Below are 55,481 nucleotides of genomic sequence, written 5' to 3'. Positions count from 1 at the left end.
GCGGCAATATCGACAGGATCTTCCGGCTGGCGAAATACCCTGTCACCGCAGTGGAGTTCGCGGTGTCCGGGGTGGAGACCGAACCGCTGCGCACCGCGCTGGCCACCACCGGATCCGAGATCGGTGTCGATGTGGCCGTCGTCTCGGCCGGACTGCACCGCCGGGCCCAGCGGCTGGTGGTGATGGACGTCGACTCGACCCTGATCCAGGACGAGGTCATCGAACTCTTCGCGGCCCATGCCGGCTGCGAGGCCGAGGTCGCCGAGGTCACGACCCGGGCCATGCTCGGGGAGCTGGACTTCGAGCAGTCCCTGCACGCCCGGGTGGCGCTGCTGGCCGGGCTGGACGCGTCGGTCGTGGAGAAGGTACGGGCCGAGGTCCGGCTCACCCCCGGCGCCCGGACCCTGATCCGTACGCTCAAGCGGCTCGGCTACCAAGTCGGCGTCGTCTCCGGCGGATTCACCCAGGTCACCGACGCCCTCCAGGACCAGCTCGGGCTTGATTTCGCCGCCGCCAACACGCTGGAGATCGTGGACGGAAAGCTCACCGGACGCGTGGTGGGCGAGATAGTGGACCGCGCGGGCAAGGCCCGGCTGCTGCGCCGCTTCGCCGCCGAGGCGGGGGTACCGCTGGCGCAGACCGTCGCGATCGGCGACGGCGCGAACGATCTCGACATGCTGAACGCGGCCGGGCTCGGCGTGGCCTTCAACGCCAAGCCCGTCGTCCGCAAGGCCGCCCACACGGCGGTGAACGTGCCGTTCCTGGACGCCGTGCTCTACCTGCTGGGCATCACCCGGGAAGAGGTCGAGGCGGCGGACGGCGAGGGCGGCTAGGTCCTGTCCGGTCGATCTTCGCGGATCAGACCGCGGCAGTCTGGTGCAGGGGGTACCCCCGTGCCGTTCAGGCCACGGGGGAGCATCGCAAGGCGGAGGATCGCCCGTGTACTGGACGTACTCGGGCGACTCCGACAACGCGGCGAGGCGCGGTGCCAGACGCCGTGGGCCCGCGAAGATCGACCGGACAGGACCTAGACGCGGGAAGGCCCCGGCACGCGGGCCGGGGCCTTCTTCCGTGCTCGCGGGCCTGCTCCCGGCCGCCGCCGGGCTACCGGCCGTCGGCCCGGTCACTCGTGCGGGCTCCAGAAATCGACCAGCTTTCCCACGCCGTGCTCCACCGACTTCCAGCTGCCGTCGAAGACGATCACGGCGAAGGCCGCGGTCGGGAATCCGGTCCTGGTCATCCGGCCGATGGTGTCGCCCTCCCCCGCGCCCGAGAGCGCGTCGGCCAGGGAGTGCATACCCGGGTTGTGACCGACGAGTAGCAGATCGTTCACCTCGTCGGGCGTCTCGTTCAGCAGCGCGAGAAGATCACCGAGGGTGGCATCGTAGAGCCGCTGCTCATAGCTGGTCCTGGGACGCTGGGGCAGCTCCTGCACGGCCAGCTTCCAGGTCTCGCGCGTCCTGAGCGAGGTCGAGCAGAGAGCCAGGTCGACGGGGATCCCCGTCCCGGCCAGCCGACGGCCGGCCACGGAGGCATCCGCGCGGCCGCGATCAGCGAGCGGCCGTTCGTGGTCGGACACGTCCGGCCAGTCGGCCTTCGCGTGCCGGAGTAGGACGATCCTGCGGGCTGTATCGACGCTCATGCATCCCAGCTTCGCATGAAACGCGCCATAGGGCGCAGGGTGTTGACGCACGGCCCCGGCACGGGTGAACGCGCCCGGCGGCCGTCCCGTACTACCGGCCCAAGGTCAGATGGATGTGCTCCAGAATCCGCCCCACCGTGGGGTCGTCCGTCGCTGCATGCGCCTGTCCAGGATCCGCCATCAGCAGGAATAGCACGACGAAGGCGACCGCGGGCAGCGCCACGGACCACCACGGCAGCCGGATCTCGACGCTGTCGGAGGAGACGGACGGGTGGAACCGGGAGCGGGTTCGGGCCGGCATGGCCGCCTCCGTGGGTCTGCGGTTGTCGAGGTACCTCAAACCTACGGATCATGGCCCCCGGTGCCCATCCGGTGACCCACCCACTGGACCCTGACCCTGGCCCCCTAGGGGACGGTGGTGCTAGCCCCACCCCCCCATTTTTTGAGGGCTCGGTTCGCCTCCGGGCGCTTCATGCCACTGTCGACGGTCGACCGTGCTCGATTCCCTCGTCCCTCGGGAACCTCCGCGCGCTCTCCCTTTCGACAGCGGCGCGCCCTTCGGCTCTCTCGCCACCGGAAAGACGGCACCCGGAACGTCAGGGGCGCCCCCGGCACACTACGGACTGGCGATGGAGGCGATCACGCCGATGACCACCATGATGCCGATGATCGTGCCGAAGACGAGGAGCAGCTTCCGCTGGCCGTTCTGGGGGTTCGGGTCAAGGACTGGCATGAGGTCAGTCTCGCATCCGCGCCTCGTCCTCTATCGTCCGGTCCCTGCCCGCCACGACACCCGCCACCATCTGCGGCAGCAGGAACGTCGCCATCAGCGCGATCGGCAGCTCCGGGCCGCCGGTGTGCTGGTACAGGACGCCCACCAGCAGCGGGCCCGGGATCGAGATCAGGTAGCCGGTGCTCTGGGCGAAGGCGGAGAGGCGTACGACGCCCGTACCCGTCCTGGAGCGCATACCGATCATGGTGAGGGCGAGCGGGAAGGAGCAGTTCGAGATGCCCAGCAGTACGGCCCAGAGCCAGGCGCCCTCGGCCGGGGCGAAGTACAGACCCGCGTAGGCACTGAGTCCGCAGAGCCCCAGGGCGACGACGATCGGGCCCTGGTTCTTCATCCGCGCGGCCGTCCGGGGGATCACGAAGGCCAGCGGCACCCCCATCACCATGGTCACGGCGAGCAGCAGCCCTGCCGTGTCCGCCGGGATCCCCGCGTCGCGGAAGATCTGCGGCATCCAGCCCATGGTGATGTACGCGCCGGTGGCCTGGAGGCCGAAGAAGCAAGCGAGCGCCCAGGCGGTACGGCTGCGCCCGAGCCTCAGCCCCGGAGCCGGGGCGGCGGCGCGGGCCGGGACCGTGGCCGGATCCGCCCCCGGGGCCGCGTGCGGCGGTGAGGGCGGCGCCGAGGCGGCGCCGCGATCCCGTACCAGACCCAGCCAGGGCACGACCGCGAGGGCGGCGAGCACGGCCCACACCCCGAGCCCGGTCCGCCAACTGCCACCCAGCGCCTCGGTCATGGGCACGGTCACGGCCGCCGCGGTGGCGGTGCCGAGCGCCAGGGCCATCGAGTACAGCCCGGTCATCGTGCCGACGCGGTCGGGGAAGTACCGCTTGACGATCACCGGCATCAGCACATTGCTGACCGCGATCCCCATGAGCGCGACCGCGCTCGCGGCCAGGAAGCCGGCCGTGCCGCCCGCGAAGGGGCGGATGAGCAGCCCGGCCGTGATCGCCACCATGCCCGCGCAGACGACCGCGCCGGGACCGAAGCGCCGGGCCAGCCGGGGCGCCGCGAAGCCGAACAGGGCGAAGCAGAATGGTGGTACGGAGGTCAGGACCCCCGCGACGCTGCCGCTCACGTGCAGCCCGTCCCGCACCTCTTCGAGCAGCGCGCCGAGGCTGGTGATGGCGGGGCGGAGATTGAGGGCGGCGAGCACGAGTCCGACGACGAGCAGCCGGGGGAGCCAGACGCCGGGCCGCGGACCCGGTGAATCGGCGGACGCGGACGCGGACGGCGCCCGGCTCAGGGATTTCGCGGGCGCCGGCGCCCCGGAGGGCGCTGGCGGGGACGGTCGTATCTGCTGTATCTGTGTCTGCGGCTCGTCGGACATGGAGCCATCATAGAATCATAGGATGATTGATTGTCCACAGACGAGGAGAACCATGCCGCTGAACTCCCCCCGCCGCTCCGCGCTCTCCGACCAGGTGATCACCGAGCTGCGGAATCAGATCACCTCGGGCGAATGGCCGGTGGGCTCACGCATCCCCACCGAACCCGAGCTGGTCGAGCTGCTCGGCGTGGCCCGTAACACCGTCCGCGAGGCGGTGCGCGCGCTCGCCCACAACGGGCTGCTGGACATCCGGCAGGGCTCGGGGACGTATGTCGTCGCGACCAGCGAGCTGGCGGGGGTGATGCACCGCAGGTTCGCGACCGCCGATCCCCGGCATGTCGTCGAGCTGCGTTCCACGCTGGAGTCGTCGGCCGCGCGGATGGCGGCGGAGCGCCGTACGGAGCGTGATCTGCGGCAGCTGGACACGCTGCTCGCCCGCCGCGAGGAGGCCTGGGCCTCGGGCGACGCCGAGGTGTTCGTGATGGCCGACGCGAGCCTGCACATGGCGGTCGTCGCGGCCTCGCACAACGATGTGCTGACCGCGGTCTACGCGGATCTGGGCCATCTGCTGCGCGACCAGCTCCGCGACAACGTGGGGCGGGAGCTGCGGCCCGAGAACCATATGGACCACGCGCGGCTGGTGGCGGCGATCCGGGCGGGCGATGTGGAGACGGCGGGGACCGAGGCCGCGAGCCATGGACTCGGCTGCCTGGGGGACCGGGTCTGAGCCACGCCCGGACGCGAGCCGCTCAGGGCCTCTCAGCGCCGTTCAGGGCCGCTCATGGGTGACCCACACCTCGCGTATCTCCTTCCAGCACCGGTCCGTCAGCTCGGCGTATCCGGCCGGCCCGACATCCACGGGCGCGCTGTCGGCGTCGATGTCCCACCAGCGCGCGCACTCCACATGCAGCCGGATGCGGTCGGTCTGCGGATACGGGTTGTGGCAGGACGCGGTGGCGCGCGAGCCCACTATGGCCGTACGGCAGGAGGCGTGGAAGCGGTCGTCCGGGTCGCCGCGGCTCGCGGCGGCTCCGGCGCTCGGCACGCCCGTCAGGGAGACCGCGAGCCCCGTCGTGAGCAGAGCGGCTGTTGTGAGCGCCGACGTACGGCGACGCAGCGGGCGCATACGCACACACCTCCACCCCCACGACGACCGGATGACCCCGGTTCGCTCAGTGTGCGGTGCGTCGCCGCTCTTTTCGACTCGAACGCGTCGACTCGAACGCGTGACAGGCCGGCGCTTCCCGGGACCCCTCACGCACGGAAGCCGCGCCCCGTCTCCTGGACGGCGGCGCGGCTTCCGGCCCACGCGTACGAGTGGGGTACGCGTACGGGCGTCAGGCGCCCATCATGTGCACGCCGCCGTCGACATGGACGATCTCGCCCGTGGTCTTCGGGAAGAAGTCCGACAGCAGGCCCACGATCCCGCGGCCGGCCGGCTCCGGGTCGGTGAGGTCCCAGCCGATCGGGGCGCGGTGGTTCCACACGTCCGCGAGCTCCTCGAAGCCCGGAATGGACTTCGCGGCCATCGACTTGAGCGGACCGGCCGAGATCAGGTTGCAGCGGACGTTCCGCGCGCCCAGATCACGGGCGAGATAGCGGTTGGTGGATTCGAGCGCCGCCTTGGCGACACCCATCCAGTCGTACTTGGGCCAGGCCACCTGCGCGTCGAAGGTCAGCCCGACGACCGAGCCGCCGCGCCCCATCAGCGGCAGACAGGCCGTCGTCAGCGACTTGAGCGAGTACGCGGAGACATGCACCGCGGTGCCGACGTCCTCCCACGTGCCCTCAAGGAAGTTGAAGGCGCCCTGCGGACCGAAGGCGATCGAGTGCACGATGCCGTCGAGACCGGCACCGCTCTCGCCCTGGATCTCACGGATCCGGTCGGCCAGCCCGTCCAGGTGCTCCTGGTTGGTGACGTCCAGCTCGATGACCGGGGCGGGCTTGGGCAGCCGCTTGGCGATGCGCTCGACGAGCGTGAGCCGGCCGAAGCCGGTGAGGATGACCTCCGCGCCCTCCTCCTGCGCCACCTTGGCGGCGTGGAAGGCGATCGAGGACTCGGTGAGTACACCCGTGACGAGAATGCGCTTGCCGGCGAGGATTCCACTCATGTGATCAGTGACCCATGCCCAATCCGCCGTCAACGGGAATGACGGCTCCAGTGATGTACGAGGCGTCGTCGGAGGCGAGGAACCGCACCGTCGCGGCGATCTCCTCCGGCTGCGCGTAGCGGCCGAGCGGTACCTGCGAGACGATGCCCGCGCGCTGCTCGTCGGTGAGCACCTTCGTCATGTCGGTGTCGACGAAACCGGGCGCGACGACATTGAAGGTGATGTTCCGCGAGCCCAGTTCGCGGGCGAGGGAGCGGGCGAACCCGACCAGACCGGCCTTGGAGGCCGCGTAGTTGGCCTGGCCCGCCGAGCCGAGCAGCCCGACCACCGAGGAGATCAGGACGACCCGGCCCTTCTTGGCGCGCAGCATGGCGCGGTTGGCACGCTTGACGACCCGGAAGGTGCCGGTGAGGTTGGTGTCGAGCACCGAGGCGAAGTCCTCCTCGGACATCCGCATCAGCAACTGGTCCTTGGTGATACCGGCGTTGGCCACCAGCACCTCCACGGGACCGTGCTTCTCCTCGATCTCCTTGTAGGCCTGCTCCACCTGCTCGCTGTCGGTGATGTCGCAGCGGACCGCCAGGCAGCCCAGCTCCGTCAGGGCCTGCGGCGGCTCGCCGGACCGGTATGTGATGGCGACCTTGTCACCGTTGTCGGCGAAGGCGCGGGCGATGGCGAGGCCGATGCCCCGGTTTCCTCCGGTAACGAGAACCGAGCGGCTCAACGGATCAGCCTTTCCCTAGCGGTCTTCCAGCTGTCTGGTACATCGAAAACCTATCGGTACCGTGCCCGTCGCGGAGAATCGACCCCTGACAGCGCCTCGGTGAGGACCCTGTGGGATCCCTACAGAAAGTGGTGGGCAAGGGGCCGCCGACGCGACATGATCAGGTCGACCAGTCTCGACGACAGGAGACATCAGTGCCTCATTCCATCGACGAAGCCTTCACGGCACTGCCGCTGCGGGCGCTCGCCGACGCCGCGCTCGCCAGGGCGCGGGCGCTCGGCGCCGACCATGCCGACTTCCGCTTCGAGCGGGTGCGCGGCGCGGCCCTGCGGCTGCGGGACGGCAAGCCCGCCGGCTCGTCGGACACCACGGATCTCGGCTACGCGGTCCGGGTGGTGCACGGGGGCGCCTGGGGTTTCGCGTCCGGGGTCGATCTCTCCATGGACGCGGCGGCGCGGGTCGCGGGACAGGCCGTGGCGATGGCCAGACTGTCCGCGAAGGTGATCTCCGCCGCAGGTTCCGATGAGCGCGTGGAGCTGGCCGAGGAGCCGGTGCACGCCGAGAAGACATGGGTGTCGGCGTACGAGATCGACCCGTTCGAGGTACCCGACGAGGAGAAGACCGGGCTCCTGGCGGAGTGGAGCGGGCGGCTGCTGCGGGCCGAGGGCGTCGCGCATGTGGACGCCTCGCTGCTCACCGTCCACGAGAACAAGTTCTACGCGGACACGGCGGGCACGGTCACCACGCAGCAGCGGGTCAGGCTCCATCCGCAGCTCACCGCCGTGGCGGTCGACAGCGAGAGCGGCGAGTTCGACTCGATGCGCACGATCGCCCCGCCGGTCGGCCGGGGCTGGGAGTACCTCACCGGGACCGGCTGGGACTGGGACGCCGAGCTGGAGCGCATCCCGGGGCTGCTCGCCGAGAAGATGCGCGCGCCGAGTGTCGAGGCGGGCACGTACGACCTGGTCGTCGACCCGTCCAATCTGTGGCTGACGATCCACGAGTCGATCGGCCACGCCACCGAACTGGACCGCGCGCTGGGGTACGAGGCGGCGTACGCCGGGACCTCGTTCGCCACGTTCGACCAGCTGGGGAAGCTGGCGTACGGCTCCTCGGTGATGAATGTGACGGGCGACAGGACCGCCGAGCACGGTCTCGCCACCATCGGCTACGACGACGAGGGCGTCGAGGCGCAGTCGTGGGACCTGGTCAAGGACGGCACGCTCGTCGGCTACCAGCTGGACCGCAGGATCGCGAAGCTCACCGGCCTCGGCCGCTCCAACGGCTGCGCGTACGCGGACTCGCCGGGCCATGTGCCCGTACAGCGCATGGCGAATGTGTCGCTGCGGCCGGATCCGGGCGGGCTGAGCACGGAGGATCTGATCGGCGGGGTGGAGCGCGGGATCTATGTGGTCGGCGACCGGTCGTGGTCGATCGACATGCAGCGCTACAACTTCCAGTTCACCGGACAGCGGTTCTTCCGTATCGAGAACGGCAAGCTCGCGGGGCAGCTGCGCGATGTCGCGTACCAGGCGACGACCACGGACTTCTGGGGCTCGATGGAGGCGGTCGGCGGACCGCAGACGTATGTGCTGGGCGGCGCCTTCAACTGCGGCAAGGCCCAGCCCGGGCAGGTGGCGGCGGTCTCCCACGGCTGCCCCTCCGCCCTGTTCCGCGGCGTCAACATTCTGAACACCACGCAGGAGGCCGGACGATGACCACCAGCTCTGTCAGCAAGCCGCACGAGATCGTCGAGCGCGCCCTCGAACTGTCCACCGCCGACGGCTGCGTGGTCATCGCCGACGAGCAGTCCTCCGCCAATCTGCGCTGGGCGGGCAACGCGCTGACGACCAACGGGGTCACCCGCGGCAGGACGCTGACCGTCATCGCGACCGTCGACGGCTCGCAGGGCACCGCCTCCGGTGTCGTCACGCGCTCCGCCGTCACCGCCGGCGATCTTGAGCCGCTCGTCCGGGCCGCCGAGGCCGCCGCGCGTGCGGCCGGGCCCGCCGAGGACGCCCAGCCGCTGGTCGGCAAGGGTCAGGTGTCCGGGGACTTCACCGACGCGCCCGCCGAGACCACCTCCGCCGTCTTCGCGGACTTCGCGCCCGCGCTCGGTGAGTCGTTCGCTCAGGCCAGGGCCGGCGGACGCGAGCTGTACGGGTTCGCCAACCACGAGCTGACCTCGACATATCTCGGTACGTCCACGGGTGTGCGGCTGCGCCACGACCAGCCGAGCGGCACGCTGGAGCTGAACGCCAAGTCGCCCGACCGCACCCGTTCGGCCTGGGCCGGCCGGTCCACCCGGGACTTCAAGGATGTGGACCCGGCCTCCCTCGACGCCGAGCTGGCGCGGCGGCTGGCCTGGGCCGAGCGGAAGATCGAGCTGCCCGCCGGCCGGTACGAGACGCTGCTGCCGCCGACCGCCGTGGCCGATCTGCTGATCTACCAGCTGTGGTCCTCGACCGCCCGGGACGCGGCGGAGGGCCGTACGGTCTTCTCCCGCCCCGGCGGCGGCACCCGCGTCGGCGAGAAGCTGTCCGAGCTGCCGCTGACCCTGCGCAGCGACCCGCACGAGCCGGGCCTGGAGTCCGCGCCGTTCGTGATCGCGCACTCCTCCGGGGACGACGCCTCCGTCTTCGACAACGGCCTGGCGCTCTCGGCGACGGACTGGGTACGGGACGGCGAGCTGGCGCATCTGATCACCACCCGGCACAGCGCCGGGCTGACCGGACTGCCGGTCGCGCCCGGCATCGGGAATCTGGTCCTGGACGGCGGGGGCGAGCGCTCGCTGGAGGAGATGGTCGCCGGCACCGAGCGCGGGCTGCTGCTGACCTGCCTGTGGTACATCCGCGAGGTCGATCCGGCGACGCTGCTGCTCACCGGGCTGACCAGGGACGGCGTCTATCTCGTCGAGAACGGCGAGGTCGTCGGCGAGGTGAACAACTTCCGGTTCAACGAGTCGCCGGTCGATCTGCTGTCGCGGGCCTCGGAGGCCGGGCGTACGGAGAAGACGCTGCCGCGCGAGTGGGGCGACTGGTTCACCCGGGCCGCGATGCCCGCCCTGCGTATCCCGGATTTCAATATGAGCTCGGTCAGCCGGGGTGTATGACCCCCATAGACTGGCCGGTAGTACAGCCCCCGGTAGTACAACCCAGTGAACTGTTCGAGGAGAGAAACGACCGTGACGGACACGACGGACATCGTCGACGAGCTGAAGTGGCGCGGGCTGTTCGCCCAGTCCACTGACGAGGACGCTTTGCGCAAGGCGCTCGCGGACGGTCCCGTCACGTTCTATTGCGGTTTCGATCCCACGGCGCCCAGTCTGCATGTCGGACACCTCGTGCAGGTGCTGACCGTACGCAGGCTCCAGCGGGCGGGGCACCGGCCGCTGGCGCTGGTGGGCGGGGCCACCGGTCAGATCGGTGATCCCCGGCCGACCGCCGAGCGGACGCTGAACGACCCGGAGACGGTCGCCGGCTGGGTGCGACGGCTGCGGTCCCAGATCGAGCCGTTCCTGGACTTCGAGGGTCCGAACGCCGCGACCATGGTCAACAACCTGGACTGGACCGCGTCGCTGTCCGCGATCGAGTTCCTGCGGGACGTCGGCAAGCACTTCCGGGTGAACAAGATGCTCACCAAGGACTCCATCGCCCGCCGGCTGGAGTCCGACGAGGGCATCAGCTACACCGAGTTCAGCTACCAGCTGCTCCAGAGCATGGACTTCCTGGAGCTGTACCGCCGCTACGGCTGCGTCCTCCAGCAGGGCGGCAGCGACCAGTGGGGCAATCTCACCGCCGGTCTCGATCTGATCCACCGGCTGGAGCCGGGCGCCACCGTGCACGCGCTGGCGACGCCGCTGATGACGAAGGCGGACGGGACCAAGTTCGGCAAGACCGAGGGCGGGGCGGTCTGGCTCGACCCCGAGATGACCACGCCGTACGCCTTCTACCAGTTCTGGCTGAATGTGGACGACCGTGACATCTCCGCGTACAGCCGCATCCTCAGCTTCAGGAGCCAGGCGGAGCTGGAGGAGCTGGAGCGGGCGACCGCGGAGCGTCCGCAGGCCCGCGCGGCCCAGCGGGCGCTGGCCGAGGAGCTGACGACGCTCGTCCACGGCGCCGACCAGTGCGCCGCGGTCGTCGCGGCGTCCCGCGCGCTGTTCGGCCAGGGTGAGCTGGCGGAACTCGACGAGGCCACGCTGAGCGCGGCGCTCTCCGAGCTGCCGCGTGCCGAGGTCCCCGAGCCGGCGTCGGTGGTCGATCTCTTCGCCGAGACGGGTCTGGCGCCGAGCAAGTCGGCGGCTCGCCGTACGGTCAAGGAGGGCGGGGCGTACGTGAACAACGTCAAGGTCTCCGACGCGGACGTGGTACCGGACCGTTCGGAGCTGCTGCACGGCCGCTGGCTGGTGCTGCGCAGGGGCAAGCGGAACCTGGCCGCGGTGGAGGTCACCACCTCCGGCTGACACTCCGGACCCGTACGGCTCGGTACGGCACGCACGGCTGCGGCCGGGCAGCGCGCATGCGTTGCCCGGCCGTAACCGTCCCGCCCTGTCCGGGCCCGCGCCCGGTTCAGGCTCTCTGCTTGCTGCCCCGCTTGTTGCCGCGGTACGCGTTCCAGAGCATGTTGCCGACGTAGACGATCACGATGGCCCCGATCAGCTGGAGCAGATGGCGGGTCCAGTCCACGCCCCTGGTCTCCGCGACACCGATCCAGCCCGCGACGGCGTTGCCGAGAAAGCTGCCCAGCATGCCGCACAGGATCGTCAGCCACAGGGGGATGTGCTGCTTGCCCGGGATGATGGCCCGGGCGAGCAGGCCGAGCACCAGACCCACGATGATGACCCACAACCAGCTCATGGTCGCCTCCTCACGCGGCGCGATCCGCTCGTGATCGCCAGTCTGCGGCGTTGCGCCATTCGGCGCATGTCGGACACAGCCGTACGTGGCGGGACGCGGGGGACATCGGCCAGGATGGGAGTGCCCCGCTCTCGTGGGCGCCCGGGGCCCGGCGTACCGTTGTGGGGGTCCGGTCCGGGGAGAGTCCGGCACAGAATCGGGTGGTGGGAACGTGGTGCGGAAGCGGGGCGGCACGGAGGTCTTCCGGATCACGGGGGCCCGGCAGGGACTCGCCGAGGATGTGCGCGGCCGGCAGCGCCGGTATGTGATCTCGATGTCCGTACGGACACTCGCGGTGATCGCGACCGTGGCCCTGTGGAACGTGCAACGGCCGGTCGCGATCGTGACGCTCGTCCTGGGGGTGCTGCTGCCGTACGTGGCCGTGGTGATCGCCAACGGCGGCCGGGAGAACGCGACTTCACTGCCCTCGACCCATCTCGCCCCGCCGGCCCGTACAATGATCGCGCCCCCTACGGAGCCTGTCGTGGCGGAAACCGGCGCCACCGCGGCCGAGGGCGACCGGCCAAGCGGTCCGTGACGCTCCGCAAGGCTCAAGAAAAGCTCAGATCAATCGTGAAGTTCCGGTGCACGGCACCCCGTTGCCCGTGACATACTTTGAGTGCGCTCCGCATCCCCCGTCGGAGCGACGGACCGACGCCGGGCAGCTCCCCCCGTGGCTGCCCGGCGTCGCCATTTCCGGATTTCCGGTGACGGAATGTGTCTTAGGGTGGTCAGGTGAACTTCCCCGGCTTTCCCGGCTCTCCGGAGGGCTCCGGCGACGCGGCCCCGATCTGTTCTGCCAAGGGGTGCCGCGCACCCGCCGTCTGGGTCCTCGCCTGGAACAACCCCAAGCTGCATACGCCCGAGCGCCGCAAGACCTGGCTGGCCTGCGACGAACACCGCGAGCATCTCTCCTCGTTCCTGGGGATGCGCGGCTTTCTGAAGGACGTGGTGGAGCTGGCCGAGTGGGAGCGGAACTCAGCCGCCGATAGCTGACATCGGCCGGTCGGGCTGGAGGAACGCCGCCGGATCGTCCAGCCCGGAACCGGCCTTCTTGCCCCACATCGCCGTCTTCCAGAGCCCGGCGATCTCCTCGTCGGACGCGTCGGAACGCAGCGCGCCCCGCAGATCCGTCTCCTCCTGGGCGAACAGGCAGGTACGCACCTGTCCGTCGGCGGTCAGCCGTGTCCGGTCGCAGGACTGGCAGAACGGGCGGGTGACGGACGCGATCACGCCCACGCGGTGCGGACCGCCGTCGACGATCCAGCGCTCGGCGGGCGCCGAGCCCCGTACGGACTCGCCCTCCTCCGTCAGCTCGAAGCGCGTACGCAGCGAGTCGAGGATGTCACCGGCCGTTATCATGCCGTCGCGCTTCCAGCCGTGCTGGGCGTCGAGGGGCATCTGCTCGATGAAGCGCAGCTCGTAGCCGTGCTCCACGGCCCAGGCCAGCAGATCGGGGGCCTCGTCGCCGTTGAGCCCCGGCATCAGGACGGTGTTGACCTTGACCGGGACCAGCCCGGCGTCATGGGCCGCGCGCAGACCGTCCAGCACGTCCCGGTGGCGGTCGCGGCGGGTGAGGGTCTTGAAGACATCGGGGCGCAGCGTGTCGAGCGAGACATTGACCCGGTCGAGACCGGCCTCCCGCAGCGCGGCGGCCGTCCGCTTGAGCCCGATGCCGTTGGTGGTCAGCGACATCCGCGGGCGCCGCTCCAGGGCCGCGCACCGCTCCACGATCCCGACGAGACCGGGCCTGAGCAGCGGCTCACCGCCGGTGAAGCGGACTTCCGTGATCCCCAGCCGCGTCACGGCGACATGGATCAGCCGGACGATCTCGTCGTCGCTGAGCAGATCCGATTTGGTGAGCCACTGGAGCCCCTCTTCGGGCATGCAGTACGTACACCTGAGATTGCACCGGTCCGTGAGCGAGACGCGCAGGTCGGTGGCGACACGACCGAAGGTGTCGATGAGCACGGGGCCCCTCCCTGAACGGATCCGACTCGACCGACCCTACGTCAGCCGACTGACATCAACAGGGCCCGCATGTCACGAGGAGCGGCATGGCCGCATCGTAGGACTCTACGATGCGGCCATGGATCTGTATACCGTCTACAGAATTCAGTGCTCTTCCAGGGTGCGGCGCGATCCCCGGACTCAGTGCGCTCCCGTACCGGTGAGGGACTTGACCTCCAGCTCGGCGTACTTGCCCTTGTCCGGCTCCTCCTTCGACAGCACGGTGCCCAGCCAGCCCAGCAGGAAGCCCAGCGGGATCGAGATCAGCCCCGGGTTCTCCAGCGGGAAGAAGTGGAAGTCCACGCCCGGGAACATCGAGGTCGGCTTGCCCGAGACGACCGGCGAGAAGAGCACCAGCAGCACGGACGAGGCCAGACCGCCGTAGATCGACCACAGGGCGCCCTGGGTGGTGAACCGCTTCCAGAACAGGCTGTAGAGAATCGTCGGCAGATTGGCCGAGGCGGCGACGGCGAAGGCGAGCGCGACCAGTCCGGCCACGTTCAGATCGCGGGCGAGGGCGCCGAGCGCGATCGAGACGATACCGATGGCGACGGTCGCCCAGCGGGCCGCGCGGACCTCCTCCTTGTCGGTCGCCTCTCCCTTGCGGATGACATTGGCGTAGATGTCGTGCGCGAACGACGACGAGGACGCCAGGGTCAGCCCCGCGACCACCGCGAGGATGGTGGCGAACGCGACCGCGGAGATCACGGCGAGCAGGATCGCGCCCCCGGTCGAGTCGGCTCCGCCGCCGATCTCCAGGGCGGCCAGCGGCGCCGCCGTATTGCCCGCCTTGTTGGAGGCGATGATGTCACCGGGCTTGAGCAGGGCGGCGGCGCCGAAGCCGAGCACGATGGTCATCAGATAGAAGGCGCCGATGATGCCGATGGCCCAGATGACCGACTTGCGGGCGGCCTGGGCGGTCGGCACGGTGTAGAAGCGGATCAGGATGTGCGGCAGCCCCGCCGTACCGAGCACGAGCGCGATGCCCAGCGAGATGAAGTCCAGCTTCGAGGTCGCGGTGGCGCCGTACTTGAGTCCCGGCTCCAGGAAGGCCGCGCCCTTGCCGCTGTTGCTCGCGGCCGTGCCCAGCAGGTCGGAGAGGTTGAAGCCGAACTTCCACAGGATCAGGAAGGTGATCAGCAGGGTGCCCGCGATGAGCAGGACCGCCTTCACCATCTGGACCCAGGTGGTCCCCTTCATCCCGCCGATCGTGACGTACACGATCATCAGTACGCCGACGAGCGCGACGATGGCGATCTTGCCCCCGTCGCTGGTGATCCCGAGCAGCAGCGAGACCAGCACGCCCGCGCCGGCCATCTGCGCCAGCAGATAGAAGATCGAGACCACGATCGTGGAGGTGCCCGCCGCGGTACGGACCGGACGCTGGCGCATGCGGTACGCGAGGACGTCGCCCATCGTGTACCGGCCGGAGTTGCGCAGCGGCTCGGCGACCAGCAGCAGGGCGACCAGCCAGGCGACGAGGAAGCCGATGGAGTAGAGGAAGCCGTCGTATCCGAAGAGGGCGATGGCTCCCGCGATGCCGAGGAAGGACGCGGCGGACATGTAGTCGCCGGAGACGGCGAGGCCGTTCTGGAAGCCGGTGAACTGCCTGCCGCCTGCGTAGAAGTCGGAGGCGTTCTTGGTCTGGCGGCCGGCCCAGACGGTGATGATCAGGGTCGCCACCACGAAGAGCCCGAAGAGCGTGATGATCAGCGGCCGGTGCTCACTGGCGTCCGCGGCCGCGGCGAGCTGGATCGAGTGGTTCATGCGTCCGCCTCCAGACGGGACTTGATGACGTCCGCCTTCGGGTCGAGCTTGCGGGAGGCGTGCCGCGCGTAGAACCAGGCGATGAGGAACGTGGTCGCGAACTGGGCGAGGCCCAGGACGAGCGCGACATTGATGTTGCCGAAGACCTTGGTGCCCATGAAGCCGCCGGCGTAGTTGGACAGCAGGACGTACAGCAGGTACCAGGCGATGAACGCGATGGTCAGCGGGAAGGCGAAGGAGCGGTACGTACGGCGCAGTTCGCCGAATTCCGCGCTCTCCTGCACCTCGGCGAACTGGGCCGTCGTGGGCTGCGCCGTCGTGGACCGGTCCGGCGTTGACTGGGCGGTGCTGGTGTCCGTACCGCCCTTGGGCGGCGGTGCATCGGAAGCCACGGAATCTCCTCGTGACGCGGGTGCGGTGGGGTGGGGCATCTGGGAAACCTCACGGGGGGTGCGGATGTGCTGGTCCCCCTGACAACGGCACGGAGGGCGTGGCGACGCGGTTCAACACCGGCCTTTTTCTTCCAGTTTCTTCCAAAAATGATTCGGGAAGTGATTGAAGACCGGGGATGATCAGCGATAACTTCACTGGTCATGTACCCGTCCACGCGCACGCCTGCGCGGGGACGGTTCTTTCACGGATGATGTGGAGAACCCATGGCTCATCTGGGATCCAGACGGCGGCGCGCGCTCGCACTGCCCGCAGGTCTGGCGCTCACCGTCTCGCTCGGCTTCCTGCCGACCGGTACGGCCACGGCCGCGACGGCGGCGGGCAGCGTCCCCGCCGCCGCGGTCGCGACGGACGGCCCGAAGCTGTCGTACGTCGTCAACACCCGCGGTGGACGTGCCACCGTCTCGTCGGTCAAGAAGGCGATAGCCGAGGCCGGCGGCACGGTCGTGACCTCCTATGACCAGATAGGCGTCATAGTCGTCACCTCGCAGAACCCCGAGTTCGCGAAGACCGTCCGCAAGGCCAAGGGCGTCGACTCGGCCGGTGCCACCCGCACCGCGCCCATGTCCGCGCAGTCCACGACGGACATGGGCGCCCCGAAGGTGCTGTCCGCCGAGGAGGTCGCCGCCGCCACCGCGAAGGCGAAGGCGAACAAGGCCGCCGACCAGGACCCGCTGGAGCCGTTGCAGTGGGACCTGCCCGCCATCAAGGCGGACAAGGCGCACGAGAAGACGCTCGGCAGCAGGAACGTCACTGTCGCCGTCATCGACACGGGTGTCGACGACACCCACCCGGACATAGCGCCGAACTTCGACCGCGCGGCCTCCGTCAACTGTGTCGGCGGCAAGCCGGACACGACCGAGGGCGCCTGGCGGCCGGGCACGGGCGAGAGCCCGCACGGCACGCATGTCGCCGGTGAGATAGCCGCGGCCAAGAACGGCATCGGTGTCACCGGTGTCGCGCCGGGCGTGAAGGTCTCCGGCATCAAGGTGTCCACGCCGGCCGGGTTCTTCTACACCGAGGCCGTCGTCTGCGGCTTCGTGTGGGCCGCCGAGCACGGCGTCGACGTGACGAACAACAGCTATTACACCGACCCGTGGTACTTCAACTGCAAGAACGACCCCGACCAGAAGGCTCTGGTCGAGGCGGTCTCGCGGGCCACGCGGTACGCGGAGAAGAAGGGCGCGGTCAACGTCGCCGCGGCGGGCAACGAGAACTACGATCTCGCGTCCGACTCGATCACCGACCCGTCCAGCCCGAACGACACCACTCCGGGCGACCGGGTCATCGACCCGTCCGAGTGCCTCGACATCCCCACCCAGCTGCCGGGTGTGGTGACCGTCGCGTCCACCGGCGCCAAGGGGCTGAAGTCCTCGTTCTCCAACTACGGTCTCGGTGTCATCGACATCGCGGCCCCGGGCGGCGACTCCACGCGCTACCAGACCCCGGCCCCGCCGGCGGTCAGCGGCCTGATCCTCGGCCCGCTGCCGGGCGGCAACTACGGCTACATGGCCGGTACGTCGATGGCCTCCCCGCATGTCGCGGGCGTCGCGGCGCTGCTGAAGTCGACCCACCCGCACGCCTCGCCGCAGGCGATCAAGGCGCTGCTGTCGGTCCAGGCCGATGACACCGCCTGCCCGGCGCCGTACGACATCGACGGTGACGGAGAGGTCGACGCCGTCTGCGAGGGCGGCGAGCGCTACAACAGCTTCTACGGGGCGGGCGTTGTCGACGCCCTGGCGGCTGTACGCAAGTAAGCACCCGGGTGCCTGAGCACCGACCGCTGTACCGAGCGCGGGCCGTCCTCCGGGGCGGCCCGCGTTCGCATGCCGGCACCGTACGATCCTGTGCACCGGCCGGCGTGCGGGAAGGTACTGGCCCGCCGGCTCACGCCCCCGGCCGGATCCAGTTCGTCCGCGATCGACGCGATCAGACCCCCGCCGCCTTCAGCAGCGCGCCCGCCGCGTACGTGACCCCCATCGCCAGCGCTCCCCCGCCCATGTTCCGCAGCAGCGCCGGTCCCACCGACGCCGCGCCCAGTCTCGCGCTCCACCAGCCGGTCAGCGCCAGCGCGGCCAGTACGGAGACGACCGTCACCAACAGCCGCAGGGACGGCGGCGAGAGCACCATCGCCAGCAGCGGGAGCAGCGCGCCCACGGTGAAGGCGAGGAAGCTGGCGCCCGCCGCGTGCCAGGGGTTGGTCAATGCGTCGGGGTCGATGCCCAGTTCCACGTTCGCGTGGGCGCGCAGGGCGTCGCGTCGGGTGAGCTGCTCCGCGGCCTCGCGGGCGACCTTCTCCGACAGGCCGCGCGCCGCCAGCAGTTCGGTCAGCTCTTCGAGCTCCTCCTGCGGCTGTTCGCGCAGTTCGCGCCGTTCCAGGGCCAGCGCCGCCTTCTCCGAGTCGCGTTGCGTGGACACCGAGACGTACTCCCCCGCGGCCATCGACATCGATCCGGCCAGCAGCCCGGCGAGTCCCGCTGTGAGCAGGGTGGCGCGGGAGTCCGTCGCTCCCGCGACACCGACCACGATGCCGGCGGTGGAGACGATGCCGTCGTTGGCCCCGAGGACCGCGGCACGCAGCCAGTTGAGGCGGTTGCCGAGAGAGTCGCCGTGCGGCTCGTCGTGGAACGGGGGATGAGTGCTGTCGGTCACCCGGGGAAGGGTCTCATGACGGCCCGCCATCCCCCGCGCGCACGCGTCGAACGCACCTCAAAGTGCCTTCCCCTGTCCCGGCTGACCGGTCGGCATGGCTCGGCACAGGCCGACATAGCAGAGGCCGCCGCCGGCCCCGACACCGCCCCCTCCGCGGCCGTTTCCGCCGCACCGTAAGGGTCTTGACGGAACGACGGCTCGGAGCGCCGCCGTGGCCGGTCTCCGCCGACCGGGCTGTGGGACTGTCAGTCGCGGCCCGTATTCTCTGTGACCATGCTCGACGACCATACGACTGCAGCGACATGGCCGACCGCCTACCCCGACGGGTACGCGGTCGTCGACGTCGAGACCACCGGACTCGCCCGCGACGACCGGATAGTGTCTGCTGCCGTCTATCGCCTGGACGCCCGGGGCAATGTCGAGGACCACTGGTACACGCTGGTCAATCCGGAGCGTGACCCGGGGCCCGTGTGGATCCATGGACTGACGAGCGACGTCCTGGAGAGCGCCCCGCTCTTTCCCGAGATCGCCGGCGAGCTGGCCGCGCGGCTCGACGGACGGGTGCTCGTGGCGCACAACGCGATCTTCGACTGGTCGATGATCGCCCGGGAGTACGCGCGCGCGGAACGGACCGCGCCCACCCGGCAGCGGCTGTGCACCATCGCGCTCTCCAAGGAGCTGGGCCTGCCGCTGCCCAACCACAAGCTGGAATCGCTCGCCGCGCACTTCGGCGTCGTACAGCAGCGCGCGCACCACGCGCTCGACGACGCGCGCGTGCTGGCCGAGGCGTTCCGCCCGAGTCTGCACGCGGCGGCCAGGGACGGCGTACGGCTGCCGCTGCTGGAGTGCCGGCCGCTCACGGAGTGGTCGGACGCCCCGGCGCTGCCCCGGGTCGGCTATCAGTCCTCGTACCGGCAGACGAGCTGGCGGCCCTCGCGCAAGCGGCCCGCGTGCCCGTATCCGAACCCGGGCCGGTATGTGCCGGGCGAGCGGCTGGTACAGGGGATGCGGGTGGCGTTCTCCGGGGACACCTCCGTCGACCGCGAGCTGCTGGAGGACCGGGCCGTGGAGGCGGGGCTGCATGTCGCGACGAGCCTGTCCCGGCTGACCAGTCTGCTGGTGACCAACGATCCGGGGTCCTCGACGTCCAAGACGGTCAAGGCCGCGTCGTACGGAACGCCGGTCATCGACGAGGCCGCGTTCACCCAGCTGCTGCGGGACGTGGCCCCCGCGCCCGGCGCGTCCGTCCCGGCGCCCTCGCCATCCGTCCCGGCGCCCTCCCCGTCCGTCCCGGCACCCTCCCCGTCCGTCTCCGTGTCCACCTCCGTCCGCGCGTCCACCCCCGCAGACGGGTGATTGGCGGGCGACGCGCCAGCGGGCCGCTCGCCGCACCACCGCCCCTCGTCCCACTCTGTGGCGCATGGCACGTTGCGAGGTCTGCGGAAACGATTACGGGATGTCCTTCGAGGTGCACGCGCAGGGCGCGGTGCATGTCTTCGACTGCTTCTCCTGCGCCATTCACCGCATGGCGCCCATCTGTGAACACTGCCGGGTCCAGATCATCGGACAGGGCGTCGAGGCCGAGGGCCAGTGGTACTGCGGTGCGCACTGCGCGCGCGCCGACGGCAGGGCGGGGGTCGTCGACCACGTCTGACGGACCGCCGCCCCCGGGTCCACCCCCCGTCGGATCCGCCCGCACCCGCCGGGTACCGTCAAAGGCGTGTACCGCTTCCTGTTGTCCCGGCAGTGGGTGATCCTCACCCTCCTGGCCCTCGCCCTCATCCCCACGATGATCGAGCTGGGTTTCTGGCAGTACCACCGCCATGAGCACAAGGTCGCCCAGAACGCCCTGATCTCGGGCAACCTCGCGGCGAAGCCCGTACCGGTCACGGATCTGACGGCCCCCGGGCACACCGTCCCGCGTGACGACTACTGGCGCCGTGTCACCGCCACCGGCACGTTCGACCCCGCGCACGAGGTCGTCGTACGCCGCAGGACCGCCATCGACGACCAGGTCGGCTTCCACGTTCTGACCCCGCTCATCCTGAAGGACGGCCGCGCGCTCATCGTGAACCGCGGCTGGATCCCCTTCGGCGACGACCAGCGGGCCTTCCCCGACGTCCCGGCGGCGCCCAAGGGCGAGGTCACCATCACCGGCCGGCTGAAGGCGGATGAGACCTCGGCGGCCAGCGGTATCAAGGACCTGCGGAATCTGCCTCCCCGCCAGGTGATGCTGATCAACAGCGCGCGGCAGCAGGAAACGCTGGGCCGTACCGTCCTCGGCGGCTATGTCGAGCAGATCTCGCCCGAACCGGCCGGTGGCAGCCCCGAGCAGATCCCGGACCCCGACGACAGCTCGATCGGCCCCCATATGGCGTACGCCGTCCAGTGGTGGCTGTTCGTCGCCGCCGTACCCGTCGGCTGGGTGATTCTCGTACGCCGTGAGCTTCGCGACCGCGCGGCGGCGAAGGCCGGGCGGGACGCCGCCGACGCGGAATCCGCGCAGGAGCCCGCGGCCGTCTGAGACCGCTGCTTAACGCCCGCGCCGTACGGGAACAGCCCTGGCGTGACGCAACGCATCGAGGACTACGCACTGATCGGCGATCTCCAGACCGCCGCCCTGGTCGGCCGCAACGGCTCCATCGACTGGCTGTGCCTTCCTCGCTTCGACTCGGCGGCCTGCTTCGCCGCGCTGCTCGGGGGCGAGGAGAACGGCCACTGGCGGCTCGCCCCCACCGACGGGCGCGAGTGCACGCGGCGCGCCTATGTGGGTGACTCGCTGGTGCTGGAATCCGTGTGGGAGACCCGTACCGGCACCGTCAAGGTCACCGACTTCATGCCGCAGCGCGACAGGGCCCCCGAGCTCATGCGGATCGTGGAGGGCGTCAGCGGCTCGGTGGACATGAGTGCCACGATCCGGCTGCGCTTCGACTTCGGCTCGGTGGTGCCGTGGATGCGGCGGGCGGAGGGCCATCGGGTGGCGGTCGCGGGCCCCGACTCGGTCTGGCTGCGCAGCGAGCCCCAGGTCAAGACATGGGGTCAGCACTTCAGCACGCGCTCGTCGTTCACGGTCGGCGCGGGCGAGAAAGTGGCGTTCGTCCTCACCTGGCACCCCTCGCACAGGCCGCGCCCGCGGCGCGTCGATCCGTATGTGGCGCTGGCGCGCAGTCTGGAGGACTGGGAGAACTGGGCGGCGCGCTGCCGCTACCAGGGTCCGCACCGCGAGGCCGTCATGCGCTCCCTCATCACGCTCAAGGCGCTCACGTACGGCCCGACGGGCGGAATCGTCGCCGCCCCCACCACCTCCCTGCCGGAGGATCTGGGCGGCGTACGCAACTGGGACTACCGCTACTGCTGGCTGCGTGACTCCACGCTGGTGCTGGAGGCGCTGCTGTCGGCCGGCTATCTGGAGGAGGCGGCGGCCTGGCGCGACTGGCTGCTGCGCGCGGTCGCGGGCGATCCGGCCGATCTCCAGATCATGTACGGACTCGGCGGCGAGCGACGGCTGCCGGAGAGCGAACTGCCGTGGCTGCGGGGGTACGCGGGCTCCGCGCCGGTCCGTACCGGCAACAACGCGGTCGACCAGCTGCAGCTGGATGTGTACGGCGAGGTGATGGACTCGTTCAGTGTGGCGCGGACCGCGGGTCTCCCCGCGCAGCCGCACGCCTGGAACCTCCAGCTCAGCCTGCTGGGCTTCCTGGAGTCGAAGTGGCGCGAGCCGGACGAGGGCCTGTGGGAGGTGCGCGGGCCGCGCCAGCACTTCGTGCACTCCAAGGTGATGGCATGGGTCGCCGCCGACCGTGCCGTACGGACGCTGGAGGACGATCCGTCGCACAGCGGGGACGTGGCGCGCTGGCGCGCGATGCGGGACGAGGTGCACCGGGAGGTGTGCGAGCGGGGTTACGACCCGGAGCGCAACACCTTCACGCAGTCGTACGGCTCCGCCGAGCTGGACGCGGCGACGCTCCTGATCCCCCGGGTCGGCTTTCTGCCGCCGGACGATCCGCGGGTCATCGGCACGGTCGACGCGGTACGGGCCGAGCTGGGGCACGGCGGCTTCCTGCGCCGCTACACCACGACGGGCCTCTCGGTGGACGGGCTGCCGGGCGGTGAGGGAACTTTCCTGGTCTGCTCGTTCTGGCTGGCCGACGCGCTCCATATGACGGGGCGTACGGAGGAGGCGGCGGAGCTGTTCCACCGGCTGCTCGCGCTGCGCAATGACGTCGGGCTGCTGGCGGAGGAGTACGACCCGGTGGCGCGGCGGCAACTCGGCAACTATCCGCAGGCGTTCAGCCATCTCGGACTGGTGGTGACCGCGTTGACCCTCGCCGGGGGCGGCACGGCAGGATAGGACCATGGATCTTGGACTGAAGGACCGCGTATACGTTGTCACCGGTGGATCGCGGGGGCTGGGCCGCGCGGCGGCGGAGGCGCTCGCCGCGGACGGGGCGAAGGTCGTCATCTCGGGCCGCGACGAGAAGCGCGTCGCCGGGACGGCCGCGGAGATCGGCCCCGGCGCGTACGGGCTGGCCGCCGACAATGCCGATCCGGCGGTGGCGGACCGTCTGATCGCCACCGCCAAGGAGCGGTTCGGCCGCTTCGACGGCGTCCTGATCAGCGTGGGCGGCCCGGCGCCGGGGTTCGCCGCGGACAACACGGACGAGCAGTGGCAGACGGCGTTCGAGTCCGTCTTCCTCGGCGCGGTACGACTCGCCCGCGCGTCGGCGGCCGAGCTGGGCGAGGGCGGTGTCATCGGCCTCGTGCTCTCCTCCTCGGTCCACGAGCCGGTCCCCGGCCTCACCATCTCCAACGGCCTGCGCCCGGGGCTGGCCGGCTTCGCGAAGTCCCTCGCGAACGAGGTCGGCCCGCGCGGGATCCGGGTGCTGGGCCTGATGCCGGCCCGTATCGACACGGACCGGGTCCGTGAACTCGACGCGCTGTCGGGCGACGGGGAGGCGGCGCGGGCGGCGAACGAGTCGCGGATTCCGCTGCGGAGGTATGGGAGGCCGGAGGAGTTCGGCAGGACGGCGGCGTTTTTGCTGTCGCCGGCGGCGTCGTATCTGACGGGGGTGATGGTGCCGGTGGACGGTGGGGCGCGGCGGGGCTTCTAGCGTGTGACGGGGGCGGGTTGGCCGTTGCGCGGGCGTTTTCCCCACCCCGCCCCTTCCCGAAACCGGGGCTGCGCCCCGGACCCCGCGGGGGCGCCCGGCGGAGCCGGACGGTCCCCAGGGCCCGCGGGCGCGGCCCCGGCAGACCGGTACGACCGCCACCGCCAGGCGGAGGCCGACGCGCCCCGGGGCCCGCAAGCGCAGGCAGACTGAGCCCAACACAGGCCGCGGCCCCGCAGGCGCAGCCCGACCGCCCTCGCACCCCACTGCGCGGACTCCGTCCCGCAACCACTGCCCGGCACGTTCAAGGCAGACCGAGCCCAACGCGAGCCCAGGGGCCTTCCTGGCCCCGCCCCGGGCACGGGCGACGGCGGGGCGGCGCTCCCCGGCCGGAGGTTGGCGCCTCCGGGGCAGGGGGCCGAGCCACGGCCCTGGGCCCCCGGGGTCCGGGGCAGCGCCCCGGTTTCGGGAAGGGGCGGGGTGGGGGAGGACGCCCCGCGCAGCGGGCCACGGCGTACGCCGTCAGCTCACCCTCTCCGCCCCGTGCCGCACCGCCCGCAACCGCACCTCCGCCCCCAACTCCCCCAGCCCCGCCGACCTCCGCCCACGCTCCAGCGCCTCCTCCGTCAACAGGTTCAGCGTCTCGCCCGGAGCCGCATGAGGCTCCATGAGGAGGCGTACGCGGGCCGACGGGGCGGTGCGGCGGCCCGTGAGGCGTACGCGGGCGCGGGCCACGCCGTCCAGGGACTCCGCGTCGTCCTCGATCGCGCTCTCCAGCGCCCGCGCCCGCAGCAACGCGCCCTCGCCGTCCCCGCTGTCGACCAGCACCTCCGCCATCCTGGCCCGGCGCAGCTGGGCGGAGAACCACCACAGGGCCAGCAGGACCAGCACCGCCAGAATCGCGATCACGACCGGCCACCACCAGCCCTGATCGCGCCAGCGCTCGCGGTCCGCGCGGCTGAGCAGCACATCGCGCTGTCCGCTGTACGGCCACCAGGACGGCACCGCCCAGCCCAGCCCGCGCGCCAGCACCGCGCCGCCCGCGCAGAGCAGCGCCAGGCCGAGCAGAGCCAGCACCACGCGGTTGACGACCCGGATCATCCCCGTCACCTCACCTCTTCTTCACGGGCCTGCGCACACGCATCGTCAGCGTGGGCGCCCGGTCGAGGCCCAGTTCGCGGATGCCGGTTCTGAGCGCGGTGCCCAAGTCGTCCCGTACGTCGTCGAGTTCGCGGAAGTGGGAGACGGCCCGCAGCTTCACCTTGGAGCGGCTCATCCGTACCCGCGCGGACTGCACGCCCGCGACCTCCATGGCCCGGTCGCGCAGTGTCAGCGCGGCGGCGTCGCGGTCGATGCCGGCCCGTACCAGCGGGGTGTGGCGCCGCATGGGCAGCAGTCCGCGCAGGCCGGGGGTGAGGGCGAGCGCGAGGAGCCACAGGCCGAGCGCCATCGCGACGCCGGCGGCGACCAGCACCCAGGGCTGGTCGAGCGGCTGCCCGGCCAGTTGGGCGGCGAGTTCGCGGCGCCAGTACATCGCCTGCCGGCCCGCCCGTACCGCCGCGACGTCGTACAGCAGCAGTCCCGCCGCGCCGAGAACGACGAGCGCGGCCAGCGCCGCGGGGATCCGGCGCGCGGACCAGAAGCGTCCGGCCCGTTCGCCCTCGCCGTCGGAGAGCGTGGGCCTGGGCTCGTAGCGCGTGGCGGGGTCCGGCGGGTCCTGTTCCTCCACGCCGCCGCCCCGCTCCGTACCCCCGGCTCGCCCCTCGGACGCGGGGCCGCTCACCGGAGCCTCCCCCGCACCGCGAGAAGCGACCGGTCGGAGTGCAGCCGCTCCACCCGCACCACCACCTCCGGCACGTCCACGTCCGCCAGCGCCTTGACCCGCTGAACGACGCGGAGACGTACGGCTCCGCACTGCCGGCCGATGTCGGTCGGATACTCCAGCTCGACACCGATCCGTACGCGCGCGCTGTCCTGGTGCACCGTGACGGTGGCGTGCGGCGCGGACCCGCCTTCCGGTACGGCGTCCAGCGCCTCCCTGGCCGCCTGTGCGGCGATCTTCGCGATGACCCGGTCGGCGATCGTGGTCGCCCCGCGCTCGCCGACCGCCACCCGCTCAACGGCCACGCGCGTCACCGCCGCCGGTCGTCGCGGTCGCGACTGCGGAAGATATCGCCGGGTTCGAGATCCCCGTCCAGGAAGCGCCCGGCCACGAACCCGATCACGCCCAGCGCGGCCACCAGCACAAAGGCCCCGAAGCCACCGAAGTACCCGGCGAATCCGAGCGCCATACCGGCCAACAGGCCGACCACCGCCATGCTCATATGCCGCTCCTCTTCCACTGTGCTGCCGGTCGCGTACGGTACGTGACTCCGCGTACGGACGTTACTGGAGCCGTGTGTCCGACTCCTCGTCGTCTTCCTCGTCGGGCAACTTCACGTCGATGACCGCGATGTTGACCTCGACGACCTCCAGTCCCGTCATCCGCTCGACCGACGCGATGACGTTCTCCCGTACGTCGACGGCGACATCGGTGATCGAGACGCCGTAGTCGACGACGATCTCCAGATCGAGCGCCGTCTGTACCTCTCCGACCTCGGCCTTGACACCCCGGCTGACGGATTTGGTGCTGCCGGGGACCCGTTCGCGTACGGCGCCGAAGGTACGGGACATCCCGCTGCCCATGGCGTGGACGCCGAGGACGTCGCGGGCCGCGAGGCCGGCGATCTTCTCCACCACACCGTCGGCGATGGTGGTTCGGCCGCGGGACGCGGCGGGTCCGCCGCCGCGCTTGACGGGGCTGCTTCCCCCCTCGTCGGCCAGTGGCTTCCTGCCTGACGGCGCGGACTGGTTACGGGGTGCGGTGTCTGACATCGCCATTCGTTCCTTCCCGGGCGGTGGTGGACTCCGCTCCCCACACTAGGTGCGCTTGCCCTGTCCCGCCCCGTGGATGCGGCAGGCTGGAGGAATGACGACTGCGCACAGTTCCGATGGGCTCGGCACCGGCGGATGGACGGCGGCGGTACGACAACGACTCGGCCTGGGCAGGCTGCTTCCGCTGGGCGGGGCGCGGGACGGCGCGTGGCTGTCGGAGCGCGCGGCGACGGACGAACTGCGCCTGGCCGCGGCGGAGGTGACGGATGCCGTGCTCGGCCGGCTGCGGCTCTCCCTGACCGATCCGGACGGCGCCGGCCGGCCCGCCGTACCGCCCCCGCCCAGCGCGCTGCCGCCCGGTCCGCTGCGCGTCGACGGGGAGTTCGCGGCGGGTCCCGCCGAGCCGCTGCCCGCCGTGGCCGAGCGGCTGCGCGGGGTGCTGTTCGCCTGTGCGACGGAGCGGCTGGGGCTACGGGTCAGAGAGGTCGATCTGCGGGTCACGGCCCTGCTCGATCCCTCCGGGGAAGCCCCGGAGGGACCGCGGGACGGAGCGGCGCCGGGTGGGCCGGACGAGGGACGGCCGGCCGACGTACGGGCCGCCGCCCCGGAGGGCGAGCCGGAGTTGCTGGCGGCGGCGGTCCCGGGCGTCGCGTATCCGACCAGAACGCTGGGCGGCGCGGTGGTCACCGCCCCGGGACATGTCCGGGTGGAGCTGGCGACGGCGGCCGGGTACCACCCGCTGGAGGTGGCGCGGGCGGTACGGAAGAGGCTCAGGGCGGAGCTGCCGGGCGCGCCTTCGGTGACCGTACTGGTCACGGCGGTGGGTCGGAACGGCCGAGCCGGCACGGCCTAGCACGCCCTAGGGCCTGTCAGTCGACGAGGCCCGCCAGATCGCGGAGCCGGCGCGCCTGCGCGGCGCGCTCGGCGGCGCGCTGGGCCTCGAAGGTACGGCCGGCCGCGCCCTGGAGGAGCGCCTTGGTCTCGATCAGCGCGTCCCGCGGCGCGGCCAGCAGCGCGCCCGCCAGATCGCTCACCGCCGCGTCGAGTTCGTCCGTGGGCACGACCAGATTGGCGAGCCCCGTGCGCTCCGCCTCCTCGGCCTGTACGAAGCGGCCCGTGGCGCAGATCTCCAACGCGCGGGCGTAGCCGACCAGTCCGACCAGCGGATGGGTGCCGGTGAGGTCGGGGACCAGGCCGAGGCTCGTCTCGCGCATGGCGAACTGCACGTCGGACGCGACGACTCGCAGGTCGCAGGCGAGAGCCAGCTGGAAGCCGGCCCCGATCGCATGCCCCTGAACGGCCGCGATCGACACGAGGTCGGGGCGGCGCAGCCAGACGAACCCGTCCTGGTACTCGGCGATGGCCGCGTCGAGGTCCTGGTCGGACTCCCGCGCGAGATCCAGGAAGGACGGCTCGCCGTCGAACCCCTCGGGGGTGAACGCCTGCCGGTCGAGCCCCGCGGAGAAGGACGCGCCTTCGCCCCGCAGCACAACGACCCGCACGCTGCCCGGCAGTGCCCTTCCGGCTTCCGTCAACGCCCGCCACAGAGCGGGAGACTGGGCGTTGCGCTTCGCCGGATTGGCCAGTGTGACCGTGGCAACCGCGTTCTCGATGGTGAGCCGTACGCCGTCCTTGTCGAGTACTGATGCGAGCGAAGTCATGGGGCGCCTCCGGTTCGGGCAGTCGGGAAAACCAGGCTAAGTGACTGCACAGTAACCACCTGGGCGATCGGACGATCACCCCGGGTGGCCACCACCCGAACCGGTGGCCAGGAGGAGTCGCGCTCGGTCGTCAGGCCGTTGCGGCCTTCTTGCCTCGCGTCGCTCCGCCGCGTCCCCGCAGCGTGACTCCGGACTCGCTGAGCATCCGGTGGACGAATCCGTAGGAGCGGCCGGTTTCCTCGGCCAGCGCCCGGATGCTCGCACCGCTGTCGTATTTCTTCTTCAGGTCTGCCGCGAGCTTGTCGCGCGCGGCGCCGGTTACCCGGCTGCCCTTCTTCAGAGTCTCGGCCACCCGTGCCTCCTCATGGGAAGTGCGCTCTGGACTTCTCATGATCACCCCTCGCGGGCTTCCTGGCCACCCATTCGGCAAGGTCCGCACGACAAGCTTTGCCCGGCTCCAGGCTTCGAGCACGACCGGAATCGCCTATTCCTTACGCGATCATCGCTACCTTTGCCCAAAGCTCCGGGCGAAGTGCCAGGTCAGGGCCGCCGTACCGGAAGACGGCGCGGATCATGAGGCGATCGGCCCGATCCGCCGCACACCACGCCGTGGTACGAGACGCACTCACACAGATGAGGGATCACTGCTGAGCCGAAATGATCCATATGGAGTCGATCACGCGCGTGGATCATGTGGCGACAGCTCGTCACCGGACCCCGGCCACCCCGCCCGCGGGGGTAATCAGGCGAGCGCGACCAGGTCCGCGTAGTCCGCTCCCCAGAGGTCCTCGACCCCGTCGGGCAGCAGAATGATCCGCTCCGGTTCCAGCGCGTGCACCGCGCCCTCGTCGTGGGTGACGAGGATGACCGCTCCCTTGTACGTACGGAGCGCGCCGAGGATCTCCTCACGGCTGGCCGGGTCCAGGTTGTTCGTCGGCTCGTCGAGCAGCAGGACGTTCGCGGAGGAGACGACCAGGGTGGCCAGCGCCAGCCGGGTCTTCTCCCCGCCGGAGAGCACCCCGGCCGGCTTGTCGACATCGTCCCCGGAGAAGAGGAAGGAGCCCAGCGTCTTGCGGACCTGGACCAGGTCGAGGTCGGGGGCCGAGGAACGCATGTTCTCCAGGACGGAGCGCTCCGGGTCGAGGGTCTCGTGCTCCTGCGCGTAGTAGCCGAGCTTGAGGCCGTGACCGGGGGTCACCTGTCCGGTGTCCGGCTTCTCGACCCCGGCCAGCAGCCGCAGGAGCGTGGTCTTGCCCGCGCCGTTGAGGCCGAGGATGACGACCCGGGAGCCCTTGTCGATGGCGAGATCGACATCGGTGAAGATCTCCAGGGAGCCGTACGACTTCGACAGTCCCTCGGCCGTCAGCGGGGTCTTGCCACAGGGGGCGGGCTCGGGGAAGCGGAGCTTGGCGACCTTGTCGGACTGGCGCACTTCCTCAAGACCGGACAGCAGCCGCTCGGCGCGACGGGCCATGTTCTGCGCGGCGACGGTCTTGGTGGCCTTGGCGCGCATCTTGTCGGCCTGGGAGTTCAGGGCGGACGCCTTCTTCTCCGCGTTGGCGCGCTCGCGCTTGCGGCGCTTCTCGTCGGCCTCGCGCTGCTGCTGGTAGAGCTTCCAGCCCATGTTGTAGACGTCGATGTGGGAGCGGTTGGCGTCCAGGTAGAAGACCTTGTTGACGACGGTCTCGACCAGCTCGACATCGTGGGAGATGACGATGAAGCCGCCCCGGTACGTCTTGAGGTAGTCGCGCAGCCAGACGATCGAGTCCGCGTCGAGGTGGTTGGTGGGCTCGTCGAGCAGCAGGGTGTCGGCGTCCGAGAAGAGGATGCGCGCCAGCTCGACGCGGCGGCGCTGACCGCCGGAGAGCGTATGGAGGGGCTGGCCCAGCACCCGGTCGGGCAGGCCGAGCGCGGCGGCGATGGTGGCGGCCTCGGCCTCGGCGGCGTACCCGCCCTTGGTGAGGAACTCCGTCTCCAGGCGCTCGTACTTCCGCATCGCCTTCTCGCGGGTGGCGCCCTGACCGTTCGCCATCCGGTCCTCGTTCTCGCGCATCTTCTTCAGTACGGAGTCGAGGTCGCGCGCGGAGAGGATGCGGTCGCGGGCGAGGACGTCGAGGTCGCCGGTGCGCGGGTCCTGCGGCAGATAACCCACCTCGCCGGAGCGGGTGATGGTGCCCGCGGCGGGGGCGCCCTCGCCGGCGAGGCACTTGGTGAGCGTGGTCTTGCCGGCTCCGTTGCGGCCGACCAGACCGATGCGGTCGCCCTTGGCGATACGGAATGAGGCGGACTCGATGAGGACACGGGCGCCGGCGCGCAGCTCTACGCCGGTTGCGGTGATCACGGAAAGACTCCAGGGCGGTATGGACGGCGGAAGAGGGCAGGCGGAGGCGATTCTTCGACGCCGGCTAATGCACAAGGAGAAATGCCATGCGGGCCAGTCTAACTGGGCCGCGCAACTGCTTTCCCTGGCCGGTCCCCCGGGACATCGTCCGAGAGATCGTTCGAGACACCGCCCGGAGGATCCTTCGGACGGTCGCCCGGGAGCTCGTTACGGAGCGGGGTGCGGCCCGGCACGATCCGGCCCAGGTCGTCGACCGCCATCAGCTCCGCCGTCCAGTTCGTGTGTCCGGGGCAGGGCTGGGCGACGAGCAGGATCCCGGCCGTACGGACGTACCGTCCCGGGTCGAAGGCGCAGCCACGGGCGGCGGGCAGCACCCAGCGCAGATCGCCGTCGCCGGCCCGGAAGGCCGCGATGCGCTGCGGGGTGACGACGGCGAGCATGCGCGAGCCGGGCGCGAGGGGCTGGAGGACCCCCGCCGCGCGGCCGGACCCCGCGGCCAGCCAGTCGGCGAGACCGGGCAGGGCGCGATGCCAGCGGACGGCGGAGCCGCTGACGCGCTCGGTGTCGGTGACCAGGCCGTCGCTCCAGAGGGCGAAGGCGTGGCCGGGTCCCGCGGCGAGGGCGAGCGGGCGGCTGCCGGTGCGCTCATGGACCCAGCGGAGCGTGCCCGAGCGCGGGTCGCGCGCCTCGACGCGGGGGCCCGCCGTGCGCAGGACGGGCTCCTGGGCGGCGGGGGGTCCTGGCGCCGCGGTGGTGTGCACGGTGAGGCGGTCGTCGAAGGGGTGCCTGGACTGGTGGGCGGCGGTCACCAGCGGGATGGCGAGGGCGGCGGACAGGGCCGCGCGGAGGAGGCGGGCGCGGTGTCGCGGGCGGTACGGGGGACGGCCCTGTCCGCCGGGCCGGGGGCCGGGGCGCCGGGCGCCGCCGGGCGGGAGGCCGTCGTGCGGGGACTCGGCGGGCGGGGACTCGGCGGGCGGGGACTCGGCGTCGTCCTGGGGACCGCCGCGCGTTCTCGCGCCGGGCAGCAGGTCCGGCGCCGTGGTCGTCGGCAGAGCCGTCACTGTTCTCCCTCGGTACCACTGGCAGATCACCAGGACGTGGCCTTGATCAGGCGCGAGCGTAGCCACGGGCCGCGCGGGCGTGGCGGGGGCGCTCCGTGACACGGCGGGGGCGGCGGGGCACATCCCCCGTTCGGCCTCGGAAGCCGGTGCGGCGGGGCCCTGGCCGGCTCGGAGGCCGATTGTCAGTGGCCGGTGCGAGACTGAGATCCGCATCACATTCGAGCCCGCGAAGGGGTGATCAGCATGACCGGAGCAGCGAGCGCCGGAGGACCGGGTGCCGGGGTGCCGAGCATCTGTCCGACCATCCTGTACAGGGACGCGAAGGCGGCCATCAGGACGCTGACGGACGCCTTCGGGTTCACCGAGCTGAGGGTGTACGAGGGTGAGGACGGCGAGGTGCTCCATGCCGAGCTGGCTTCCGGCAACGGCGTGGTGATGCTGGGCTCGAAGGGCCGGGCGGGCATCTTCGCCAAGGCGATGGGCGACGCGGGCCCGGCGGGCGTCTATGTGGTCGTCGGGGATGTCGACGCGCACCACGCGCGGGCGGTGGAGCACGGCGTCGAGATCCTGATGGTGCCCACGGACCAGGACTACGGCTCGCGGGACTATATGGCCCGCGACGCCGAGGGAAACATATGGAGCTTCGGCACATACGCCCCGGGCGGGGGCGGCTGAGGTTCGACGACCGGCCCCGGCGGGCGGGACAGGGCCGGCGGGACCGGTCCCTGCCTCCGTCGCGCGCCGCGTGGCCCGCCGGCCGGGTCAGGCCCCTCCGGTGTGCACCTGGAAGGCCGCCCGGCGGACCGCCTTGGCGAGGGCCGGATCCGGGTGCGCGGCGGCCAGGGCGACCAGGACCTGGACGGTACGGGGGTGGCCGACGGCCCTGACCTCGTCGAGCAGCGCGGGCACATTGCCCTGCACGGCGGAGTCCAGGTGACGGACCAGCAGATCGCTCTCGCCGTGGTCGGCGACGGCCGCCGCGGTGTCCACCCAGAGCCAGGTGGACTCCTCGCGGGTGAGGACGTCGGCGGCGTCCTCCGGGTCGGCGCCCTCGTACTCCGCCAGCCAGAGCAGGGCGTAGGGGCGCAGTGAGGAGTCCGTCGCCGCGGCCCGTACCTCGCCCTCGGCGGGGGCGCCGACGACGCGCAGCGCCTCGAAGGCGAGCCCGCGCAGCAGCGCGTCCTCTCCCCGGGCGACGGCGAGCAGTTCGGTGACCGCGCTGCCGACGGTGCGGGCGGCGAGCCAGGCGCGGTACTCGGCGCGGGCGGGGCCGGGGGTGAGCCGGGCGCAGCCGCGCAGCATGTGCTGGGCGGACTGCTCGATATTGCCCGCGGGGCTCTGGGCGGCGACGCAGATCTGCTCCAGCTTGACCCAGACCGCCCAGTTGCCGAGCGGGGTGAGGGTCGCCTGGCCCGTGCCCAGGGTCAGCGCACCCACGGCGGCCAGCCCTTCCAGGGCCCAGTCGAGGAGCGGGGGCAGGAGTTCACCGGCCGGCGGTTCGGGCTCCGGAGGCTCGACGGGGGCGGGCAGCGGGCCGTAGGGCACCTCGCAGCGCTCCTCGTGGAGCTCCGCGACCCGCTGCTGGAGGAGGTCGAGCAGGGCCGGTACGAGCACGGGTCCCGCGGAGAGCTGAAGGAGGGAGAGCACCTGGGGGACGGCCTCGACGACCTCGGCGACGGTGGAGGCGGCGACATCGTCGGGGGCCGGGTGCACGAGCGACCAGGCGTCGAAGAGGGCCACCCAGCCTCGCTGGACGGCGCTGTCGTCGCGGTCCCAGGCCTGGAGCCGCCAGCCGGGCCGTACGGCGGTGCCGTGCAGCTCGACGAGTCCGGCCAGCCGGGCGCGGTCCCAGCCCGCGCGCACCTGGTCGGGCGTCAACTCCAGTGCGGTGGCGGCCCGTTCGGCCGTGGCCGCGTCGAGCGGACCCACGCCGGGGTCGCGGTCGCCGGCCGCCCAGCGGGCGATCCGTACCGCGTCGGCGAGGACCGCTCTCGCCTGACGGGCCAGCTCCGCCGGGGGCGGAGTGCCCTCGGGCGGGCGGGGTGCCGGCCGGCTGCGCCCGTCGGTCACCGCCCGTGGGGCCGTGGTCAACGGCCGCGGGCGGACGAGTCGGAGTCTGGAGTTGCGCGCCAATTGCTCATCAGGCTTTCGGGACGTCACGGGGGCAGTCTTCCCGGTGACCGCCCGAAAGCCCAAACGGAACCTGTTCCTGCGGTACGGGAAGGGCGGAAGGGGCCCGTTCCACGGGGGTGCCGCAGGGCACGGAAGGGAAGAAAGATGCCTGTTGGAAAGGGAGAGGACAGCTGATGTAGCACTCCGCGACACATGGATCCGGTGCGCCGCAAGGGACGAGAAGGAGGCGAAGCGGAGCGTCGGGGCGCGGTACCGGATTCCCTCCCGGCGCCGCATGCCGGAAAGATCCGTTAGTCACCCGTAACGCACCCCGGTGGCACGCCCGTCACACGCCGCGGGGGCCCGCCACGCTCTGCGTCCAGGCGCTACATCAGGGGGGTGAGGAAGCGGCGGAGCACCTCTTCGTAGCCGGCCGGATCCGCGTTCCACATGGCGGCGTGCGGGGCGTGCGCGACGGCGTGCAGGCTGATCAGACCCGAGCGGTGGGAGGCGAGTTCGCGGGAGGGGTTCCAGGACGCGAGGGTGTCGTCGGGGCCGTGGAAGATCAGCGTCGGGATGTTCAGGTTGCCGGGGTCGGCGGCCCGGCGCAGCCGGTCGCCGTCGAGTCCGGCCCTGCCCTGGGCCGACCGGACCGCGAGCGGCAGCAGCGGCGCGGGGACGCGGTGGGCGGTGGCCAGCGCCCGCAGGGTGGCTTCCCAGTCCAGCACCGGCGAGTCGAGCACCAGCCCGGCGATCCGGGCGCGGAGCGCGGAGCCGGCCGCGGCGCCCAGGGCCATCGAGGCGCCGGTGGACCAGCCGTGCAGCACGACGCGCTCGGCGCCGTACCGGACCGCGTAGCGGATCGCCGCGTCGAGGTCGCGCCATTCGGTCTCGCCGAGGTGGCCGAGGCCGTCCGGGGAGCGGGGCGCTCCGGGATCGCCGCGGTAGGCGAGGTCGAGTACCGGAAGTTCCTGTTCCACGAGGAACTCCATGATGTTCATGGGGTGCTCGCGGGTGGTGCCGAGACCGTGCGCGGTGATCACCCAGGTGTCGCGCACCCCGGGGACGAACCAGGCGGGGAGGGCGCCGAGTTCGCCCGGGATCATCACGTCCTTGTGGTCGAGGCCGAGAGCGGAGGTGGGATCGCCGCTGTGGACCTGCGGGGTGAGGCGTACGCGCGTGCCGGGGGCGAGCGAGCCGTGGCTGACGCGCTCCAGCCGGCGCACCACGGTGTCCGCGGCGTGCTCCACATCGTCCAGGACGGGCCCGACGACCGCGTGGACGCCGGGGCCCTCGATCCCGTACGTACCGGGGCGCAGGGAGGCGAGACAGCGGGTCAGGACGATCTGCCCGGCGGCCGTGGCGTGCACGGTGAGGCGGGGGTCGCCCGGCAGCGGACGGCCCGGCGGCGTCTTGAGCGCGGCGTCACTGGCGTACCGGCCGGCCGCGAACGCGGCCGCGCCGACGCCGATCAGAGTGGAGACGGCCGCTGCCGTCGCTTTGGCGGGGCGCACGTTCCCAGTGTGGTCACCCCGGCCGCGCTCGGCCAGCCGGCGGCAGCCGTCGGGGTGCCGGGCCCCCGCCGGGCGCCCCGCCGAACGCCCTCCCCGAAGCCCCGCCGGGAGCCCGGCCGAAAGCCCGGCGTCAGCCCCGCTGTCCGTATCCCTTCAGCTTCTGTCCGACCTCATCCAGCTGGGCCTCGGTCAGCAGCGTCGGGGTACGGCCGGGCAGCGAACTCGCGGTGAGCCAGAGGCGGCACATCCACTCCAGCTGGGCCGTGCGGTCGTAGGCCTGGGCGAGACTGTCGCCGTGGGCGACCGTGCCGTGGTTCTGGAGCAGACAGGCGTTCCGGTCGCGCAGGGCGTGGAGCATGTGGGCGGCCAGCTCGTCCGAGCCGTACAGCGCGTAGGGCGCGACCCGGACGGGGCCGCCGTGGGCCGCCGCCATGTAATGGATCAGGGGCAGTTCGGGGACGAGGGTGGAGACGGCGGTGGCGTGCACCGCGTGCGTGTGGACCACGGCCGTCGCGGAGGTGTTCCGGTAGACGGCGAGGTGCAGCGGCAGCTCACTCGTCGGGGTGAAACCACCGAGGATCTGCCGGCCGTCGAGATCGACGCCGACGGCGTCCTCGGAAGTCAGTTGGTCATACGGGACTCCGCTCGGCGTGACGAGGATCAGCTCGCCGACCCGTACCGACACATTGCCCGATGTGCCGACCACAAGCCCGTCATCTGCTGTTCTCCGGGCAGTCGCGGTGAGTTCACGCCAGGCCCCGGCTATCGCGTCCCGGTTCTGCTGATGAGTCATAAGAGAATCCTGTCAGGCGGGAGCGGGAGCGCCCACGGCGCTCTCTTCAGAACAGGCGGGCGATTTCTCCACACATGGGGACACCACAAAGACGAGCCCAGTTCATCTTCCGTTCACTCTGACTCCCTACGTTCACCGAGGCCACCGACGTCAAAAGATTGCCTGGGTCCTGGGTCAATGGAACACATCACGCTGCTGCTCGCGATCGTGATCGTGACGGCTCTCGTGTTCGATTTCACGAACGGCTTCCACGACACCGCGAACGCGATGGCGACGACCATCTCGACCGGCGCTCTGAAGCCCAAGGTCGCGGTGGGCATGTCCGCCGTCCTGAATCTCGTCGGCGCGTTCCTGTCCGTGGAGGTCGCCAAGACGATCTCCGGCGGACTCATCAACGAACAGGGCATCAGAACCGAAGTGATCTTCGCGGCGCTCGTCGGCGCCATCCTGTGGAATCTCTTCACCTGGCTGCTCGGCCTTCCGTCGAGCTCCTCCCACGCGCTCTTCGGCGGGCTGATCGGCGCCACCCTGATGTCGGTCGGCACCTCCGGGGTCAACGGCGGCGTCGTCATCACGAAGGTGCTGATCCCCGCGCTCGCCGCGCCGGTCGTCGCCGGTCTCGCGGCCCTGCTCGCGACGCGGCTCACGTTCCGCATCGGCCGCAGTACGGACGACAAGGCGACCGCCAAGGGCTACCGCGCCGGGCAGATCGCCTCCGCCGGGCTCGTCTCCCTCGCCCACGGCACCAACGACGCGCAGAAGACGATGGGCGTCATCACTCTCGCGCTGGTGACCGGCGGCGTCCTCGCCCCCGGCTCCAACCCCCCGATGTGGGTCATCGTCTCCGCGGGAGTGGCGATCGCGCTCGGTACGTATCTCGGCGGCTGGCGCATCATCCGCACCATGGGCACCGGCCTCACGGATCTCCGTCCGCAGCAGGGCTTCGCCGCCCAGACCAGCGCCGCGACCGTCATCCTGGCCTCCTCGCACCTGGGCTTCTCGCTCTCCACCACGCAGTCCTGCTCCGGCGCCGTGATGGGCGCGGGCCTCGGCCGCAAGGGCGGTGTGGTCCGCTGGTCGACCGCCAGCCGGATGTTCATCGCCTGGGGGCTGACCCTGCCCGCCGCGGGCCTGGTCGCCGCCGCGGCCGAGTTCCTCACCGGCCAGGGCACTTGGGGCGTCACGGTCGTCGCCGTCCTGCTCGTCGTGATCTCCGGGGCGATCTGGCTCGCCTCGCGCCGCCGTCCTGTCGACCACACCAACGTGAACGAGAACGAGGCCGGAGCGGCCGGCACCGGGTCCGGCGAGGGGGCGGGCGTCACCGCGCCGCCCACGGCCGGTGCCGCGCAGGAACTGTCGACCACCATCCCGGCCCCGGGCCCCGCGGACCCCGCGGGCAAGCCCGCGCGAACCGCCAGGGTGTAACCCCCACCACGGCGCAAGGAAGAGAAACCGCATGAACATCGACTGGGCAGCACTCGGTTCCGTCTTCGGGGTCAGCCTCGTGGCCACCGTCGCTCTCGTGGGCCTGTTCACCCTCGGCATCGTCGGCCTCGCGAAGCAGGAGTCGGCGAGCGCGCAGGGCGCGACCGGCTCCGTGGCGCTGGCGCGCGTCGGCGCGTACACCTGCTTCGCGCTCTGCGTGGCGGCCGTCGCGTACGGGATCTATCTGATCGTCGCCTGACCGGGCGACGACAGACGACCTCGAACGACAACAAACGACCGGAGACAGCCGGAAACAGCCGGAAAGCCTCGGCATGTCTCGACCCGGGCCGGCCCCGGCGCGTCCGTCACGCGCCGGGGCCGGTTCTTCGGTTGCCCATGGGGCGGGCGTGCCGTGTGGGGCTCGGCACACTGTCCCGTCGCTGGTCAGGGATGAGTTGACGGGTGTTTGCGCTGCGTGGTGGACTTCCGGGGCCATATAGGTCCTGTCCGGTCGGACAGGACCTAGACGACGGCAGAAGAGGAAGCCGGTGCGAATCCGGCGCGGTCCCGCCACTGTCACTGCGAGCCACGTCTCCAGGAGCCAGGAACTCTCGCCGCCGCATCACGTCGAGCCGGGGCGCGGACCCTGAGTGAGGACATTTCGCCATGCCTGGCCGCCGTTCGGCCGTCGTGCGCGGCCGGGGTCCGGCCGCCGAGCGTGTTTTCGCCTACGGCGCCGCCGTGGGCCTCCTGGGCGACCTGCTGTTCGGCGATCCGCGCCGGGGCCATCCCATCGCGGCGTTCGGCCGGGCGGCGACGGTCGTGGAGCGGACGCTGTGGCGCGACCACCGGGGCTGGGGCGCACTGCACACCGCCGTGTGCGCCGGAGGAGCCGCCGGGATCGCGGCGCTGGCGGCCCGGGGCGTACGGGACCGTCGCGCCGCCTCCGTGGCGCTGACCGCCGCCGCCACCTGGGCCGTGGTCGGCGGTACGTCACTGGGGCGGGAGGCGGCGGCCATCGGCACGGCGCTCGCCGCCGGGGACGTCGAACGGGCCAGGGAGCGGCTGCCGCGTCTGTGCGGCCGTGACCCGCAGGCGCTGGACGGACAGCAGATCGCGCGGGCCGTCGTGGAGTCGGTCGCCGAGAACACCTCCGACGCGGTCGTGGGCGCGCTGGTGTGGGGCGCGGTGGCGGGAGTGCCGGGGCTCGCCGGGTTCCGCGCCGTGAACACCCTGGACGCGATGGTGGGTCATCTCTCGCACCGGTACCGCCGGTTCGGCTGGGCCTCGGCCCGGCTCGACGATGTCGCGGGATGGCCGGGCGCCCGGCTGACCGCCGTACTCGCCGGTGCGCTGGCCGGTGGGGTCGGCGGCGAGCCGCGCGCGGCCCTGCGGGCGGTACGGCGGGACGCCCGTAAGCATCCGAGCCCCAACGCGGGCCCGGTGGAAGCGTCGTTCGCCGGCGCGCTGGGCGTACGGCTGGGCGGGACGCTCGCGTACGGCGGACGGGTGGAGCACCGGCCCGTGCTGAACGGCGGGGGGCGGCCCGTCGAGGTCGCGGACATCGAGCGGGCCGTACGGCTGTCGCGCCGGGTGACCGGGGCCGCGCTCGCGGTCTGTGTGGCGGGCCGTTTCGGATACGGCGTCGCGTACCGCGCGATACGCCGCGGTGCTTCGGGAAAGGGGCGCGGATGAGCCGGGGCGGGCGCGGCGGGGGGCTGCTGATAGCGGGCACGACCTCCGACGCGGGCAAGAGCGTGGTCACGGCGGGGATCTGCCGCTGGCTGGTGCGCCGCGGGGTGAAGGTCGCGCCCTTCAAGGGGCAGAACATGTCGCTGAACTCATTCGTGACGCGCGAGGGCGCGGAGATCGGCCGGGCCCAGGCGATGCAGGCCCAGGCGGCCCGGGTCGAGCCGACGGCGCTGATGAACCCGGTCCTGCTGAAGCCGGGCAGCGACCGCAGCAGCCAAGTGGTCCTGATGGGGCGGCCGGTGGGCGAGATGAGTGCCCAGGGCTACCACGGCGGGCGGCAGCGGTCGCTGCTCGGGCCGGTCCTGGAGTGTCTGGAGCGGCTGCGCGGCGCCTACGACGCCGTGATCTGCGAGGGGGCAGGCAGCCCCGCCGAGATCAATCTCCGCCGTACGGACATCGTGAACATGGGCATCGCGCGGGCCGCGCGGCTCCCGGTGGTGGTGGTCGGGGACATCGACCGGGGCGGCGTCTTCGCCTCGTTCTTCGGGACGACCGCGCTGCTGTCCCCCGAGGACCAGGAGCTGATCGCGGGTTATCTGGTCAACAAGTTCCGGGGCGATGTCTCGCTGCTGGAGCCGGGGCTCGAGATGCTCCGCGGGCTCACGGGGCGGTCCACGCTCGGCGTACTGCCGTTCCGGCACGGTCTGGGCATCGACGAGGAGGACGGGCTGCGCGTGTCGCCGCGTGGTGCCGTACGTGAGTCGCCGGCGGCTCCCCCGTACGGCGAGGACGTGCTGCGGGTCGCGGTCTGCGCCGTACCGCTGATGTCCAACTTCACCGATGTGGACGCGCTGGCGGCGGAGCCGGGGGTCGTCGTGCGATTCGTGGACCGGCCCGAGGAGCTGGCCGACGCCGATCTCGTGGTGGTGCCCGGCACGCGCGGCACGGTCAAGGCGCTGGCGTGGCTGCGCGAGCGCGGGCTCGCCGACGCGCTCGCCCGGCGGGCCGCCGAGGGGCGTCCCGTGCTGGGGATCTGCGGCGGGTACCAGCTCCTGGGCGAGCACATCGACGACGAGGTGGAGTCCCGGGCGGGTGCGGTGGCGGGCCTCGGACTGCTGCCCGTACGCGTGCGGTTCGCCCGTGAGAAGACCCTGGCCAGACCGGTGGGCCTGGCCCTCGGTGAGGCGGTGGAGGGGTACGAGATCCATCACGGCGTCGCCGAGGTGCGGGGAGGCGACGCGTTCGTCTCCGACGCGGACGGGCGGGCGCTGGACGGCTGCCGGGTGGGGTCCGTCACGGGCACGCACTGGCACGGGGCGCTGGAGAGCGACGCGTTCCGGCGGCGGTTCCTGACGGAGGTGGCGCGGACCGCGGGCCGGCGTTTCGTCCCCGCGCCCGGCACGAGCTTCGGCGCGTTGCGGGAGGAACAGCTCGACCTGCTCGGTGACCTCATCGAGGAGCACGCGGACACGGACGCGCTGATGCGCCTGATCGAGGAGGGGGCGCCCGCGGGGCTGCCCTTCATTCCGCCGGGAGCGCCATGACGACCATCTTCGAAGGAGCGATCTGCCTATGAGCACCCCCTTTCCGTTCACCGCCGTGGTGGGGATGGACAATCTGCGGCTCGCCCTGTTGCTCAACGCTGTGAGCCCCGCCGTGGGCGGTGTTCTCGTCCGGGGTGAGAAGGGCACCGCCAAGTCCACGGCCGTACGCGCCCTTTCGGCGCTGCTGCCGGAGGTGCCGGTCGTCGCCGGGTGCCGGTTCAGCTGCGATCCCGGCGCGCCCGATCCGCGGTGCCCGGACGGGCCGCACAAGACGGCGCCCGGTACGTCCCGGCCCGCGCGGATGGTCGAGTTGCCCGTGGGCGCCTCGGAGGACCGGCTCGTCGGCGCGCTGGACATCGAACGGGCGCTGTCCGAGGGCGTGAAGGCCTTCGAGCCCGGTCTGCTCGCCGACGCGCACCGAGGGGTGCTCTACGTCGACGAGGTCAATCTCCTCCATGACCATCTGGTCGATCTGCTGCTGGACGCCGCCGCCATGGGGGCCTCGTACGTCGAGCGCGAGGGCGTCTCGGTACGGCACGCGGCGCGCTTCCTGCTCGTCGGGACGATGAACCCCGAGGAGGGCGAGCTGCGGCCGCAGTTGCTGGACCGCTTCGGGCTGACCGTGGAGGTCGCGGCCTCGCGCGAGCCGGAGCAGCGGGTGGAGGTCGTACGGCGGCGGCTGGCGTACGACGACGAGCCGGCCGGGTTCGCGGCGCGCTGGGCCGAGGAGGAGACCGCGCTGCGGGACCGGATCGTCGCCGCGCGGGCGCTGCTGCCCGAGGTGCGGCTCGGGGACGCGGCGCTGCTCCAGATCGCCGCGACCTGCGCCGCGTTCGAGGTGGACGGGATGCGGGCGGACATCGTGATGGCGCGCACCGCGACGGCGCTGGCCGCGTGGGCGGGGCGTACGGACGTACTCGCCGAGGACGTACGGCAGGCCGCGCTGCTGGCACTGCCGCACCGGCGGCGCCGTAACCCCTTCGACGCGCCGGGGCTCGACGAGGACAAGCTCGACGACACGCTGGAGGAGTTCAAGGGCGGGGACGGCGACGGCGGGGACGACGACCCGGGTCCGGACGGGCCCGGCGGGGGCGGTGGCATCCCGCCACAGCCCGGTCCTGAGGGATCCGAGGGCGCCGAGGGATCCGACACGCCGCCCGAGTCCGGGTCGGGGCCGGACGACACGCCCGTGGAGCCCGAGCCCCAGGGACAGCCGCGGCACGCCGGTGCCGGTGAGCAGTCCGCCGTACGGGCCACCGAGCCGTTCCGTACGAAGACGCTGAGCGTGCCGGGTCTGGGCGAGGGCGCGGCCGGGCGGCGCTCCCGGGCCCGTACCGAACACGGCAGGACGACCGGGTCCCGGCGGCCCGGGGGCGCGCTCACCAAGCTGCATCTGGCGGCGACCGTACAGGCGGCGGCGCCGCACCAGCGGGCGCGCGGGCGCAGCGGTCCCGGTCTGGTGGTGCGCCGGGACGATCTGCGGCAGGCGACCCGGGAGGGGCGCGAGGGGAATCTCGTGCTGTTCGTGGTCGACGCGTCCGGCTCGATGGCGGCCAGGCGGCGGATGAGCGCGGTGAAGGGCGCGGTGCTCTCGCTGCTGCTGGACGCGTACCAGCGGCGCGACAAGGTCGGACTGATCACCTTCCGGGGCAAGGAGGCGGAGGTCGCGCTGCCGCCCACCTCGTCGGTGGACGCGGCGGCGGCCCGGCTGGAGTCGCTGCCGACGGGCGGGCGTACGCCACTGGCCGCCGGGCTGCTCAAGGCCCATGACGTGCTGCGGGTGGAGCGGCTGCGGGACCCGGCGCGGCGTCCGCTGCTGCTCGTGGTGACGGACGGCCGGGCGACCGGCGCGCGGACGGCGGGCGGCGCCGACCCGGTGGCACTGGCGGCGCGCGCGGCGCGGCTGCACGCCTCGGAAGGCACGGCCTCGGTGGTCGTGGACTGCGAGTCGGGTCCGGTACGGCTCGGTCTGGCCGCGTCGCTCGCGGCGGAGCTGGAGGGCACGGCCATCACGCTCGACGAGCTGCGCGCGGACAGCATCGCCGGCCTGGTCAGGGACGTACAGCGGGACGCACAGCAGGATCGGGCACACAACGGACGACCCAGGAGGGCCGCTTAATGCCGCAGGGACAGCCGGAATCCGTACCGGACGACGGGCTCACCACCCGCCAGCGCCGCAACCGTCCGCTCGTCCTCGTCCATACGGGCACCGGCAAGGGCAAGTCGACGGCGGCGTTCGGGCTGGCGCTGCGCGCCTGGACGCAGGGGTGGCCGGTCGGGGTGTTCCAGTTCGTGAAGTCCGCGAAGTGGAAGGTCGGCGAGGAGCGGGCGCTGAAGGTGCTGGGGGCGAGCGGCGAGGGCGGTCCGGTCGCCTGGCACAAGATGGGCGAGGGCTGGTCCTGGGTGCAGCGCGACGCGCAGTACTCCAACGAGGAGGCGGCGCGCGAGGGCTGGGAGCAGGTCAAGCGCGATCTGGCGGCCGAGACGCACAAGCTGTACGTGCTGGACGAGTTCGCCTATCCGCTGCACTGGGGGTGGGTGGACACCGACGAGGTGATCGAGGTGCTGCGCGAGCGCCCCGGCACCCAGCATGTGGTGATCACCGGGCGCAACGCCCCGGAGAAACTGCTGGACTTCGCGGATCTCGTGACGGAGATGACGAAGGTCAAGCATCCGATGGACGCGGGCCAGAAGGGCCAGAGGGGTATCGAGTGGTGAACGTCCCGCGGCTGGTCGTCGCCGCCCCCTCCTCCGGGAGCGGCAAGACCACGGTCGCGACGGGGCTGATGGCGGCCTTCTCGGAACGCGGTCTGGCCGTGTCCCCGCACAAGGTCGGGCCCGACTACATCGACCCGGGGTATCACGCGCTGGCGGTGTCGCCGGGGGCGGCGTCGGGAGCGGCCGGGGCGGTGGGATCGGCCGCCCGCGTGCGGCCCGGCCGCAATCTCGACGCGTACATGTGCGGTCCCGGTCTGATCGGGCCGCTGTTCGCGCACGGCGCCGCGGGCTCTGACCTGGCCGTCGTCGAGGGCGTGATGGGGCTCTACGACGGCGCCTCGGGCCAGGGCGAACTGGCCTCCACCGCACAGGTGTCGAAGCTGCTGCGCGCGCCGGTGGTGCTGGTGGTGGACGCCTCGTCGCAGTCGCGTTCGGTGGCGGCGCTGGTGCATGGCTTCGCCTCCTGGGATCCGGAGGTACGGATCGGCGGGGTGATCCTCAACAAGGTCGCCACCGACCGGCATGAACGGCTGCTGCGCGACGCGCTGGACGAGTCGGGCGTGCCGGTCATGGGGGTGCTGCGGCGCGCCGACGGGGTCACCGCTCCCTCGCGCCATCTGGGTCTGGTGCCGGTCGCGGAGCGGCGCGCGGAGGCGGTCGGTTCGATGCGGGAGCTGGCCGCGCGGGTGCGGGCCGGGTGCGATCTGGAGGCGCTGCTGGCGCTCGCGCGCAGTGCGCCGGCGCTCGATGTGACGCCGTGGGCGCCGGCGGTCGAGCCGGTGACTCCCGTGGCGGGCGCCGGCCGGCCCGTGATCGCGGTGGCCGGCGGGTCCGCCTTCACCTTCTCGTACGCGGAGCACACCGAGCTGCTGACGGCCGCGGGCGCGGATGTCGTCCCGTTCGACCCGCTGCGTGACGAGCAACTCCCGGAAGGCACCAGGGGTCTGGTGATCGGCGGCGGCTTCCCCGAGGTGTACGCGCCGGAGCTGTCCGCCAATGAGCCGCTGCGCAAGGCCGTGGCGGAGCTGGCGCACTCCGGCGCTCCGGTGGCGGCCGAGTGCGCCGGGCTGCTGTATCTGGCGCGCTCCCTGGACGGGGCGCCGATGTGCGGGGTGCTGGCGGCCGACGCGCGGATGTCGGGGCGGCTGACGCTGGGATACCGGGAGGCGGTGGCGGTCGGCGACAGCGCGCTGGCGCGGGCCGGTACGCGCGTACGGGGGCATGAGTTCCACCGGACGGTGCTGGAGCCGGGCGCCGGGGCGGCTCCGGCGTGGGGGGTGGTGCACCCGGAGCGCCGGGTGGAGGGGTTCGTCCAGCGGGGCGTGCACGCGAGCTATCTGCATACGCACTGGGCGGCGGCGCCGGAGCTGGCGCGGCGGTTCGTGGAGAGATGTTCCGTGGAGAGATGTACGGCGTGATGTGCGGGCCCGGGTGGAGCGCGCGCCACGGGTCAGTCGGCGACGCCGACCACCACCCAGATGAAGCCCACGCCGAGGACCGTGCACAGCAGCGTGGAGCGCGCCGGGTGGTCGTGGTGCGCCTCGGGCAGGATCTCGGCGGCGGCGAGATAGAGCAGAACGCCCGCGAAGAAGCCGAGGTAGCTGCCGAGCGCTTCGGCGGGGAGGGTGAACAACAGGGTGGACGCGGCGCCCAGCACCGGCGCGATCGCGTCCGCGACCAGCATCGTGATCGCCCTGCGCCGGTCGTTCCCGTACAGGCTGGTGATCGTGTACGTGTTGAAGCCGTCGGCGAAGTCATGGGCGATGACGGCGAGGGCGACGGCGGTGCCCATGCCGCCGCCGACCTGGAAGGCCGCGCCGAGCGCGATGCCGTCCATCAGGCTGTGGCCGACCATGGCGGCCGCGGCCGTCAGCCCCACCTGGGGCACCCGCTCGCCCGCCGGATGCCCCGGGCCGTGCGGGTCGCCGCCGTGGGACGCGCGGCGCACGGCGAGCAGACGTTCCACCAGATGGGCTACGAGAAAGCCGCCGACGAACAGCAGCAGTGCCTGCGGCACGCCCAGGATCTCGCTGCCCGCGGCGTGCATCGCCTCGGGCAGCAGATCGAGTCCGACCACGCCGAGCATCAGTCCCCCGGCCAGGCCCAGCACGAGATGGCGGCGGTCGGTGACGCGCTGCGCCGTCCAGCCGCCGAACAGCGTCATGAGGAACGCGCCGAGCGCGACGAACACCGCCATGGGCCCTTGCATAGCCGATCGGACGGGCATTTCGCACATCCGCGGCGCGGGCCGGAACACCTGGGGCGCGGGCCGGAACGTCCGGGGCGCGGGCCGCAGCGCCTGGGCCGCGAGCAGGAGCCGAGGCTCGTCGTGGGGGTGGGCGCGCGCTCCGGGGTGTCCGTGGCGGAGGTGCTCGGGCTGATCGGGACCACGCTGCGGGAGTCCGGGCTCTCGCCGCGCTCCGTCGTCGAGTTGGCGACGGTCGAGAGCAGGACCGGTGAGGCCGGGATCGCCGGGGCGGCGGTGCGGCTCGGTGTCCCCCTGAGGGGGTATCCGGCCGCGCTGCTGGCGGCGGTCCCCGTACCGAATCCGTCCGGTGCGCCGCTGGCGGCGCTGGGGACGCCGTCCGTCGCCGAGGCCGCCGCGCTCGCGGGCGGGGGCGAACTCCTCGTACCCAAAACGAAGTCGGGCTCCGGCACCGGCCCCGCGTCGGTCACCTGTGCCGTGGCGGATAGGAGCCACTCGGAGTGGAACCGGCCGGGGCGGAAATGATGTCGGTGTTGACGGCACACAGAGAGCCGGACACGGAGCAGACAGAGAACAGATGGAGAGCAGCGGCCTCGCGGCAGAGCGCGGACCGTGTGGTGACGCCCCGGGACGCCCGGTGGCGGGAGAAAAAGGAGAGGAGCCCGGTGATCCGCGTCGTCCAGTCCATCGAGAACAGCCGGGGAGTGACGTCCCGGCAGCGGGGATCGCGGTCGCTCCGCCGGCTGTCGCTTTCCCGGCCGTCGTCGGCCCCGTCGCACACGCCGGACGCCATATCCGGCGCTGACCCCCGTGACTGCCATGTCTACGCGCGCTGACAGCCACGACCTGCGCCATCACGGCGACGCCGAAGTACGGGACGGAGCCGCGGGGCTGATCGATCTCGCGGTCAATGTCCGTACGGGCACGCCCCCGGAGTGGCTGCGCGCGCGCATCGCCGACTCGCTGGCCGGGCTCGCCGCGTACCCCGACGGGCGGGCGGCCCGCGCGGCGGTCGCGGCGCGGCACCAACTGCCGGTGGAACGGGTGCTGCTGACGGCGGGGGCGGCGGAGGCGTTCGTGCTGCTGGCCCGCGCGGTGCCGGCCCGTCGGCCCGTGGTGGTCCATCCGCAGTTCACCGAGCCGGAGGCGGCGCTGCGGGACGCGGGGCATGAGGTACGGCGGGTGCTGCTGCGCGTGGAGGACGGCTTCCGGCTGGATCCGGAGGCCGTGCCCGACGACGCGGATCTGGTGGTGCTCGGGAATCCGACCAATCCGACGTCCGTGCTCCACCCGGCCGAGGCGATAGCGAAGCTGGCCCGTCCCGGCCGGACGCTGGTCGTGGACGAGGCGTTCATGGACGCGGTGCCGGGCGAGCCGGAGGCGCTGGCCGGGCGCATGGACGTGCCGGGGCTCGTCGTGCTGCGCAGCCTCACCAAGACCTGGGGGCTGGCGGGCCTGCGGATCGGCTATGTGCTGGCCGAGCCGTGCACGGTCGCGGCGCTGGAGCGCGCGCAGCCGCTGTGGCCGGTCTCGACGCCCGCGCTGGCGGCGGCGGAGGCGTGCATGTCGGCCGCCGCGCTCACGGAGGCGGAGCAGGCGGCGTGCCGGATCGCGACGGAGCGCGCGCATCTGCTGGCCGGGCTCGCGGAGTTCGAGGAGGTGCGGGCGGTGGAGACGGCGGAGGGGCCGTTCGTACTGATACGGGTGAAGCGCGCGGACGCGGTGCGGGCCAGGCTCCGCACGCTGGGCTTCGCCGTCCGGCGCGGGGACACCTTCCCGGGGCTCGGCCACGACTGGCTGCGGCTCGCGGTCCGCGACCGGGCCACGACGAACCGTTTCCTCCAGGCCCTGGACCAGGCACTGACGGCGGTCGGCTGAGTCGCGCCCCGATATTCGTCGGTTCCCGGGTTCGGCGGTGGTCGCGGGCCAACTGGTGCGCGATCTCATGCGGCTGTCTCTGCTCCTGGAGCAGCGGTACGCGCCGTACGGCAAGTGGCTGGGCAGCGCGTTCGGACGGCTGGACGTGGCCGGCGGTCTGCTGCCGTCGCTGCGGCGGGCGCTGGCGGCGACGGAGTACCCGGAGCGGGAACGCGGGCTGTGCGCGGCGTACGAGACGGTGGCCGCGCTCCAGAACGACACCGGGCTGGCCGCACCGGTGGATCCGGCGTGCCGGAGCTATCACAGCCGGCCGTTCCAGGTGCTGCACGCCGAACGGTTCGCGCGGGCGCTGGCGGCGACGGTCACGGATCCGGAGCTACGGGGACGGCCGCTGACGGGCGGCGTGGACCAGTGGGCGGACAGCACCGACTTCCTGAACCTCACGGAGCCGGTGCGGGCCGCCACCCGGGCGCTCGGGTAGCGGCCGGGCGCCGCTGCCCCGCCGGAAGGCCCGGGGGCCGGAAGCGCCTCCCGCCCCCGGCCCCCGGACCGCCCCTGGCCCCCCGGACCATCCCTGGACCGCCCCCGGGACCCCCGGACCGACCCCGGGGCCGCCACCGGCCACCCGGACCGACCCCCGGCGACCGGCCCCTGGGCCGCCCCCGCCCCCCGGACCGAGACGGTCAGCGCCGGCGGGCCGCCCTCGCCAGCAGCAGCGCTCCGCCGCCCGCCCCGAGCAGCGCCACCGCGCCGCCCGCCAGATACGGCGTCATGGAGTTGCCGCCCGTCTCCGCGAGGTTCTCCTCGACCGGCTCCGCCACGGTCTGCGGCTTCGTATCCGCCTTCGCGGGCGCGGACTTCTCCGGTTCCGGCGTCGCCGTGGCCGCGGGCGCCTTCGGCGACTCGCAGGTGGCCCCGGCCAGCGTGACGGTGCCCTCGACCTCCGCGACATTCAGCTTGAGCGGGTTGATCGACACCCGCAGTTCAAGGGCGCTGGCCGCGGCCGTACGGGACGTGGTGCGCGTCTTCGAGAGATCCAGCGTCACCTCGCCGACACCCGGCACCTCGACGCGGGTGGGACCGCCCGCGGAGAGCGTGACGCGCTTGCCGAGCACGGTCACCTGGCCGAGCAGCTCCGACTCGGCGACCGGCCGCTTCCCCGCCTCGCAGACCGCCTTGGAGGTGACCTCCTGGATCTCGATGAGCGAGAGCAGCGGCAGTCCGGGCACATGCACCTTCGCGTGGGCGAGGTTGCTGTATCCCTCCGCCTTGTGCGCGTCGGCCGTGGCCCTCGCGGTGGCCACGTCGGCGCGCAGCACGGTGAAGGCCCTGCCCTGGTCGACCCCGTCCAGCTGGACGCTGAGCGTCGTCTTGTCCGCGCTCGCGGGCGCCGACACCTCGTTCAGCGCGGCCCGCAGGGGCACGTTGAGGGTCTTGTTGAGCAGGGACACGTCGAGGCCGGTCCTGAGCACGACCGCCGTCGCCCGCCCGTCGCCCGCGCCCTCGGTGGCCCGCGCCGGAGCGGCGAGGAGCAGAGGGCCCGCCGTCAGTGCGCCGGCGGCCATCAGGGCGGCGGCACGGCGTGCGGGCATGCGGAAGGTGTTGCTGTTCAAGATGTGGAACCCCCACAAGAGATTTGGCGTCGCCGGACCGCCCAACGGGGACACGGGGCGGTGGCGACCGAGACACCGGAATCTTTACGCACGGAGAGTGAACCGGCAGACACCTGGGGTGAGTTCACTCCAAAGTGGGGTTTCCGGGTTCATATTCGATTCTTGTGGCACATGAGTTCCTCGGGCCCCCTGGGTGACGGCGCGTCAGGGGGCCGGAACGGTACGGGGGGCACCCCGCCCGGGAGGACGTGAGGGAGTTCAACGACTCCGACCGCCGCGCGTCACGCCTCCGTCAACCGGGCGCCGCTCCCGCCCAGTTGATCGTCACCGCGCCCGGTCAGCCGACGATCCGCCCGTTCAGTACGATCCGCCGCGGCGCCGCCAGGACCCGTACGTCCGCGCGCGGATCCTCGCCGTACACCACCAGGTCGCCGGGCGCGCCCTCCTCCAGCGACGGGCGGCCCAGCCACTCGCGCGCGCCCCAGGTGGTCGCCGAGAGCGCCTCCAGCGGCGGGATCCCCGCCTTCGTCAGCTCCTCGACCTCGCCCGCCACCAGACCATGGGCCAGTCCGCCGCCCGCGTCCGTGCCGACGAAGACCGGGATGCCCGCGTCGTAGGCCGCGCGCACGGTGTCGTAGCGGCGCTCGTACAGCCGGTTCATATGCGCCGACCAGCGCGGGAACTTGTCCTGCCCGCCCGCCGCGAGCCGCGGGAACGTGGCGATGTTGACCAGCGTCGGGACGATCGCGACGCCGCGCTCCGCGAAGAGCGGGACGGTGTCCTCGGTGAGCCCGGTCGCGTGCTCGATGCAGTCGATGCCCGCCTCGACGAGATCGCGGAGGGCGGCCTCGGCGAAGCAGTGCGCGGTGACCCTGGCCCCGAGCCGGTGCGCCTCCGCGATGGCCTCCTCGACCTCGGCGCGCGGCCAGCAGGCGGTGAGATCGCCCGCGTCGCGGTCGATCCAGTCACCGACGAGCTTCACCCAGCCGTCACCGCGCCCGGCCTCCCTGGCGACATACGCGACCAGGTCCTCGGGCTCGATCTCATGGGCGTAGTTGCGGATGTAACGGCGGGTACGGGCGATATGGCGGCCCGCCCTGATGATCTTCGGCAGATCCTCGCGGTCGTCGATCCAGCGGGTGTCCGCGGGCGATCCGGCGTCCCTGAGCAGCAGGGCGCCCGCCTCGCGCTCGTCGAGCGCCTGCTTCTCGCTGGTCGCCTCGTCGACCGCGCCGTGATGGTCGAGGCCGACATGGCAGTGGGCGTCGACCAGGCCGGGCAGCGCCCAGCCCTCGACCGTGAGGACATCGCGGGCGCGCGCCGGCCGCTCGTAGGTGATCCGGCCGTCCACGACCCACAGCTCGTCCCTGGCCTCGTCGGGGCCGACGAGCACCCGTCCCCTCACCCGCAGCACCGTGTGATCACTCATGAGCAGCACTGTACGAGGCCGTGAGTACCCTCGACCGGGGAGTTCCGCACATCTGTCCGGCCCCCGTCCTCCGCCCGTCCCGAAGCCCCGCCCACACGGGCGGCGCACCGAGCCCACCGCCCCACCGAGCCCACCGAGCCCACCGAAGACAGAGAGAGCACCGCCGTGACACACCCGCTGCTGGACCTGCCCCCGCTGACCGCCGCCCACTTCGCCGCCATCGAGCGCCGCGTGGCCTCGCTCCTCGCCACCGAGAACGATGTCGTGATCATGCAGGGCGAGGCGCTGCTGCCGCTGGAGGGCTGCATCCGCGGCGGCGCGGGGCCCGGTTCCACCGCGCTGAACGTCGTCACGGGGCCGTACGGGCAGACCTTCGGGAACTGGCTGCGCGACTGCGGCGCGGTGGTCGTGGACCTGGAGGTGCCGTTCCACACGGCCGTGACCGCGGAGGCGGTCGAACGGACGCTGGCCGCCCACCCCGAGATCGACTTCGTCTCGCTGGTGCACGCGGAGGCGGCGACCGGCAACACCAACCCGGTCGCGGAGATCGGCGAGGCGGTACGGGCCCATGGCGCGCTGTTCATGCTGGACGCCGTGGCGTCGGTGGCCGCCGAGCCACTGCTCACCGACGCCTGGGGGGTGGATCTGTGCGTGATCGGCGCGCAGAAGGCGATGGGCGGTCCCGCCGGGGTCTCCGCGGTGTCCGTGAGCGGGCGCGCCTGGGAGCGGTTCGCCGCCAACCCCCGGGCTCCGCGCCGCTCGTACCTCTCGCTCCTCGACTGGAAGGAGCGCTGGATCGACGGCGAGCGCCGGGCACTGCCGCACGCGCCCGCCCAGCTGGAGATGCTGGCGCTGGAGGCGTGTGTGGAGCGCATCGAGGCGGCCGGCCCGGAGGCCGTGATGGCCCGGCACGCCTCGGCGGCCGCGGCCACCCGCGCGGGCGCGCTGGCGCTGGGCGGCGGGCTGGCGCCGTTCGTCCACGAGGCCGCCGAAGCCGCTCCGGTGGCCACCACGCTCCGTACCCCGGCCGGGGTGGACGCCGCCGACGTGGTGGCGAAGGCGCTGGCCGCCGATCCGGCGCTGCCGCTGGTCGCGGGCGGCGGGGCGCTCGCCGCGGAGATGATCCGGGTCAACCACTACGGCGCCGACGCGACCCCCGCCGCGGTGCGGTCCTCGCTGCTGGCGCTGGGCGCGGCGCTGGACGGCTCCGGAGGCGCGGTGGATCCGGAGGCGGCGGTGCGGGCGGCCGACGAGGCATGGCACGGCCGGGCCGTGTCCTAGGGCCTGTCCCAGGCGCGCGGAACCCATGGCCGCCCCGACCCCGGAATCAGGAATCATATGTGGTCGCGGTATCCATAAATTGAAGAGGGCATTAATTCGCGAATACGGGAAGATACTTTATCGCGAGCAGCTTCCCGTATTCGTCTGCCCGCATTTCCCTGCCTTAAACACCAAGATTTCATCAGGGTCCGCGGCGCCATTGCGCGCACCTCTCCTGAGCGTTACGGATATGTGACCGAGTCCACAAATCCGCCCGTTTCACCCCGCCATATCGGTACATTTTACCCCGATTTCCCGTCGGCGCACCCGGTGCCACCCGCCCGCGCGATAACACAGCCCGGCCTCTCACCCAACCCCTGGCCAAGATGCATCTTTTGAATTTGCTGGGTAAATTCAATCCGTATGACCGCCGCACAAGCAGACCTTGCAGGCGCCCGAAGCGAATTCCCCCGATCCTTCACGACCGACACCCCACGAGTGGAGGACGGAGCCGCGATCTGGCGCATCGCCCGCGACTCCGAGGTCCTGGACCTCAACTCCTCGTACAGCTACCTGCTCTGGTGTCGTGACTTCGCCGCCACCTCCCTCGTCGCCCGTGACGAGGCGGGATCCCCGATCGCCTTCGTCACGGGGTACGTACGGCCGGAGCGCCCCGAGGCGCTGGTTGTCTGGCAGGTGGCCGTCGACGCGGGCCACCGGGGCCGCGGCCTCGCCGGCGCCCTGCTCGACGAGCTGACCGCCCGGGTCACCGAGGAGCGGGGCATCACGGCCGTCGAGACGACCGTGACCCCCGACAACACCGCCTCGGACCGGCTGTTCACCGCGTACGCCGCACGTCACGGCGCGGTGCTCGAACGCGAGGTCCTCTTCGACGGCGGGCTGTTCCCCGACGGGGTGCACCAGCCGGAGGTGCTCTACCGCATCGGACCGCTCTCGCCCTGAGATCGCCCGCGTACGCCCGCGCCACGCCGCGCGCCACGCCACACCGCGCCGAACCGCGCTGAGCCATGGCACGCCACGTCGCGCCGCGTCACGACGCGTACGCCGCGTACGCCGCGCGGAGCGTCCGAGCCCCGAGCACACTCCCGCTCTCTCCCATCACCGCACTCGCACACCCGAATCGGCAGGAGACCCCCGTGACCATCACCCCGCCCGCACTGAGCGTTTTCGAGACCCTTGAGTCCGAGGTGCGCAGCTACTGCCGCGGCTGGCCCGCCGTGTTCGACCGCGCGCAGGGCGCCCGCCTCACCGACGAGGACGGTCATGGCTACCTCGACTTCTTCGCCGGCGCCGGCTCGCTCAACTACGGCCACAACAACCCGGTGCTGAAACGCGCGCTGATCGACTACATCGAGCGTGACGGCATCACGCATGGCCTCGACATGGCGACGACCGCGAAACGCGCGTTCCTGGAGTCCTTCCAGAACGTGGTGCTCCGGCCGCGTGACCTGCCGTACAAGGTCATGTTCCCCGGACCCACCGGCACCAACGCGGTCGAGTCCGCGCTCAAGCTCGCCCGCAAGGTGAAGGGCCGCGAGTCGATCGTCTCCTTCACCAACGCCTTCCACGGCATGTCGCTGGGCTCGCTCGCCGTCACCGGCAACGCGTTCAAGCGCGCCGGGGCCGGTATCCCGCTGGTGCACGGCACCCCGATGCCGTTCGACAACTATCTGGACGGCCAGACCCCCGACTTCCTCTGGTTCGAACGGCTGCTGGAGGACCAGGGCTCCGGGCTGAACAAGCCCGCCGCCGTCATCGTCGAGACCATCCAGGGCGAGGGCGGCATCAATGTCGCCAGGCCCGAGTGGCTGCGCGCGCTGGCCGATCTCTGCCACCGCCAGGACATGCTGCTGATCGTCGACGACATCCAGATGGGCTGCGGCCGTACCGGCGCCTTCTTCTCGTTCGAGGAGGCCGGCATCACACCGGACATCGTCACGCTTTCGAAGTCCATCAGCGGGTACGGGCTTCCCATGTCGCTGTGCCTGTTCACCCCGGAGCTGGACGTCTGGGAGCCCGGCGAGCACAACGGCACCTTCCGGGGCAACAACCCGGCGTTCGTCACCGCCGCCGCCGCGCTCACCACGTACTGGGCCGACGGCCAGATGGAGAAGCAGACCATCGCCCGCGGTGAGCAGGTGGAACAGGCACTGCTGGCGATCCGCGCCGAGAGCAGCGGCGATGTCCCGGACGTCCGGGGCCGCGGCCTGGTCTGGGGCCTGGAGTTCGAGGACAAGAGCCGCGCGTCCGCCGTCTGCGCCCGCGCCTTCCAGCTGGGACTGCTGCTGGAGACCTCGGGCCCGCAGAGCGAGGTCGTCAAGCTGCTGCCGCCGCTCACCATCACCGCGGAGGAGCTGGACGAGGGGCTGCGCACGGTGGAGCGCGCCGTACGCGAGACCGCCTGAGCCCCTCACCCCGTACCCCCGTACGGGCCCGCCCCGACCCACCACCACCTGAGAGAAAGGCACCGGAGGCACCGTGATCGTCCGATCGTTCAAGGACATCGAGAACACCGACCGCCATGTGAAGTCGGCCTCGGGCACCTGGGAGAGCAAGCGCATCGTGCTCGCCAAGGAGAAGGTCGGCTTCTCCCTCCACGAGACCGTCCTGTACGCGGGTACGGAGACGTCGATGTGGTACGCCAACCACATCGAGGCCGTGCTGTGCGTCGAGGGCGAGGCCGAGCTCACCAACGACGAGACCGGTGAGACGCACTGGATCGCCCCCGGCACGATGTATCTGCTGAACGGGCACGAGCACCACACGCTGCGCCCGAAGACCGACTTCCGCTGTGTCTGTGTCTTCAATCCACCGGTGACCGGGCGGGAGGACCATGACGAGAACGGTGTCTACCCGCTGCTGACAGAGGAGGGCTGACCATGACCACCACCCCCGTACGGTCCGATCTGTACCCCACGCGCGGCCTCGGCGAGGTGATCACCCCGCGGCAGGACCCCGTCGTCTGGTCGGCGCCCGGCGCCCCGGGCCCGGTCGCGCCGGACGATCTCGGACGCTTCGAGCGGGACGGCTTCCTCTCGGTCGAGCAGCTGATCGGCCCGGACGAGGTGGCGCTCTACCGCGCCGAGCTGGAGCGGCTGATCACCGACCCGGCGGTACGGGCGGACGAGCGCTCGGTCATCGAGCCCAAGTCCCAGGACGTACGGTCCGTCTTCGAGATCCACCGCATCAGCGAGATCTTCGCCGGGCTCGTACGCGACGAGCGGGTGGTGGGCCGCGCACGGCAGATCCTCGGCTCCGAGGTCTATGTGCACCAGTCCCGGATCAACGTCAAGCCGGGCTTCGGCGCCTCGGGCTTCTACTGGCACTCGGACTTCGAGACCTGGCACGCGGAGGACGGTCTGCCGAACATGCGGACCGTCTCGGTCTCCATCGCGCTGACCGAGAACTTCGACACCAACGGCGGCCTGATGATCATGCCCGGGTCGCACAAGTCGTTCCTGGGCTGCGCGGGCGAGACCCCGCGGGACAACTACAAGCAGTCGCTGAAGATGCAGGACGCCGGTACGCCCTCGCACGAGGCACTGACGGCTCTGGCCGACCAGCACGGGATCAAGCTCTTCACGGGCAAGGCCGGTTCGGCGACCTGGTTCGACTGCAACTGCATGCACGGCTCGGGCGACAACATCACGCCGTACCCGCGCAGCAATGTCTTCATCGTGTTCAACAGCGTGGAGAACGCGGCGGTGGCGCCGTTCGCGGCGCCGGTGCCGAGGCCGGACTTCATCGGGGCCAGGGACTTCACCCCGGTGCGCTGATACGTCGTGGCTGATGCGTCGTGCGCGCGTACGTCGTGGCTGACGCGTCGTGAACGCGCGGGGCGCGGGGCCGGTCGTCACGAC

At 71.8% G+C, this 55,481-nt stretch carries 55 protein-coding genes, 2 pseudogenes and 1 riboswitch (1 of these 58 running past the window's edge); of the genes and pseudogenes, 30 read left to right on the top strand and 27 right to left on the bottom strand.

Annotation, left to right across the window (positions count from 1 at the left end):
* Positions 1-833, top strand: the 3' portion of a protein-coding gene (serB, locus tag ACFRKB_RS34520; protein WP_383110558.1) for a phosphoserine phosphatase SerB. 388 nt of this gene lie to the left of the window's left edge; 833 of the gene's 1,221 nt are visible here — the last part of the coding sequence; its start codon lies off the left edge, out of view; it ends in the stop codon at positions 831-833.
* A gap of 290 nt (positions 834-1,123) precedes the next feature.
* On the opposite strand, the gene ACFRKB_RS34515 is transcribed toward serB, so the two are convergent.
* The 4 genes from ACFRKB_RS34515 to ACFRKB_RS34500 all read right to left on the bottom strand — a co-directional run bounded on the left by ACFRKB_RS34515 (position 1,124) and on the right by ACFRKB_RS34500 (position 3,759).
* Positions 1,124-1,642 (bottom strand): SixA phosphatase family protein, encoded by a 519-nt coding sequence (locus ACFRKB_RS34515; protein ID WP_383110557.1) that lies wholly within the window; start codon positions 1,640-1,642, stop codon positions 1,124-1,126.
* Positions 1,643-1,733: 91 nt separating this feature from the next.
* Positions 1,734-1,943, bottom strand: a complete 210-nt coding sequence (locus ACFRKB_RS34510; RefSeq protein WP_383110556.1) for a hypothetical protein — start codon at positions 1,941-1,943, stop codon at positions 1,734-1,736.
* Positions 1,944-2,258: 315 nt separating this feature from the next.
* On the bottom strand, positions 2,259-2,375 hold the full coding sequence (locus ACFRKB_RS34505; RefSeq protein WP_365974107.1) for an SGM_5486 family transporter-associated protein: 117 nt from the start codon (positions 2,373-2,375) through the stop codon (positions 2,259-2,261).
* A gap of 4 nt (positions 2,376-2,379) precedes the next feature.
* Positions 2,380-3,759, bottom strand: coding sequence for a CynX/NimT family MFS transporter (locus tag ACFRKB_RS34500; protein ID WP_383110555.1), 1,380 nt, complete (start codon positions 3,757-3,759; stop codon positions 2,380-2,382).
* Positions 3,760-3,811: 52 nt separating this feature from the next.
* Between ACFRKB_RS34500 and ACFRKB_RS34495 the strand changes: the two genes are divergently transcribed.
* Positions 3,812-4,486, top strand: a complete 675-nt coding sequence (locus tag ACFRKB_RS34495) for a FadR/GntR family transcriptional regulator (RefSeq protein ID WP_383110554.1) — start codon at positions 3,812-3,814, stop codon at positions 4,484-4,486.
* 42 nt (positions 4,487-4,528) lie between these two features.
* On the opposite strand, the gene ACFRKB_RS34490 is transcribed toward ACFRKB_RS34495, so the two are convergent.
* The 3 genes from ACFRKB_RS34490 to fabG all read right to left on the bottom strand — a co-directional run bounded on the left by ACFRKB_RS34490 (position 4,529) and on the right by fabG (position 6,594).
* Positions 4,529-4,885: a hypothetical protein gene (locus ACFRKB_RS34490; RefSeq protein WP_383110553.1), complete on the bottom strand. Its 357-nt coding sequence runs from the start codon at positions 4,883-4,885 to the stop codon at positions 4,529-4,531.
* Positions 4,886-5,096: 211 nt separating this feature from the next.
* The gene (gene fabI / locus ACFRKB_RS34485) at positions 5,097-5,870 is read right to left on the bottom strand and encodes an enoyl-ACP reductase FabI (protein ID WP_383110552.1); all 774 of its coding nucleotides are present in this window, start codon (positions 5,868-5,870) and stop codon (positions 5,097-5,099) included.
* A 4-nt stretch (positions 5,871-5,874) separates the two neighbouring features.
* A complete protein-coding gene (gene fabG / locus ACFRKB_RS34480; RefSeq protein ID WP_329826278.1) occupies positions 5,875-6,594 on the bottom strand; it encodes a 3-oxoacyl-[acyl-carrier-protein] reductase in 720 nt (239 codons plus the stop codon).
* 194 nt (positions 6,595-6,788) lie between these two features.
* On the opposite strand from fabG, the gene ACFRKB_RS34475 reads away from it, so the two are divergent.
* The 3 genes from ACFRKB_RS34475 (at position 6,789) to tyrS (ending at position 11,059) form a co-directional block, all read left to right on the top strand.
* Positions 6,789-8,312, top strand: coding sequence for a TldD/PmbA family protein (locus ACFRKB_RS34475; RefSeq protein ID WP_365974102.1), 1,524 nt, complete (start codon positions 6,789-6,791; stop codon positions 8,310-8,312).
* Positions 8,309-9,706, top strand: coding sequence for a metallopeptidase TldD-related protein (locus ACFRKB_RS34470; RefSeq protein WP_383110551.1), 1,398 nt, complete (start codon positions 8,309-8,311; stop codon positions 9,704-9,706). The genes ACFRKB_RS34475 and ACFRKB_RS34470 overlap by 4 nt, the downstream gene beginning before the upstream one ends.
* A gap of 72 nt (positions 9,707-9,778) precedes the next feature.
* On the top strand, positions 9,779-11,059 hold the full coding sequence (tyrS, locus tag ACFRKB_RS34465; protein WP_383110550.1) for a tyrosine--tRNA ligase: 1,281 nt from the start codon (positions 9,779-9,781) through the stop codon (positions 11,057-11,059).
* Positions 11,060-11,165: 106 nt separating this feature from the next.
* On the opposite strand, the gene ACFRKB_RS34460 is transcribed toward tyrS, so the two are convergent.
* A complete protein-coding gene (locus tag ACFRKB_RS34460; protein WP_383110549.1) occupies positions 11,166-11,453 on the bottom strand; it encodes a GlsB/YeaQ/YmgE family stress response membrane protein in 288 nt (95 codons plus the stop codon).
* A gap of 214 nt (positions 11,454-11,667) precedes the next feature.
* Between ACFRKB_RS34460 and ACFRKB_RS34455 the strand changes: the two genes are divergently transcribed.
* Complete coding sequence (locus tag ACFRKB_RS34455; RefSeq protein WP_365974136.1) at positions 11,668-12,030, top strand: DUF3099 domain-containing protein; 363 nt, start codon at positions 11,668-11,670, stop codon at positions 12,028-12,030.
* Positions 12,031-12,227: 197 nt separating this feature from the next.
* Complete coding sequence (locus tag ACFRKB_RS34450) at positions 12,228-12,488, top strand: hypothetical protein (RefSeq protein WP_383110548.1); 261 nt, start codon at positions 12,228-12,230, stop codon at positions 12,486-12,488.
* Here the strand turns inward: ACFRKB_RS34450 and moaA are convergent.
* The 3 genes from moaA to ACFRKB_RS34435 form a co-directional block, all read right to left on the bottom strand.
* On the bottom strand, positions 12,471-13,463 hold the full coding sequence (moaA, locus tag ACFRKB_RS34445; RefSeq protein WP_383110547.1) for a GTP 3',8-cyclase MoaA: 993 nt from the start codon (positions 13,461-13,463) through the stop codon (positions 12,471-12,473). The two genes, ACFRKB_RS34450 and moaA, sit on opposite strands and share 18 nt — an antisense overlap.
* A gap of 180 nt (positions 13,464-13,643) precedes the next feature.
* A complete protein-coding gene (locus tag ACFRKB_RS34440) occupies positions 13,644-15,269 on the bottom strand; it encodes a solute symporter family protein (RefSeq protein ID WP_383110546.1) in 1,626 nt (541 codons plus the stop codon).
* Positions 15,266-15,661 (bottom strand): DUF485 domain-containing protein, encoded by a 396-nt coding sequence (locus tag ACFRKB_RS34435; protein ID WP_383110545.1) that lies wholly within the window; start codon positions 15,659-15,661, stop codon positions 15,266-15,268. The genes ACFRKB_RS34440 and ACFRKB_RS34435 overlap by 4 nt, the downstream gene beginning before the upstream one ends.
* Positions 15,662-15,925: 264 nt before the next feature.
* Between ACFRKB_RS34435 and ACFRKB_RS34430 the strand changes: the two genes are divergently transcribed.
* A complete protein-coding gene (locus tag ACFRKB_RS34430; RefSeq protein WP_383110544.1) occupies positions 15,926-17,476 on the top strand; it encodes a S8 family peptidase in 1,551 nt (516 codons plus the stop codon).
* Between the two features lie 172 nt (positions 17,477-17,648).
* Here the strand turns inward: ACFRKB_RS34430 and ACFRKB_RS34425 are convergent, their stop codons facing one another.
* Entirely contained in the window at positions 17,649-18,401 is a 753-nt protein-coding gene (locus ACFRKB_RS34425) for a VIT1/CCC1 transporter family protein (RefSeq protein ID WP_383110543.1), read from the bottom strand.
* Between the two features lie 237 nt (positions 18,402-18,638).
* Here ACFRKB_RS34425 and ACFRKB_RS34420 point away from each other — a divergent pair, with 237 nt between their 5' ends.
* From ACFRKB_RS34420 to ACFRKB_RS34400, 5 genes are all read left to right on the top strand, one after another.
* Complete coding sequence (locus ACFRKB_RS34420; RefSeq protein ID WP_383110542.1) at positions 18,639-19,727, top strand: DEDDh family exonuclease; 1,089 nt, start codon at positions 18,639-18,641, stop codon at positions 19,725-19,727.
* Between the two features lie 64 nt (positions 19,728-19,791).
* Positions 19,792-20,025 (top strand): hypothetical protein, encoded by a 234-nt coding sequence (locus ACFRKB_RS34415; protein WP_365974088.1) that lies wholly within the window; start codon positions 19,792-19,794, stop codon positions 20,023-20,025.
* A 66-nt stretch (positions 20,026-20,091) separates the two neighbouring features.
* Positions 20,092-20,895 carry an SURF1 family cytochrome oxidase biogenesis protein gene (locus tag ACFRKB_RS34410; protein ID WP_383110541.1) on the top strand — a complete coding sequence of 268 codons (804 nt, stop codon included), beginning with the start codon at positions 20,092-20,094 and terminating at the stop codon, positions 20,893-20,895.
* 42 nt (positions 20,896-20,937) lie between these two features.
* Complete coding sequence (locus ACFRKB_RS34405) at positions 20,938-22,722, top strand: glycoside hydrolase family 15 protein (protein ID WP_383110540.1); 1,785 nt, start codon at positions 20,938-20,940, stop codon at positions 22,720-22,722.
* 4 nt (positions 22,723-22,726) lie between these two features.
* Positions 22,727-23,482: an SDR family oxidoreductase gene (locus tag ACFRKB_RS34400; RefSeq protein WP_383110539.1), complete on the top strand. Its 756-nt coding sequence runs from the start codon at positions 22,727-22,729 to the stop codon at positions 23,480-23,482.
* Between the two features lie 519 nt (positions 23,483-24,001).
* Here the strand turns inward: ACFRKB_RS34400 and amaP are convergent.
* The 5 genes from amaP to ACFRKB_RS34375 form a co-directional block, all read right to left on the bottom strand.
* Positions 24,002-24,580 (bottom strand): alkaline shock response membrane anchor protein AmaP, encoded by a 579-nt coding sequence (gene amaP, locus ACFRKB_RS34395; RefSeq protein ID WP_383110572.1) that lies wholly within the window; start codon positions 24,578-24,580, stop codon positions 24,002-24,004.
* Positions 24,581-24,590: 10 nt separating this feature from the next.
* Positions 24,591-25,262, bottom strand: a complete 672-nt coding sequence (locus tag ACFRKB_RS34390; RefSeq protein WP_383110538.1) for a DUF6286 domain-containing protein — start codon at positions 25,260-25,262, stop codon at positions 24,591-24,593.
* Positions 25,259-25,615, bottom strand: coding sequence for an Asp23/Gls24 family envelope stress response protein (locus ACFRKB_RS34385; RefSeq protein ID WP_383110537.1), 357 nt, complete (start codon positions 25,613-25,615; stop codon positions 25,259-25,261). The genes ACFRKB_RS34390 and ACFRKB_RS34385 overlap by 4 nt, the downstream gene beginning before the upstream one ends.
* On the bottom strand, positions 25,612-25,803 hold the full coding sequence (locus ACFRKB_RS34380) for a hypothetical protein (RefSeq protein ID WP_365974083.1): 192 nt from the start codon (positions 25,801-25,803) through the stop codon (positions 25,612-25,614). The genes ACFRKB_RS34385 and ACFRKB_RS34380 overlap by 4 nt, the downstream gene beginning before the upstream one ends.
* 61 nt (positions 25,804-25,864) lie before the next feature.
* Positions 25,865-26,353 (bottom strand): Asp23/Gls24 family envelope stress response protein, encoded by a 489-nt coding sequence (locus ACFRKB_RS34375; RefSeq protein WP_383110536.1) that lies wholly within the window; start codon positions 26,351-26,353, stop codon positions 25,865-25,867.
* 94 nt (positions 26,354-26,447) lie between these two features.
* On the opposite strand from ACFRKB_RS34375, the gene ACFRKB_RS34370 reads away from it, so the two are divergent.
* Positions 26,448-27,206, top strand: coding sequence for a hypothetical protein (locus tag ACFRKB_RS34370; protein ID WP_383110535.1), 759 nt, complete (start codon positions 26,448-26,450; stop codon positions 27,204-27,206).
* A gap of 16 nt (positions 27,207-27,222) precedes the next feature.
* Here ACFRKB_RS34370 and ACFRKB_RS34365 read toward each other — a convergent pair whose 3' ends face one another.
* The 4 genes from ACFRKB_RS34365 to ACFRKB_RS34350 form a co-directional block, all read right to left on the bottom strand.
* A complete protein-coding gene (locus tag ACFRKB_RS34365; RefSeq protein WP_383110534.1) occupies positions 27,223-28,014 on the bottom strand; it encodes an enoyl-CoA hydratase/isomerase family protein in 792 nt (263 codons plus the stop codon).
* A 130-nt stretch (positions 28,015-28,144) separates the two neighbouring features.
* A complete protein-coding gene (locus tag ACFRKB_RS34360; RefSeq protein ID WP_018518904.1) occupies positions 28,145-28,366 on the bottom strand; it encodes a helix-turn-helix domain-containing protein in 222 nt (73 codons plus the stop codon).
* A 390-nt stretch (positions 28,367-28,756) separates the two neighbouring features.
* The gene (locus ACFRKB_RS34355) at positions 28,757-30,355 is read right to left on the bottom strand and encodes an ABC-F family ATP-binding cassette domain-containing protein (protein WP_383110533.1); all 1,599 of its coding nucleotides are present in this window, start codon (positions 30,353-30,355) and stop codon (positions 28,757-28,759) included.
* A gap of 98 nt (positions 30,356-30,453) precedes the next feature.
* Entirely contained in the window at positions 30,454-31,416 is a 963-nt protein-coding gene (locus tag ACFRKB_RS34350) for a hypothetical protein (protein WP_383110532.1), read from the bottom strand.
* 243 nt (positions 31,417-31,659) lie between these two features.
* Here ACFRKB_RS34350 and ACFRKB_RS34345 point away from each other — a divergent pair, with 243 nt between their 5' ends.
* Entirely contained in the window at positions 31,660-32,091 is a 432-nt protein-coding gene (locus ACFRKB_RS34345; RefSeq protein ID WP_383110531.1) for a VOC family protein, read from the top strand.
* Positions 32,092-32,178: 87 nt separating this feature from the next.
* Here ACFRKB_RS34345 and ACFRKB_RS34340 read toward each other — a convergent pair whose 3' ends face one another.
* From ACFRKB_RS34340 to ACFRKB_RS34330, 3 genes are all read right to left on the bottom strand, one after another.
* A complete protein-coding gene (locus ACFRKB_RS34340; RefSeq protein WP_383110530.1) occupies positions 32,179-33,486 on the bottom strand; it encodes a hypothetical protein in 1,308 nt (435 codons plus the stop codon).
* 428 nt (positions 33,487-33,914) lie between these two features.
* Positions 33,915-35,042 (bottom strand): alpha/beta hydrolase, encoded by a 1,128-nt coding sequence (locus ACFRKB_RS34335; RefSeq protein ID WP_383110529.1) that lies wholly within the window; start codon positions 35,040-35,042, stop codon positions 33,915-33,917.
* 130 nt (positions 35,043-35,172) lie between these two features.
* Positions 35,173-35,835, bottom strand: a complete 663-nt coding sequence (locus ACFRKB_RS34330) for a class II aldolase/adducin family protein (protein WP_383110528.1) — start codon at positions 35,833-35,835, stop codon at positions 35,173-35,175.
* 177 nt (positions 35,836-36,012) lie between these two features.
* Between ACFRKB_RS34330 and ACFRKB_RS34325 the strand changes: the two genes are divergently transcribed.
* From ACFRKB_RS34325 to ACFRKB_RS34295, 7 genes are all read left to right on the top strand, one after another.
* Positions 36,013-37,260, top strand: a complete 1,248-nt coding sequence (locus tag ACFRKB_RS34325; protein ID WP_383110527.1) for an inorganic phosphate transporter — start codon at positions 36,013-36,015, stop codon at positions 37,258-37,260.
* Positions 37,261-37,291: 31 nt separating this feature from the next.
* Complete coding sequence (locus tag ACFRKB_RS34320; RefSeq protein WP_030353750.1) at positions 37,292-37,519, top strand: hypothetical protein; 228 nt, start codon at positions 37,292-37,294, stop codon at positions 37,517-37,519.
* A gap of 232 nt (positions 37,520-37,751) precedes the next feature.
* Positions 37,752-37,943, top strand: a riboswitch (cobalamin riboswitch).
* Positions 37,927-38,955: a cobalamin biosynthesis protein gene (locus ACFRKB_RS34315; protein WP_383110526.1), complete on the top strand. Its 1,029-nt coding sequence runs from the start codon at positions 37,927-37,929 to the stop codon at positions 38,953-38,955. Its footprint overlaps the riboswitch before it by 17 nt.
* The gene (locus ACFRKB_RS34310) at positions 38,952-40,496 is read left to right on the top strand and encodes a cobyric acid synthase (protein WP_383110525.1); all 1,545 of its coding nucleotides are present in this window, start codon (positions 38,952-38,954) and stop codon (positions 40,494-40,496) included. Before ACFRKB_RS34315 ends, ACFRKB_RS34310 begins: the two co-directional genes overlap by 4 nt.
* Positions 40,497-40,524: 28 nt before the next feature.
* On the top strand, positions 40,525-42,615 hold the full coding sequence (locus tag ACFRKB_RS34305; protein WP_383110524.1) for a putative cobaltochelatase: 2,091 nt from the start codon (positions 40,525-40,527) through the stop codon (positions 42,613-42,615).
* Positions 42,615-43,214, top strand: coding sequence for a cob(I)yrinic acid a,c-diamide adenosyltransferase (cobO, locus tag ACFRKB_RS34300; protein WP_030353746.1), 600 nt, complete (start codon positions 42,615-42,617; stop codon positions 43,212-43,214). Before ACFRKB_RS34305 ends, cobO begins: the two co-directional genes overlap by 1 nt.
* Positions 43,208-44,632 carry a cobyrinate a,c-diamide synthase gene (locus ACFRKB_RS34295; RefSeq protein WP_383110523.1) on the top strand — a complete coding sequence of 475 codons (1,425 nt, stop codon included), beginning with the start codon at positions 43,208-43,210 and terminating at the stop codon, positions 44,630-44,632. Before cobO ends, ACFRKB_RS34295 begins: the two co-directional genes overlap by 7 nt.
* A 32-nt stretch (positions 44,633-44,664) precedes the next feature.
* On the opposite strand, the gene ACFRKB_RS34290 is transcribed toward ACFRKB_RS34295, so the two are convergent.
* Entirely contained in the window at positions 44,665-45,411 is a 747-nt protein-coding gene (locus ACFRKB_RS34290; RefSeq protein ID WP_365974063.1) for a ZIP family metal transporter, read from the bottom strand.
* Positions 45,412-45,531: 120 nt separating this feature from the next.
* Here ACFRKB_RS34290 and ACFRKB_RS34285 point away from each other — a divergent pair.
* From ACFRKB_RS34285 to ACFRKB_RS34275, 3 genes and pseudogenes are all read left to right on the top strand, one after another.
* Positions 45,532-45,939, top strand: a pseudogene (locus ACFRKB_RS34285) (cobalamin biosynthesis protein); the annotation flags it as partial.
* A 300-nt stretch (positions 45,940-46,239) separates the two neighbouring features.
* Positions 46,240-47,298, top strand: coding sequence for an Rv2231c family pyridoxal phosphate-dependent protein CobC (gene cobC, locus ACFRKB_RS34280; protein ID WP_383110522.1), 1,059 nt, complete (start codon positions 46,240-46,242; stop codon positions 47,296-47,298).
* Between the two features lie 28 nt (positions 47,299-47,326).
* Positions 47,327-47,779 (top strand): annotated as a pseudogene (locus ACFRKB_RS34275) (DUF4037 domain-containing protein); the annotation flags it as partial.
* Positions 47,780-47,981: 202 nt separating this feature from the next.
* Here ACFRKB_RS34275 and ACFRKB_RS34270 read toward each other — a convergent pair.
* Positions 47,982-48,911, bottom strand: a complete 930-nt coding sequence (locus ACFRKB_RS34270) for an SCO1860 family LAETG-anchored protein (protein ID WP_383110521.1) — start codon at positions 48,909-48,911, stop codon at positions 47,982-47,984.
* A gap of 337 nt (positions 48,912-49,248) precedes the next feature.
* On the bottom strand, positions 49,249-50,340 hold the full coding sequence (locus ACFRKB_RS34265; RefSeq protein WP_383110520.1) for an amidohydrolase family protein: 1,092 nt from the start codon (positions 50,338-50,340) through the stop codon (positions 49,249-49,251).
* Positions 50,341-50,505: 165 nt separating this feature from the next.
* On the opposite strand from ACFRKB_RS34265, the gene ACFRKB_RS34260 reads away from it, so the two are divergent.
* The 5 genes from ACFRKB_RS34260 (at position 50,506) to thpD (ending at position 55,397) form a co-directional block, all read left to right on the top strand.
* The gene (locus ACFRKB_RS34260) at positions 50,506-51,621 is read left to right on the top strand and encodes a pyridoxal-phosphate-dependent aminotransferase family protein (protein ID WP_383110519.1); all 1,116 of its coding nucleotides are present in this window, start codon (positions 50,506-50,508) and stop codon (positions 51,619-51,621) included.
* Between the two features lie 402 nt (positions 51,622-52,023).
* Positions 52,024-52,563, top strand: coding sequence for a diaminobutyrate acetyltransferase (ectA, locus tag ACFRKB_RS34255; protein ID WP_383110518.1), 540 nt, complete (start codon positions 52,024-52,026; stop codon positions 52,561-52,563).
* Between the two features lie 194 nt (positions 52,564-52,757).
* Positions 52,758-54,026: a diaminobutyrate--2-oxoglutarate transaminase gene (gene ectB / locus ACFRKB_RS34250; protein WP_383110517.1), complete on the top strand. Its 1,269-nt coding sequence runs from the start codon at positions 52,758-52,760 to the stop codon at positions 54,024-54,026.
* 73 nt (positions 54,027-54,099) lie between these two features.
* Positions 54,100-54,498 carry an ectoine synthase gene (locus ACFRKB_RS34245; protein ID WP_129769662.1) on the top strand — a complete coding sequence of 133 codons (399 nt, stop codon included), beginning with the start codon at positions 54,100-54,102 and terminating at the stop codon, positions 54,496-54,498.
* Positions 54,499-54,500: 2 nt separating this feature from the next.
* Positions 54,501-55,397: an ectoine hydroxylase gene (gene thpD, locus ACFRKB_RS34240; protein ID WP_383110516.1), complete on the top strand. Its 897-nt coding sequence runs from the start codon at positions 54,501-54,503 to the stop codon at positions 55,395-55,397.
* Positions 55,398-55,481: the final 84 nt, after the last annotated feature.

This window comes from Streptomyces scopuliridis, assembly GCF_042790125.1.
GTDB classification, from domain to species: domain Bacteria; phylum Actinomycetota; class Actinomycetes; order Streptomycetales; family Streptomycetaceae; genus Streptomyces; species Streptomyces scopuliridis_A.
Note: the sequence above shows the minus strand (reverse complement) of the source record. Positions and strands in the feature narration are given on the sequence as shown.

What these genes read in the sequence shown, in the direction of transcription:
- cobC (WP_383110522.1), top strand. Translation starts at nt 46,240, where the DNA reads ATGTCTACGCGCGCTGACAGCCACGACCTGCGCCATCACGGCGACGCC.
- ACFRKB_RS34320 (WP_030353750.1), top strand. Translation starts at nt 37,292, where the DNA reads ATGAACATCGACTGGGCAGCACTCGGTTCCGTCTTCGGGGTCAGCCTC.
- ACFRKB_RS34365 (WP_383110534.1), bottom strand. Translation starts at nt 28,014, where the DNA reads ATGACTTCGCTCGCATCAGTACTCGACAAGGACGGCGTACGGCTCACC.
- ACFRKB_RS34425 (WP_383110543.1), bottom strand. Translation starts at nt 18,401, where the DNA reads ATGGCGGGCCGTCATGAGACCCTTCCCCGGGTGACCGACAGCACTCAT.
- ACFRKB_RS34330 (WP_383110528.1), bottom strand. Translation starts at nt 35,835, where the DNA reads ATGACTCATCAGCAGAACCGGGACGCGATAGCCGGGGCCTGGCGTGAA.
- ACFRKB_RS34515 (WP_383110557.1), bottom strand. Translation starts at nt 1,642, where the DNA reads ATGAGCGTCGATACAGCCCGCAGGATCGTCCTACTCCGGCACGCGAAG.
- cobO (WP_030353746.1), top strand. Translation starts at nt 42,615, where the DNA reads ATGCCGCAGGGACAGCCGGAATCCGTACCGGACGACGGGCTCACCACC.
- ACFRKB_RS34380 (WP_365974083.1), bottom strand. Translation starts at nt 25,803, where the DNA reads ATGAGCATGGCGGTGGTCGGCCTGTTGGCCGGTATGGCGCTCGGATTC.
- ACFRKB_RS34430 (WP_383110544.1), top strand. Translation starts at nt 15,926, where the DNA reads ATGGCTCATCTGGGATCCAGACGGCGGCGCGCGCTCGCACTGCCCGCA.
- ACFRKB_RS34345 (WP_383110531.1), top strand. Translation starts at nt 31,660, where the DNA reads ATGACCGGAGCAGCGAGCGCCGGAGGACCGGGTGCCGGGGTGCCGAGC.
- ACFRKB_RS34510 (WP_383110556.1), bottom strand. Translation starts at nt 1,943, where the DNA reads ATGCCGGCCCGAACCCGCTCCCGGTTCCACCCGTCCGTCTCCTCCGAC.
- ACFRKB_RS34495 (WP_383110554.1), top strand. Translation starts at nt 3,812, where the DNA reads ATGCCGCTGAACTCCCCCCGCCGCTCCGCGCTCTCCGACCAGGTGATC.
- fabI (WP_383110552.1), bottom strand. Translation starts at nt 5,870, where the DNA reads ATGAGTGGAATCCTCGCCGGCAAGCGCATTCTCGTCACGGGTGTACTC.
- ACFRKB_RS34460 (WP_383110549.1), bottom strand. Translation starts at nt 11,453, where the DNA reads ATGAGCTGGTTGTGGGTCATCATCGTGGGTCTGGTGCTCGGCCTGCTC.
- ACFRKB_RS34290 (WP_365974063.1), bottom strand. Translation starts at nt 45,411, where the DNA reads ATGGCGGTGTTCGTCGCGCTCGGCGCGTTCCTCATGACGCTGTTCGGC.
- ACFRKB_RS34370 (WP_383110535.1), top strand. Translation starts at nt 26,448, where the DNA reads ATGACGACTGCGCACAGTTCCGATGGGCTCGGCACCGGCGGATGGACG.
- amaP (WP_383110572.1), bottom strand. Translation starts at nt 24,580, where the DNA reads ATGATCCGGGTCGTCAACCGCGTGGTGCTGGCTCTGCTCGGCCTGGCG.
- ACFRKB_RS34440 (WP_383110546.1), bottom strand. Translation starts at nt 15,269, where the DNA reads ATGAACCACTCGATCCAGCTCGCCGCGGCCGCGGACGCCAGTGAGCAC.
- ACFRKB_RS34500 (WP_383110555.1), bottom strand. Translation starts at nt 3,759, where the DNA reads ATGTCCGACGAGCCGCAGACACAGATACAGCAGATACGACCGTCCCCG.
- ACFRKB_RS34415 (WP_365974088.1), top strand. Translation starts at nt 19,792, where the DNA reads ATGGCACGTTGCGAGGTCTGCGGAAACGATTACGGGATGTCCTTCGAG.
- ACFRKB_RS34325 (WP_383110527.1), top strand. Translation starts at nt 36,013, where the DNA reads ATGGAACACATCACGCTGCTGCTCGCGATCGTGATCGTGACGGCTCTC.
- ACFRKB_RS34490 (WP_383110553.1), bottom strand. Translation starts at nt 4,885, where the DNA reads ATGCGCCCGCTGCGTCGCCGTACGTCGGCGCTCACAACAGCCGCTCTG.
- ACFRKB_RS34265 (WP_383110520.1), bottom strand. Translation starts at nt 50,340, where the DNA reads ATGAGTGATCACACGGTGCTGCGGGTGAGGGGACGGGTGCTCGTCGGC.
- ACFRKB_RS34315 (WP_383110526.1), top strand. Translation starts at nt 37,927, where the DNA reads ATGCCTGGCCGCCGTTCGGCCGTCGTGCGCGGCCGGGGTCCGGCCGCC.
- ACFRKB_RS34305 (WP_383110524.1), top strand. Translation starts at nt 40,525, where the DNA reads ATGAGCACCCCCTTTCCGTTCACCGCCGTGGTGGGGATGGACAATCTG.
- ACFRKB_RS34375 (WP_383110536.1), bottom strand. Translation starts at nt 26,353, where the DNA reads ATGTCAGACACCGCACCCCGTAACCAGTCCGCGCCGTCAGGCAGGAAG.
- thpD (WP_383110516.1), top strand. Translation starts at nt 54,501, where the DNA reads ATGACCACCACCCCCGTACGGTCCGATCTGTACCCCACGCGCGGCCTC.
- ectA (WP_383110518.1), top strand. Translation starts at nt 52,024, where the DNA reads ATGACCGCCGCACAAGCAGACCTTGCAGGCGCCCGAAGCGAATTCCCC.
- ACFRKB_RS34470 (WP_383110551.1), top strand. Translation starts at nt 8,309, where the DNA reads ATGACCACCAGCTCTGTCAGCAAGCCGCACGAGATCGTCGAGCGCGCC.
- ACFRKB_RS34310 (WP_383110525.1), top strand. Translation starts at nt 38,952, where the DNA reads ATGAGCCGGGGCGGGCGCGGCGGGGGGCTGCTGATAGCGGGCACGACC.
- ACFRKB_RS34400 (WP_383110539.1), top strand. Translation starts at nt 22,727, where the DNA reads ATGGATCTTGGACTGAAGGACCGCGTATACGTTGTCACCGGTGGATCG.
- ACFRKB_RS34505 (WP_365974107.1), bottom strand. Translation starts at nt 2,375, where the DNA reads ATGCCAGTCCTTGACCCGAACCCCCAGAACGGCCAGCGGAAGCTGCTC.